The 56903-nt window shown below is 70.9% G+C and carries 58 protein-coding genes and 2 tRNA genes (1 of these 60 running past the window's edge); 26 read left to right on the top strand and 34 right to left on the bottom strand.

Annotated elements, in window-relative coordinates:
- The coding region (locus ABD401_RS11965) for a PASTA domain-containing protein (RefSeq protein ID WP_344604950.1) at positions 1–644 on the top strand (644 nt) is incomplete at its 5' end.
- On the top strand, positions 641–2431 hold the full coding sequence (gene pknB, locus ABD401_RS11970; protein ID WP_344604952.1) for a Stk1 family PASTA domain-containing Ser/Thr kinase: 1791 nt from the start codon (positions 641–643) through the stop codon (positions 2429–2431). The genes ABD401_RS11965 and pknB, both read left to right, overlap by 4 nt.
- Positions 2432–2464: 33 nt before the next feature.
- Here the strand turns inward: pknB and ABD401_RS11975 are convergent, their stop codons facing one another.
- The 4 genes from ABD401_RS11975 to ABD401_RS11990 are packed head-to-tail and all read right to left on the bottom strand — an operon-like array spanning position 2465 to position 4766.
- The gene (locus ABD401_RS11975) at positions 2465–3103 is read right to left on the bottom strand and encodes an aminodeoxychorismate/anthranilate synthase component II (protein WP_344604954.1); all 639 of its coding nucleotides are present in this window, start codon (positions 3101–3103) and stop codon (positions 2465–2467) included.
- 16 nt (positions 3104–3119) lie between these two features.
- Positions 3120–3290: a hypothetical protein gene (locus ABD401_RS11980; protein WP_344604956.1), complete on the bottom strand. Its 171-nt coding sequence runs from the start codon at positions 3288–3290 to the stop codon at positions 3120–3122.
- 7 nt (positions 3291–3297) lie between these two features.
- A complete protein-coding gene (locus ABD401_RS11985; RefSeq protein ID WP_344604958.1) occupies positions 3298–4035 on the bottom strand; it encodes a class E sortase in 738 nt (245 codons plus the stop codon).
- Positions 4032–4766, bottom strand: a complete 735-nt coding sequence (locus tag ABD401_RS11990; RefSeq protein ID WP_344604959.1) for a DUF881 domain-containing protein — start codon at positions 4764–4766, stop codon at positions 4032–4034. The genes ABD401_RS11985 and ABD401_RS11990 overlap by 4 nt, the downstream gene beginning before the upstream one ends.
- 92 nt (positions 4767–4858) lie before the next feature.
- Here ABD401_RS11990 and ABD401_RS11995 point away from each other — a divergent pair, with 92 nt between their 5' ends.
- Complete coding sequence (locus ABD401_RS11995; protein ID WP_344604960.1) at positions 4859–5104, top strand: cell division protein CrgA; 246 nt, start codon at positions 4859–4861, stop codon at positions 5102–5104.
- Between the two features lie 23 nt (positions 5105–5127).
- Here ABD401_RS11995 and ABD401_RS12000 read toward each other — a convergent pair whose 3' ends face one another.
- Both ABD401_RS12000 and ABD401_RS12005 read right to left on the bottom strand, forming a co-directional pair.
- Positions 5128–6099 (bottom strand): rhomboid family intramembrane serine protease, encoded by a 972-nt coding sequence (locus tag ABD401_RS12000; protein ID WP_344604961.1) that lies wholly within the window; start codon positions 6097–6099, stop codon positions 5128–5130.
- A 1-nt stretch (position 6100) separates the two neighbouring features.
- Positions 6101–6631 (bottom strand): peptidylprolyl isomerase, encoded by a 531-nt coding sequence (locus tag ABD401_RS12005; RefSeq protein ID WP_344604962.1) that lies wholly within the window; start codon positions 6629–6631, stop codon positions 6101–6103.
- Positions 6632–6770: 139 nt separating this feature from the next.
- On the opposite strand from ABD401_RS12005, the gene ABD401_RS12010 reads away from it, so the two are divergent.
- Positions 6771–7103, top strand: coding sequence for a hypothetical protein (locus ABD401_RS12010; RefSeq protein WP_344604963.1), 333 nt, complete (start codon positions 6771–6773; stop codon positions 7101–7103).
- Positions 7104–7261: 158 nt separating this feature from the next.
- On the opposite strand, the gene ABD401_RS12015 is transcribed toward ABD401_RS12010, so the two are convergent.
- Positions 7262–8119: an LPXTG cell wall anchor domain-containing protein gene (locus tag ABD401_RS12015; protein WP_344604964.1), complete on the bottom strand. Its 858-nt coding sequence runs from the start codon at positions 8117–8119 to the stop codon at positions 7262–7264.
- Positions 8120–8326: 207 nt separating this feature from the next.
- Here ABD401_RS12015 and ABD401_RS12020 point away from each other — a divergent pair, with 207 nt between their 5' ends.
- From ABD401_RS12020 to ABD401_RS12030, 3 genes are all read left to right on the top strand, one after another.
- Positions 8327–10006, top strand: coding sequence for an N-6 DNA methylase (locus ABD401_RS12020; RefSeq protein ID WP_425566121.1), 1680 nt, complete (start codon positions 8327–8329; stop codon positions 10004–10006).
- Positions 10003–10911 carry a hypothetical protein gene (locus tag ABD401_RS12025; protein WP_344604966.1) on the top strand — a complete coding sequence of 303 codons (909 nt, stop codon included), beginning with the start codon at positions 10003–10005 and terminating at the stop codon, positions 10909–10911. The genes ABD401_RS12020 and ABD401_RS12025 overlap by 4 nt, the downstream gene beginning before the upstream one ends.
- Before the next feature lie 257 nt (positions 10912–11168).
- Positions 11169–12254, top strand: a complete 1086-nt coding sequence (locus tag ABD401_RS12030) for a VldE C-terminal domain-containing protein (RefSeq protein ID WP_344604968.1) — start codon at positions 11169–11171, stop codon at positions 12252–12254.
- Between the two features lie 2 nt (positions 12255–12256).
- On the opposite strand, the gene ABD401_RS12035 is transcribed toward ABD401_RS12030, so the two are convergent.
- Together ABD401_RS12035 and ABD401_RS12040 are read right to left on the bottom strand one after the other, a co-directional pair.
- A complete protein-coding gene (locus ABD401_RS12035; RefSeq protein ID WP_344604970.1) occupies positions 12257–12664 on the bottom strand; it encodes a (R)-mandelonitrile lyase in 408 nt (135 codons plus the stop codon).
- 35 nt (positions 12665–12699) lie between these two features.
- Complete coding sequence (locus ABD401_RS12040; RefSeq protein ID WP_344604971.1) at positions 12700–13080, bottom strand: hypothetical protein; 381 nt, start codon at positions 13078–13080, stop codon at positions 12700–12702.
- A 140-nt stretch (positions 13081–13220) separates the two neighbouring features.
- On the opposite strand from ABD401_RS12040, the gene ABD401_RS12045 reads away from it, so the two are divergent.
- On the top strand, positions 13221–13733 hold the full coding sequence (locus ABD401_RS12045) for a SigE family RNA polymerase sigma factor (protein ID WP_344604973.1): 513 nt from the start codon (positions 13221–13223) through the stop codon (positions 13731–13733).
- Positions 13730–14404, top strand: coding sequence for a hypothetical protein (locus ABD401_RS12050; RefSeq protein WP_344604974.1), 675 nt, complete (start codon positions 13730–13732; stop codon positions 14402–14404). The genes ABD401_RS12045 and ABD401_RS12050 overlap by 4 nt, the downstream gene beginning before the upstream one ends.
- Before the next feature lie 84 nt (positions 14405–14488).
- Here the strand turns inward: ABD401_RS12050 and katG are convergent, their stop codons facing one another.
- Positions 14489–16675, bottom strand: a complete 2187-nt coding sequence (gene katG / locus ABD401_RS12055) for a catalase/peroxidase HPI (RefSeq protein ID WP_344604975.1) — start codon at positions 16673–16675, stop codon at positions 14489–14491.
- 54 nt (positions 16676–16729) lie between these two features.
- Positions 16730–17182, bottom strand: a complete 453-nt coding sequence (locus ABD401_RS12060) for a Fur family transcriptional regulator (protein ID WP_344604976.1) — start codon at positions 17180–17182, stop codon at positions 16730–16732.
- 106 nt (positions 17183–17288) lie between these two features.
- On the opposite strand from ABD401_RS12060, the gene ABD401_RS12065 reads away from it, so the two are divergent.
- Genes ABD401_RS12065 through ABD401_RS12085 form a run of 5 tightly spaced genes read left to right on the top strand, consistent with a single transcriptional unit; the run spans position 17289 to position 21579 of the window.
- The gene (locus ABD401_RS12065) at positions 17289–18068 is read left to right on the top strand and encodes an alpha/beta fold hydrolase (RefSeq protein ID WP_344604977.1); all 780 of its coding nucleotides are present in this window, start codon (positions 17289–17291) and stop codon (positions 18066–18068) included.
- A gap of 53 nt (positions 18069–18121) precedes the next feature.
- Positions 18122–20005: a PAS domain S-box protein gene (locus tag ABD401_RS12070; protein WP_344604978.1), complete on the top strand. Its 1884-nt coding sequence runs from the start codon at positions 18122–18124 to the stop codon at positions 20003–20005.
- Positions 19992–20771, top strand: a complete 780-nt coding sequence (locus ABD401_RS12075) for a response regulator (protein ID WP_344604979.1) — start codon at positions 19992–19994, stop codon at positions 20769–20771. Before ABD401_RS12070 ends, ABD401_RS12075 begins: the two co-directional genes overlap by 14 nt.
- Entirely contained in the window at positions 20768–21364 is a 597-nt protein-coding gene (locus ABD401_RS12080; protein ID WP_344604980.1) for a PP2C family protein-serine/threonine phosphatase, read from the top strand. The genes ABD401_RS12075 and ABD401_RS12080 overlap by 4 nt, the downstream gene beginning before the upstream one ends.
- Positions 21250–21579, top strand: a complete 330-nt coding sequence (locus ABD401_RS12085; protein WP_344604982.1) for a PP2C family protein-serine/threonine phosphatase — start codon at positions 21250–21252, stop codon at positions 21577–21579. Before ABD401_RS12080 ends, ABD401_RS12085 begins: the two co-directional genes overlap by 115 nt.
- 7 nt (positions 21580–21586) lie before the next feature.
- On the opposite strand, the gene ABD401_RS12090 is transcribed toward ABD401_RS12085, so the two are convergent.
- From ABD401_RS12090 to ABD401_RS12105, 4 genes are all read right to left on the bottom strand, one after another.
- Positions 21587–22954 (bottom strand): DUF7125 family protein, encoded by a 1368-nt coding sequence (locus ABD401_RS12090; protein WP_344604984.1) that lies wholly within the window; start codon positions 22952–22954, stop codon positions 21587–21589.
- 139 nt (positions 22955–23093) lie between these two features.
- Positions 23094–23169 (bottom strand) — tRNA-Ala (locus ABD401_RS12095).
- Positions 23170–23320: 151 nt separating this feature from the next.
- Complete coding sequence (locus ABD401_RS12100; RefSeq protein ID WP_019874431.1) at positions 23321–23440, bottom strand: DLW-39 family protein; 120 nt, start codon at positions 23438–23440, stop codon at positions 23321–23323.
- Between the two features lie 83 nt (positions 23441–23523).
- Positions 23524–23916 (bottom strand): SRPBCC family protein, encoded by a 393-nt coding sequence (locus ABD401_RS12105; RefSeq protein ID WP_344604986.1) that lies wholly within the window; start codon positions 23914–23916, stop codon positions 23524–23526.
- Between the two features lie 126 nt (positions 23917–24042).
- Here ABD401_RS12105 and ABD401_RS12110 point away from each other — a divergent pair, with 126 nt between their 5' ends.
- A complete protein-coding gene (locus ABD401_RS12110) occupies positions 24043–24945 on the top strand; it encodes a crotonase/enoyl-CoA hydratase family protein (RefSeq protein WP_344604988.1) in 903 nt (300 codons plus the stop codon).
- A gap of 32 nt (positions 24946–24977) precedes the next feature.
- On the opposite strand, the gene ABD401_RS12115 is transcribed toward ABD401_RS12110, so the two are convergent.
- From ABD401_RS12115 to dnaA, 9 genes are all read right to left on the bottom strand, one after another.
- A tRNA-Ile gene (locus tag ABD401_RS12115) sits at positions 24978–25052 on the bottom strand.
- A gap of 76 nt (positions 25053–25128) precedes the next feature.
- The gene (locus tag ABD401_RS12120; RefSeq protein WP_344604990.1) at positions 25129–26016 is read right to left on the bottom strand and encodes a DUF3566 domain-containing protein; all 888 of its coding nucleotides are present in this window, start codon (positions 26014–26016) and stop codon (positions 25129–25131) included.
- Positions 26017–26019: 3 nt separating this feature from the next.
- Positions 26020–28545 (bottom strand): DNA gyrase subunit A, encoded by a 2526-nt coding sequence (gyrA, locus tag ABD401_RS12125; RefSeq protein ID WP_425566124.1) that lies wholly within the window; start codon positions 28543–28545, stop codon positions 26020–26022.
- A gap of 67 nt (positions 28546–28612) precedes the next feature.
- Positions 28613–30586: a DNA topoisomerase (ATP-hydrolyzing) subunit B gene (gene gyrB, locus ABD401_RS12130; protein WP_344605057.1), complete on the bottom strand. Its 1974-nt coding sequence runs from the start codon at positions 30584–30586 to the stop codon at positions 28613–28615.
- Between the two features lie 364 nt (positions 30587–30950).
- Positions 30951–31505: a DciA family protein gene (locus ABD401_RS12135; RefSeq protein ID WP_344604994.1), complete on the bottom strand. Its 555-nt coding sequence runs from the start codon at positions 31503–31505 to the stop codon at positions 30951–30953.
- Entirely contained in the window at positions 31495–32631 is a 1137-nt protein-coding gene (recF, locus tag ABD401_RS12140; protein WP_344604996.1) for a DNA replication/repair protein RecF, read from the bottom strand. Before recF ends, ABD401_RS12135 begins: the two co-directional genes overlap by 11 nt.
- An 89-nt stretch (positions 32632–32720) precedes the next feature.
- Complete coding sequence (gene gnd / locus ABD401_RS12145; RefSeq protein WP_344604998.1) at positions 32721–33656, bottom strand: phosphogluconate dehydrogenase (NAD(+)-dependent, decarboxylating); 936 nt, start codon at positions 33654–33656, stop codon at positions 32721–32723.
- Between the two features lie 66 nt (positions 33657–33722).
- Positions 33723–34847 carry a DNA polymerase III subunit beta gene (dnaN, locus tag ABD401_RS12150; RefSeq protein WP_344605000.1) on the bottom strand — a complete coding sequence of 375 codons (1125 nt, stop codon included), beginning with the start codon at positions 34845–34847 and terminating at the stop codon, positions 33723–33725.
- Positions 34848–35378: 531 nt separating this feature from the next.
- Positions 35379–36809 carry a chromosomal replication initiator protein DnaA gene (gene dnaA / locus ABD401_RS12155; RefSeq protein ID WP_344605002.1) on the bottom strand — a complete coding sequence of 477 codons (1431 nt, stop codon included), beginning with the start codon at positions 36807–36809 and terminating at the stop codon, positions 35379–35381.
- A 252-nt stretch (positions 36810–37061) separates the two neighbouring features.
- Between dnaA and rpmH the strand changes: the two genes are divergently transcribed.
- The 9 genes from rpmH to ABD401_RS12200 all read left to right on the top strand — a co-directional run bounded on the left by rpmH (position 37062) and on the right by ABD401_RS12200 (position 42956).
- The gene (gene rpmH / locus ABD401_RS12160) at positions 37062–37199 is read left to right on the top strand and encodes a 50S ribosomal protein L34 (RefSeq protein ID WP_019874415.1); all 138 of its coding nucleotides are present in this window, start codon (positions 37062–37064) and stop codon (positions 37197–37199) included.
- 9 nt (positions 37200–37208) lie between these two features.
- On the top strand, positions 37209–37553 hold the full coding sequence (gene rnpA, locus ABD401_RS12165) for a ribonuclease P protein component (RefSeq protein WP_344605004.1): 345 nt from the start codon (positions 37209–37211) through the stop codon (positions 37551–37553).
- Positions 37550–37813 carry a membrane protein insertion efficiency factor YidD gene (gene yidD, locus ABD401_RS12170; RefSeq protein ID WP_344605006.1) on the top strand — a complete coding sequence of 88 codons (264 nt, stop codon included), beginning with the start codon at positions 37550–37552 and terminating at the stop codon, positions 37811–37813. The genes rnpA and yidD overlap by 4 nt, the downstream gene beginning before the upstream one ends.
- Positions 37810–38805, top strand: coding sequence for a membrane protein insertase YidC (gene yidC / locus ABD401_RS12175; RefSeq protein ID WP_344605008.1), 996 nt, complete (start codon positions 37810–37812; stop codon positions 38803–38805). The genes yidD and yidC overlap by 4 nt, the downstream gene beginning before the upstream one ends.
- Positions 38806–39048: 243 nt before the next feature.
- Positions 39049–39477 (top strand): Jag family protein, encoded by a 429-nt coding sequence (locus tag ABD401_RS12180; protein WP_344605059.1) that lies wholly within the window; start codon positions 39049–39051, stop codon positions 39475–39477.
- Entirely contained in the window at positions 39474–40148 is a 675-nt protein-coding gene (gene rsmG, locus ABD401_RS12185) for a 16S rRNA (guanine(527)-N(7))-methyltransferase RsmG (RefSeq protein ID WP_344605010.1), read from the top strand. Before ABD401_RS12180 ends, rsmG begins: the two co-directional genes overlap by 4 nt.
- 123 nt (positions 40149–40271) lie before the next feature.
- Positions 40272–41183: a ParA family protein gene (locus ABD401_RS12190; RefSeq protein ID WP_344605012.1), complete on the top strand. Its 912-nt coding sequence runs from the start codon at positions 40272–40274 to the stop codon at positions 41181–41183.
- A 68-nt stretch (positions 41184–41251) separates the two neighbouring features.
- Entirely contained in the window at positions 41252–42331 is a 1080-nt protein-coding gene (locus ABD401_RS12195) for a ParB/RepB/Spo0J family partition protein (RefSeq protein ID WP_344605014.1), read from the top strand.
- Between the two features lie 7 nt (positions 42332–42338).
- Positions 42339–42956: a GNAT family N-acetyltransferase gene (locus tag ABD401_RS12200; RefSeq protein WP_344605016.1), complete on the top strand. Its 618-nt coding sequence runs from the start codon at positions 42339–42341 to the stop codon at positions 42954–42956.
- Positions 42957–43101: 145 nt separating this feature from the next.
- Here the strand turns inward: ABD401_RS12200 and ABD401_RS12205 are convergent, their stop codons facing one another.
- From ABD401_RS12205 to ABD401_RS12250, 10 genes are all read right to left on the bottom strand, one after another.
- The gene (locus ABD401_RS12205) at positions 43102–44292 is read right to left on the bottom strand and encodes an N-acetylmuramoyl-L-alanine amidase (RefSeq protein ID WP_344605018.1); all 1191 of its coding nucleotides are present in this window, start codon (positions 44290–44292) and stop codon (positions 43102–43104) included.
- 178 nt (positions 44293–44470) lie between these two features.
- A complete protein-coding gene (gene trxA, locus ABD401_RS12210) occupies positions 44471–44794 on the bottom strand; it encodes a thioredoxin (protein ID WP_425566122.1) in 324 nt (107 codons plus the stop codon).
- 108 nt (positions 44795–44902) lie between these two features.
- A complete protein-coding gene (trxB, locus tag ABD401_RS12215; protein WP_344605020.1) occupies positions 44903–45868 on the bottom strand; it encodes a thioredoxin-disulfide reductase in 966 nt (321 codons plus the stop codon).
- A gap of 101 nt (positions 45869–45969) precedes the next feature.
- On the bottom strand, positions 45970–47508 hold the full coding sequence (locus ABD401_RS12220) for a zf-HC2 domain-containing protein (RefSeq protein ID WP_344605022.1): 1539 nt from the start codon (positions 47506–47508) through the stop codon (positions 45970–45972).
- Positions 47505–48275 carry an RNA polymerase sigma factor SigM gene (gene sigM / locus ABD401_RS12225; RefSeq protein WP_425566123.1) on the bottom strand — a complete coding sequence of 257 codons (771 nt, stop codon included), beginning with the start codon at positions 48273–48275 and terminating at the stop codon, positions 47505–47507. Before sigM ends, ABD401_RS12220 begins: the two co-directional genes overlap by 4 nt.
- Positions 48276–48421: 146 nt before the next feature.
- Positions 48422–49885 (bottom strand): protein kinase family protein, encoded by a 1464-nt coding sequence (locus ABD401_RS12230; RefSeq protein ID WP_344605024.1) that lies wholly within the window; start codon positions 49883–49885, stop codon positions 48422–48424.
- 190 nt (positions 49886–50075) lie between these two features.
- Positions 50076–51779 carry a murein biosynthesis integral membrane protein MurJ gene (gene murJ / locus ABD401_RS12235; RefSeq protein ID WP_344605026.1) on the bottom strand — a complete coding sequence of 568 codons (1704 nt, stop codon included), beginning with the start codon at positions 51777–51779 and terminating at the stop codon, positions 50076–50078.
- A complete protein-coding gene (locus tag ABD401_RS12240; protein WP_344605028.1) occupies positions 51776–53869 on the bottom strand; it encodes a DUF6049 family protein in 2094 nt (697 codons plus the stop codon). Before ABD401_RS12240 ends, murJ begins: the two co-directional genes overlap by 4 nt.
- Positions 53866–54345, bottom strand: coding sequence for an NUDIX hydrolase (locus ABD401_RS12245; RefSeq protein ID WP_344605030.1), 480 nt, complete (start codon positions 54343–54345; stop codon positions 53866–53868). Before ABD401_RS12245 ends, ABD401_RS12240 begins: the two co-directional genes overlap by 4 nt.
- A 136-nt stretch (positions 54346–54481) precedes the next feature.
- Positions 54482–54997, bottom strand: a complete 516-nt coding sequence (locus tag ABD401_RS12250) for a hypothetical protein (RefSeq protein ID WP_344605032.1) — start codon at positions 54995–54997, stop codon at positions 54482–54484.
- Between the two features lie 125 nt (positions 54998–55122).
- Between ABD401_RS12250 and ABD401_RS12255 the strand changes: the two genes are divergently transcribed.
- Complete coding sequence (locus ABD401_RS12255) at positions 55123–56646, top strand: CCA tRNA nucleotidyltransferase (RefSeq protein ID WP_344605034.1); 1524 nt, start codon at positions 55123–55125, stop codon at positions 56644–56646.
- Between the two features lie 219 nt (positions 56647–56865).
- A protein-coding gene (locus ABD401_RS12260; RefSeq protein ID WP_344605036.1) for a peptide ABC transporter substrate-binding protein crosses the window boundary here: on the top strand, positions 56866–56903 show its beginning. It continues 1639 nt past the right edge of the window; only the first 38 of its 1677 coding nucleotides appear in the window; it begins with the start codon at positions 56866–56868; its stop codon lies off the right edge, out of view.

Genomic DNA, 56903 nt, shown 5'->3' on the forward strand with positions numbered 1-56903 from the left:
CCCCGGGCGCACCGGCGCCCGGGCGCCGCGCTCCGAGCCACCGGGCCCCCGGACGCCGCCGCAAGCCGCCGGCGCCGCTGGTCCGGCGGCCCGCCGTCCTCGTGGCGGTGGGCGTGCTGTGCGCGGGTGGGTTGACGGCGCTGTGGCTGACCGACTCGGAGGACCGGACCGCGGTCGTGCCGCCGCTCGCCGGGATCGCGGAGTACGACGCCGGTCAGACGCTCAAGGCGAGCGGCCTGCGGGCCAAGGTGCTGCGCGAGGTGAGCGACTCGGTGCCCGCGGGTGTCGTGCTCTCGCAGTCGCCGGAACCCGGAGCACGGATCTCGACCGGGACCGACGTCGAGCTGCGGGTGTCCTCCGGGCCGCCGAGCGTGCTCGTCGATCCCGCGGACTGGGTGGGCAAGCCCTACGCGGACGTGAAGGCCGCCCTGGAAAGTCGAGGACTGAAGGTGCGGGAGCAGCAGGTCAACGCGGGCGGGGCGACGGGTACGGTAGCCGACGTCACGCCGCACGGCCCGGTACCGGTGGGCGACACCGTCGTCGTGAGTGTCGTGGCGCAACCTCCCACCGTGGGAGCGCGCGCCGCGGGGCTGCGTCCCGACGGGTTGCGGGCCGGTGACGACAGGGGAAGGAACGGTCAGTGACAGAGCAGGCTCGGCTCCTCGGCGAGCGGTACGAGCTCGGCGAGGTGCTCGGTCGGGGCGGCATGGCCGAGGTGCGCCTCGGCAAGGACGTCCGGCTCGGGCGCACCGTCGCCGTGAAGACCCTGCGCTCGGACCTGGCGCTGGACTCCACCTTCCAGCAGCGCTTCCGCAAGGAGGCCCAGTCCGCGGCGTCGCTGAACAACCCGGCGATCGTGTCGGTCTACGACACCGGCGAGGACTACGCCGACGGCGTCCCGGTCCCGTACATCGTCATGGAGTACGTCGACGGCCAGACGCTGCGCGAGCTGCTCGCCTCCGGGCGCCGACTGTTGCCCGAGCGCGCGATGGAGATCGTCGCCGGCGTCCTGACGGCCCTGGACTACAGCCACCAGGCCGGGATCGTGCACCGGGACATCAAGCCCGGCAACGTCATGCTGACCCGCTCCGGCACCGTCAAGGTGATGGACTTCGGCATCGCCCGCGCGATCGCCGACGCCTCCGCGACGATGACCGCGACCGCGGCCGTGATCGGCACCGCGCAGTACCTCTCTCCCGAGCAGGCCAAGGGCGAGAAGGTCGACGCCCGCTCCGACCTGTACTCGGCCGGGTGCCTGCTCTACGAACTCCTCACCGGCCAGCCGCCGTTCACCGGCGACTCCCCGGTCTCGGTCGCGTACCAGCACGTGCGGGAGAACCCGAAGCCGCCGTCGCTGATCGATCCTGCGGTCACGCCGCCGATGGACGCGATCGTCCTGAAGTCGCTGGCGAAGAACCCGGAGAACCGGTACCAGTCCGCCGCGGAGATGCGCGAGGACATCGAGCGCGCCCTCGACGGCCGCCCGATCACCGCGCCCGCGGTCATGACCGACGCGGTCACCCAGCAACTCGTCACCTCCCGCCCGCCGACCGCGGCCATGCCGCCGGTCGCGGCCGGAAACGGCGGCCGGCGCGGCACGCTCGGTTGGGTGCTGCTCCTGCTCGCGGTGATCGCCGTCGCCGTGCTCGGCGTCATCGTCGGCAAGGAGGTGCTGGGCTCCAAGGGCGAGAAGGTCGCCGTCCCGCTGGTCCAGGGCCTCACCCAGGAACAGGCCGAGCAGACGCTGGAGTCACGCGGGCTCAAGCCCGTCGTCAGCTTCAAGAACGACCCGAACGTCAGCGAGGGTCGCGTCATCTCCCAGGACCCGGCGGCGTCCTCGACGCTGACCCGTGGCGACGAGGTCACGATCGTCGTCTCGCAGGGCGAGGTCCGGGCGACCGTGCCCGACGTGGTCGGGTTGCCGCTGGCCGACGCCCGCAAGGCGCTCGAAGCCGCGAACCTGGTGCCGAACAAGGTGACCAGGCGCAACTCCGACCGGCCCAACAACGAGGTCCTCGAGACCAACCCGAAGGCCGGCACCAAGCGCGAGCTCAACAGCCGGGTCGACCTCGTGGTCTCCAACGGCGTCCCGCTGGTCGAGGTCCCGAACGTGGTCGGCCAGCCGTACGCCACGGCGTACGCGACGGTCTCCCAGGCCGGGTTCGTCGTCCCGTCGCCGAGCCAGGAGGTCTCCGACCGGTACCCGCCGGGCTACGTGCTCCGGCAGGTGCCCGAGGGCGGCACACAGCTGCAGAAGGGCAGCAACGTGACCTTCGTGCTGACGGCCGCCCCCAACCCGGGCCCGGACCCGACGCCGATCCCGGAGGAGACGCCGGCCGTGGACCCGACCCCGGTGCCACCGGTCGAGACCCCGGCGCCGCCGGCGGTCCAGGGCCGCTCCGAGGACGTCGTGGGGCGGACCCAGGACTGAGCCCGGGCGGATCCGGGGCGGATCCGGGACGGACTAGCCGGCCTGCGGGGGCGCGACCGGCGCCAGGCCGGCGGAGCGCTCGACCGCGCCCGGGTCGCCGCAGCGGGCGAGCCAGTTCGCGAGCATCCGGTGCCCGCCCTCGGTGAGCACCGACTCAGGGTGGAACTGCACGCCCTCGACGTCGGCCTCGCGGTGCCGGGCCGCCATGATCACGCCGGACTCGGTGCGGCCGGTGACCTCGAGGCACTCGGGGACGGTCGGGGGGTCGATCGCGAGCGAGTGGTACCGCGTCGCGGTGAACGGCGACGGCAGCCCGGCGAGCACGCCGACGCCCTCGTGGAAGACCTGCGAGGTCTTGCCGTGCAAAAGTTCGGGCGCCCGGTTGACGGTCCCCCCGAACGCGACGCCGATCGACTGCAGTCCGAGGCACACCCCGAACAGCGGGATCTGCGCCTGTGCACAGTGCCGCACCATCTCGATGCACACGCCCGCGGACTCGGGCGTCCCCGGCCCGGGTGAGATCAGGACGCCGTCGAAGGAGGCCGCGTCCTCGACCGTGACGGCGTCGTTGCGGCGCACGTCGCACTCGGCGTCGAGCTGCTGCAGGTACTGGACCAGGTTGAAGACGAAGCTGTCGTAGTTGTCGACGACGAGAATGCGGGCCACCCGCACAGCGTAATTGCCGTGCCTACTGGCCGGCCCCACCCTCGATCTCGACCTGGTTGAACGGCAGCTTCGGGTCCACCCACGGGAAGATGTGCTCGAAGAGCAGGTACAGCGCCAGGAACGCGAGCACGACCGTCAGCCCGAGCCGCACGAACCACGGCCCGGGCAGGTGTCGCCACATCCAGACGTACATCGGGGACTCAGGCCTTCTTCTGGGTGAACGCGAGCTCGGCCGGCAGCGGCCCCGGCTTCGGGTAGGCCTTCGTGAGGTGGCCGTACACGATCAGGCGGGTGCTCGACCCCCACCGCGGGTTGCAGGTGACCAGCGTGATCAGCTTCTTCGTCGGTTTCACGCCGGGCTGCTCGGGCACCGGCAGGACGACCTCGCCGTAGCTCGGGTCGACGAGCTTCCAGGCCGGGTGCGCCGGGTTCGGGTTCTTCTGCTTGTCGACGACGTAGACGAACCAGTTCGTCTTGGTCTCGACGATCACCTTGTCGCCGGGCTGGATCCGGTCCAGGTACGCGAACGGCTCGCCGTGGGTGGCCCGGTGCGCGGCGACGGCGAAGTTGCCGACGGCGCCGGGCTGCGCGCTCTTCGGGAAGTGGCCGACGCCCTTGGCCAGGTCGTCGAGCTCGACGCCCGAGACGATCGGCTTCTGCCACTTCTTGCCGAGACGCTCGATGTACATGATCCCGAGCGCGCCGTTCTTGATCGGCTTGCCGGAGACCCACGAGCTGCGCAGGTCGTCCTTGATGCCGTCGGCGCGGCGCTCGGCCTCGAGGTTGGTCCAGTAGAGCTGGTACACGACGAGGAGCAGCAGGATCACGCCGAACGTGATCATCAGCTCGCCGGTACTGCGGACGGCGACGCGGAACGGCGACGGCTTCCGCCGCGGCGGCGGCGGGCCCTGCGGGGGCGCGTCGGCCACTGTCGTCACTGCTCGTCCACCTCCGCGTAGCGCAGGTCCAGGGAACCGCTGTAGGCGGGGACCGTGATGCGCGCGTGCTTCTCGACCTTCCACCCCAGACCATAAGCGTCCACGTACTCGCGGTAGTTCGAAACGGCCACAGACTCAGCCAGCGCCTTGGAGAGGGCCGTCACATCCCCGACCGCCGTCACGGAGTAAGGGGGTGAGTACACACGGTCCTGGAGGATCAGGACATTGCCGACGCACCGGACGGCACTGGTCGAGATGATCCGCTGGTCCATCAGCTTGATGCCGACGGCACCCCCGGCCCACAGGGCGTTCACCACGGCCTGCAGGTCCTGCTGGTGGACGACCAGGTCGTCGGCGGTCGGCTCGGGGAGCCCGGGGTAGGCGCGGTCGATCGCGCCCGGCGGGGCGTCGTCGAGGGTGACGGTGATCCCGGCGCCGCTGACCGGGGTGAGGCCGGCGGCGGGGGCGATCGCGTCGCCCTCCTTGCGGACCTGCTGGACCAGGGGGTCCGCGGCCTGCTCGGAGAGTCGCTCGACCTGGCGGCGCAGGCGGTTCCCGGTGGTGGCGGCGCGGTCGTTGCGCTCCTGCGCGGCCTGGATCAGGTCGATCAGCCGCGTGTTCTCGCCCGAGCGCAGGTTGGTCCCGCGGGCCGTCGTGCCGGTGATGGCGAACAACAGGCCCGCGATCGCGAGGACGACGGGGACGGCAAGTCGCCAGCCGGAGCGGGCCATGCGGTTACGCTAGCCGACGAGCCGAGGACTGAGCCGACGACTCAGCCCGTCGACCAGCACCGCACGTCAAGCGTCCACCGGGAGTGCTCCTCATGCCGAAGTCGCGGATCCGCAAGAAGGACAAGCCCGCGCCGGAGCCGAAGCCGGCGAACCTCGGCCCGAGCGCGCCGTGGGTCGCGCCCCTCATGCTCGGCCTGTTCCTGTTCGGCCTGATCTGGATCGTCGTCTACTACGTCTCGAACGGCGACTACCCGATCGGCAGCCTGAACAACTACAACCTGCTCGTGGGCTTCGGGTTCATCACCGGCGGGTTCATCACGTCCACCCAGTGGCGCTGACCCCGGGGCGCTACCCGGCTCGGCTAGACGCCCGGTACGCCCGAATTACACCGGTGTAGTTCTCCACACCCGTTGTCCCCAGTGTGGACAACTGCCGACGTGGACGCCGGGGCGCCGAGGTTGAAGAAGAGCCCCTCGCGGATCTGGTCCTCCAGGCGCTCCGTGCGCAGCTGGACCGCGACCAGGCAGACGCCGACCAGGACCAGGCACCCGGTCGCCTGCCACCACACCCGGTTGCGGGCCGGCGCGTAGACGAACAGCGCGCCGAGGAGCGCACCTGTGACCAGGCCACCGACGTGCCCGCGCCAGTCGATGTTGTCGATGACGAAGCCGGGGAGCAGCATGAAGGCCAGGAAGATCACCGTGCTGGACGGATTGGCCCGAACCTGCCGGTCGACGACGAGCAGGGCTCCGATCAGGCCGAACACCGCACCCGAGGCGCCGATGGAGCCGTCGAAGATCCCCAGGAACAGGTAGGAGAACGTCGACCCGCCGAGCGCGCACAGCAGGTAGGTCAGCAGGTACCGGACGGGTCCGAGCAGCATCTCCAACGGTCGGCCGAACAGCCACAGCGCGAGCATGTTGAACGCGATGTGGAGCGGCGCCTCGTGCACGAAGGCCGCGGTGAGCAACCGGTGCCAGCCGCCCTGGGCCACCCCGTCGTCGTCGCCGGAGAACGGGCGCAAGGAGAGTTGGTTCAGCAGTTGGTCCGAACCCTGGACGGCGAAGAAGATGAGGACGTTGACGACGATGATCGCCATCGTCACGACCGCGCCGTTGCCGGTCCCGCGCACGGGAGCACCGACGACGGTCCGCGGCTCCCGGACCCCCTTGTGCCCGTCCGCGACGCACTCGGGGCACTGGAACCCGACGGCCGCCGAGATCATGTCGTCGGGACAGATGTACCGCTCACAGCGGCCGCACCGGACATACGTCTCCCGGCCGGGGTGCCGGTAACAGACCGGGGTCTCGCCGGATCCCGTGCCGTCCGTCATGTCAGGCCTGACGACGCTCGACGATGACCTTCTCGATCACGACGTCGGTGAGCGGCCGGTCGCGTTCGCCGGTCTCGACGGCGGCGATCGCCTCGACGACGTCCCGGCTGTCGATGTCGGCGACCTCGCCGAAGATCGTGTGCTTCATCGTCAGCCACGGCGTCGGCGCCACGGTGATGAAGAACTGGGAGCCGTTGGTCGCGGGGCCGGCGTTCGCCATCGCGAGCAGGTACGGCCGGTCGAAGAGCAGCTCCGAGTGGAACTCGTCCTTGAACGTGTAGCCCGGGCCGCCGGTGCCGATGCCGAGCGGGTCCCCGCCCTGGATCATGAAGCCGGCGATGACGCGGTGGAAGATCGTGCCGTTGTAAAGCGGTTCCGTGCTCTTGGCGCCGGTCCGCGGATCGGTCCACTCCCGGATGCCCTGCGCGAGCTCGGTGAAGTTCCGCACGGTCGTCGGCGCGTGGTCCGGGAACAGCCGAATCGTGATGTCCCCCAGGGACGTGTGCAGGGTGGCGAACAGCTCCTCGGCCACGGGATCCCTCTCGTCGATCGAACACCTACCGCCGACCCAGCATCCTTGCACGCGGCTCGCCGGGAGGCCGGAGGCGGTTGCACCCCGCCCGACCGGGAAGGATTCGACCACGAACGCCTCCGAACGAAGGAGAAATCCGATGCACCGGCCCTCCGCACGGGCGGTCCGTCGCACCGCCACCGACCTCTCGGACCAGGTGCTGCCGCACCTGAACTCGGCCAAGGACACCCTGGTCGAGGACGTCCTGCCCAAGGTCAAGCACGGCGGTGTCGACCTGGCCGCTCGCGCCGGCCTGATGTCGCCGCCGAAGCAGCGCCACCCCTGGCGCCTGGCCGCGATCGTGGGTGCCGTCGCCGTGGCCGCCTACGCGGCCTGGAACGCCTGGAAGCTCCCGCACGCGAGTGACGACTGGGCGCACGCCGACACCGCCACCCCGGCCGGCTCGCGGCCCTCGGCCGACGTTCCGGCGTAGGCCGACCTAGCAAGCCGAAGGGCCGGCCCGCGAACGGACCGGCCCCGACAGACGCGTGAGCCCCGGGTCCCCCTGGACCGGGGCTCACGCCTCGTTTCTGTCCTGCGCTAGTTCCACTTCCAGTTCATGTCGCCCCCCGACGTCCTGCGGTCAGCCGGTCAGTCGGACTGGCGCACCGCGCGGCGCAGGCCGAGGCCCGCACCCACCAGCAGCAACCCCGCCACCCCGACGCTCGCGGCGCCCGAGGCACCGGTCGCCGGCAGGGCGTCCGGGTGCTCCTCGAACGACCCCTGGACGGCGTCGTCCTCCTCGGTGACCTGGTCGTCGGTCTCCTCGGCCGGCGTGCCCGAGCCGGTGCCGTCACCGTCGCCCACCGGGGTCCCCGGGGTCACGACCGTGTCGATCGTCGGGTCCGTGCCGGGGTCCGGGTCGATCGTCCCGGGGTCCGTGCCCGGGTCCGTGCCCGGGTCCGGGTCGATCGTCCCCGGGTCGGTGCCCGGGTCGGTGCCCGGGTCCGGGTCACCACTCGACCCGGTGCCGGGGTCCGGGTCCGTCGTACCGGGGTCCGTGCCCGGGTCCGGGTCCGTGACGGCGGGGCACTCGACCTTGAACACCTTCTCCTTGTTGGTCTCGCCATCGAGGAGGGTCGCCTTGTAGTGACCGTCCGGCAGGGAGATGACGGCCGAGGACCAGGAGCCGGCGGGGTCAGCGACGTAGGTGCCGGTGTGGACCACGGGGGCGCCGCTGTTCCACGGCGGGCCCGAGACGATCGAGTACGTCACGCTCTCGTCCGCGTCGAAGCCGTCGCCGACGATGGTGAAGGCGCAGACCTTCGGCTCGTTGCTGTTGTCGGTGTCCGCCGTGCCCACCCCGTGGATCTTGATCGTGCCCGAGGACTTCGACGCGGCGACCGCAGCGCCGGCGGAGGTCAGGGACAGCACCACGAGACCCGCCGCCACGCCGGCACCGGCGGTGGCGCGAGCAATCTGGGAACGGGTGCGGTGGGTGTGCTTCATCGGCTCTTTCTCGGCTTTCTCGACGTGCGACGGGTATGTCCCGTCCGGCAGTACGTGTTGGAGTCGGAAGGGTCGGATTTGGTTCCGCGAAAAGGACAAGTCGGGACGTAGGTCCCGTCACCCCGGGCCCAAGGGCGGGGCGCGACCGGACCAACGTCCGGCGGGGCGGAGCCGACGTCGTCGGTGGCGGCCGTTACCGTCGCGAGCGTGACCCTGACCGTGCCCGCCGGCGTGCCGGACGGCCCCCTCGCCGGAGCCGACTCCGCCGCGCACCGGAAGGCCCGGGGTGCGTTCTTCACCCCGGCGGCGCTGTGCGACTACGTCGTGGCGTGGGCGATCCGGTCCGGAGCCGACCGCGTGCTCGAGCCCAGCTGCGGCGAGGCGGCGTTCCTGCTCGCCGCCGCCCGGCGCCTGGAGGGGCTCGGCGCGACCGCGCCGGACCTGTCCGGGCACGAACTCCACGAGGGCAGCGCCCGGGCGGCCGAGGCCGTCCTGGCCGACGCCGGGCACCGGGCCGCCATCACCGTGGGCGACTTCCTCGACACCCCCGCCGCACCGCAGTTCGACGCCGTCGTCGGCAATCCGCCGTACGTCCGCTATCAGGCCTTCGCCGGGCCGGCCCGGGCGACGGGACGGCGCGCCGCCCTCAGCGCCGGGGTGTCGCTGACGCGGCTGGCCTCCTCCTGGGCGGCGTTCACCGTCCACGCCGCCGAGTTCCTCCGCCCCGGCGGCCGCCTCGGTCTGGTGCTGCCGGCCGAGCTGCTCAGCGTCAACTACGCCGCCGAGGTCCGCAGCTTCCTGATGCGCCGCTTCGGCCGGGTGCGGCTGGTGCTCTTCACCGAGCGGGTCTTCCCCGGCGTGATGGCGGAGGTCGTCCTGCTCCTCGCCGAGGGCGAAGGACCGGCCTCGCACTGCGAGCTGCTGCAGGTGCACGGCCTCGACGAGCTCGCCGCCGCCGCGGGCGCCGAGACCACGTGGGCCCCGCCCGCGTCGTCGGCGAAGTGGACGGCGGCCCTGCTGCCCGGCCGGGCCCGGGACCTGTACGCCGACCTGACCGCCGGATCCGCCTTCGACACCCTGCACGGCTGGGGCGAGACGACGCTCGGCGCCGTGACCGGCAACAACCGCTGGTTCGCCCTGACTCCGCGTCAGGTCGAGGACCTCGGGTTGACCGAGACCGACCTCGTGCCGATCTCCCCGCCCGGCAGTCGCCACCTGCGGGGCCCGGCCTTCACCACGGCCGCCTGGCGCGCACTCGGTTCGGCCGGGGCCCGGACCTGGCTGTTCCGGCCGGCCGGCGAGCCCTCACCGGCCGCCGCGGCCTACATCGCCGCGGGCGAGCAGGAGGGCGTCCCGACCGCGTACAAGTGCCGGGTGCGGCAGCCGTGGTGGCGGGTGCCGCTGGTTCCGCCGGCCGATCTGCTCCTGACCTACATGAATGCCGACCACCCGCAGCTGACCGGCAACCGGGCGCGGGTGCACCACCTCAACAGCGTCCACGGCGTGTATCTGCGGCCCGGTGTGCGGCGCCTGGGCGCCGAGCTGTTGCCACTGGCCGCGCTGAACACGCTCACGCTGATCGGCGCCGAGACGGTGGGCCGGGCGTACGGCGGTGGCGTCCTGAAGCTCGAGCCGCGCGAGGCGGACGCGCTGCCGGTGCCGTCCGCGGCTCTCGTCGCGGCGGCGGCTCCGGCCCTGCGAGCGATGCGCCCGACCGTCGATCGGCTGCTGGCGAGCGGTCGGCGTCCGGAAGCGACGCACCTCGTCGACGCGGCGTTGCTCGGCGACGCCGCCGGCATTCCGCCGGCTGATCTGGCCGCGCTGGTGACGGCACGTCAGGCCCTGGCCGACCGGCGCGCCGCCCGGAGCCGCGGAGCCTCGTCGTGAAGGACGGGCTCAGCGCGCTCGAGCCGCTGCTCGCCGCGCGGCGGCACAGCGACCCCTGGCAGCACGACCGCGACAAGCCACCGGTCTACGCGCCGGACTTCGAGCTGCTCGAGCAGCTGCTCTCGGTCCCGGTCCGCGAAGGTTCCGCGCCGTCGACCGGGCGTTTCGCCCTCGCCGTGGACGCCTGGCTGGCCCACGAACTGCGGCGGGCCGGCTTCAGCCCGGACGAGGTGTGGCCGCGGGCCGGTCAGCCCCGCATCCTGCCCCGCGAGGTCGCCGAGCTGCTGAACCGGCTACCGGTGAAGCTCGCCGACGAACTCCGCGAGCGCATCCTCAAGATGCCCTCGATCGCACCCACCTCGGCGCGGGTGCTCGGGCGGGCCTACGAGAAGCAGGTCGACGTCCTCATCTCGCGGTGGGACCGCGGGCCCGAACTGCTGATCAGCACGAAGAGCCAGGTCTCCGGTTTCGGCAAGAACCTGCCGAACCGGTTCGAGGAGGCGTACGGCGACGCCGGCAACCTCCGCGCCCGTTACCCGCTCGCCGCCGTCGGATTCTTCTTCGTCCAACGCGCCACCGTGCTGCGGACCGAGCCCGAGGCCTTCGAGCGCACGGTGGACATGATGCGCAAACTGCGCGACCTGCCCGTCGGGGCCGGCGCGGGCAACGGCTACACCGCGACCGGCCTGGTCCTCGTCGACTGGGACGCCGCGGACAGCTGCGTCCGCATCGTGCACGAAGCCGTGCCCGAGGACGTCGCCGCTCCGCAGTTCCTCGCGCGCATGGTCGACGCCGTGCTCGCCGTGACGCCGATTCAGCACCACGTCGCCGTGCGCGGACTGCGCGAACGGCGCACTCTGCGCATTCGGGAGGACGAAGGCGCGCTCGATCTCGACTTCGACTGAGCGCGAATCGCCGGCCGGTTGCCCGACTAGCGCCCCCGGCATCCCCTTTGCCCGTCGGCCGTTCTGCTGATGGGCCGTCATTTTCTCAAGTTCACGGCGCGTCGCGACGACATCTGCTGCGAGTCCTCACCCGCCAGCAGTTCGGAGGCCCCCGATGAGCGGACGTACCTGGTCCCGCGCCGTCTGACGTCCGGCCACCTTCTCTTTTCGCTGTCCGCGCCCGGTGAATCCCGCGCGGCCAGGAGGGATGTTCCCGCATGCGCTCCCGTACGACCGCACTCCGCTTCTCCGCCCTGGCCGTCGCCCTCTCCGCCGCCGTCGGACTGTCGACCCCGACCGCCGACGCCGCGATGCCGAAGAGCCGGCTCACCAGTCCCGCGATCGAGGCGCCCGCGAGCTACCAGGCGCAGTTCCTGTGCAAGAAGAACATGCAGCCCGGCGTGAAGGCGTTCCGCTCGATGGTGCTCAAGAACTACAAGGGCACGCGTTCGGCCAGTGAGGTCCGGTCGTGCTCGTCGAGCCACACCAGCGAGCACGCCGACGGTCGCGCCTGGGACTGGGGCGTGCGCGTGTGGAACAAGAAGGAGCGCAAGAAGGCGGAGAGCCTGCTCAACTGGCTGCTCAAGCCCGACCAGTTCGGCAACGAGTTCGCGAACGCCCGGCGCCTCGGGATCATGTACATCATCTGGGACAAGAAGATGTGGCGTTCCTACACCGGCGAGTGGGGCCCCTACTCCTGCTCCGGGAAGACGTCCTGCCACCAGGACCACGTCCACTTCTCGTTCGGCTGGGCCGGCGCGTACAAGAAGACCTCGTTCTGGACCGGCAACGTCGCGACGGAGATGGGTCCGCCGCTGCCGCTCTACGACAGCCTGACCAAGCCGTGGAAGTTCAAGGTGAAGGCGAACCAGGGCCAGAAGTACGGCGGAAAGCTGCTCGGCAACGGTCTGCTGTACACGGTGACCGCGTCCGGGACCTGGCGCTACGGCAAGAAGGACTTCCAGGTGGCCGACGCGGTCTGTCAGAAGACCAAGAGCGGCCAGTGGGTGCGCAAGGAGGGTCTGCAACTCTCCGGCGTCCGGAACCTGACGCCGACGGTGCCGTCGCTGAACGGCTGCAACACCGTCAACCACACCTACTCCGCGACCCTGTCACCGCGCGGCACCGACGCGATCCGGTACTCGCTCACCGACAGCACGCCGAAGAACAACAGCGGTGCGGTCGACGTGACGATCCGTCGGATCGTCGCTCTGCCCGACCCCGAGCCCGGGCCGGGGGACGGCGGGGGCGGCGACTGGAACGGCGGGGACGGCGGGGACGACGACTGGTGGTGGCGGCGCTAGGGCTACCGCCCCAGGTACTCCTCGTCGGTGACCGGGTCGCCCCAGACCGTGTAGACCCCGTCGTGATCGCCGATCTGGACGGCGATGTGGGTCATGAAGGTGTCCGGGCCGGCGCCGTGCCAGTGCCACATGCCGGGTCGGACGTCGACGGAGTCACCGTTGCGGATCTCCCGTACCGGGCCGCCGCGGTCCTGCGTCCGGCCGACGCCGTCGACCACGTGCAGTGCCTGGCCGGCCGGGTGGCTGTGCCAGTGCGTGCGCGCGCCGGGAGCGAAGCGGACCTTGAGCATCGCGATCGAGCCGGGGGTGTTGTCACCGGTCACGAGCGAGTCGACGAAGACGTCGCCGCGGAACCACGACTCGGGCCCACGGGCGGTGGAGCCGCTGGGGGCGTTGTAGGGACTGGTCATGTCCGGACGCTACCCCCGTCGGCGCCGGGGACGGGTCAGTGCTCGCGGAAGCCGCCGAGGAACCGGCGGAACACGCCGCCCTCGCGCCGCAGCGGCGGCGCGGGTGGCGGGGCGGTCTTGCGCTGGGTCGCGATCGGCTTGTCGTAGTCAGTGCGGGCGATCGCGTCGATGACCTGCTCGTCGGTGTAGTCCTCGGAACCCTCGATCTTCGGGACGAATCCGACCAACATCCCGTTGCGCATCACCTGGGCCTCGAGGCCGGCGGTGCCGTCGGTGTCCCAGTTCGCCTCACGGCCGTCGGGCAGGTTGATCCGGATGCCGTAGCCGTACCGCCCGGTGGAGCTGATGTGCATCTGCGCGTTGATGCCGCGCTCCCGAAGCTGGTCCACGATCCGGCGCGCGTTGTTCTCCTCCACATCTGCACATTAGCCAGCCGCGGCCGTTCGGGCGGGCCACCATGAACGTGAGGTCGATCGGAATGTGGATCGGGATGCAACCAAATCGGCCGTCCCCGGCGTAGTCAGGGCACGACCCGCCGACCGGAAGGCCCCACGGAATGAAAGTTGATCGGCGCGACGACGAGTTCCGGGCGTACGTGCAGGACCGTCGCCCCGCCCTGGTCCGGACCGCCACCCTGCTGGCCGCGGGGGACGGCCACCTGGCGGAGGACCTCGTCCAGATCGCGCTCACCAAGCTCTACGTCGCCTGGCCGCGCGTGCGGCCCATGACCCGCGACGCGTACCTGCACCGCACGCTCGTGCACGCGGTGATCGACGAGAGCCGGCGCCGCAAGCGCCGCCCGGAGAGCCTGACCGACGCGCTCCCCGAGCACCCCGCCCCCGCCGGCCCCGAGCTCGCCGACTCGCGGATCCGGGACGCGCTCGCCGCCCTGCCCCCGCGCATGCGGGCCGCCGTGGTCCTCGTGCATTGGATGGACCTCGACGCCGAGACCGCGGCTGCCGCTCTGGGCTGTCGCGCCGGCACCGTCAAGAGCCAGGCGTCCCGGGGGGTCGCCAAGCTCCGCGAACTTCTCGAACCCCACTTTCTCCCTGCCGGAGGACCCCGATGAACCAGTCCCACTCCGACCTTCGTTCGATGCTCGACTCCGTCGCCGGCGCCCCGCGACCGGCGCACGACCTCGACGTCACCGGTGACCTCACCCGCGGTCGCTCGGCCCTGCGCCGCCGGCGCCTGACGCTCGTCACCAACGGCACCCTTGCGCTCGCGGTGGTCGGCGGCCTGGTCCTCGCGAGCACCGGCGCGCTCGACGGGTCCTCGACCCCCGCCCCGCCCGCCGTCGCGGCGCCGGCGGTGGACCTCGGTACCTCCACCGCGTCCGCGATCCAGTTCGTGGCGTACTCCGGCCGGCAACCGGAGGGCTTCACGGTCCGGACCGTCCCGGAGGGCTGGAAGGTGCAGGGCGTCAACGAGTACGTGCTGCTGGTCGTCCCACCGTCCGGCGCCGATCCCTCGCTCGACGTGTTCGAGGGGAAGATCGCCGTGATGCTCGAGTCCCAGGACGCGACCGGCCCCTGGGAGGGCACCGAGGTCGCGGTCGGCGACCGCACCGGTGTCCTGAGCCGCATGGGCGACGGCTACGGCCAGCTGCACTGGACCGACGCGAAGGGGAACAACCTCGTCGTGCAGTGGCCGGACACTCAGGAGTTCACCGACGAGCAGATGGCGGCCTTCGCGGCCGGCGTCACCGTCACCGGCGACGCTCAGGCCGGCCGCGGCTGAGGTCCGCACATGCGAAGGGCCCCTGGGTGACACCCAGGGGCCCTTCGTCTGAAGCTAGGTCAGTTCTGATGCTGCTTCAGCAGATCAGCTGTGCACGTCGTACCGGTCGAGGTCCATGACCTTGCTCCACGCGGCGGCGAAGTCCTTGACGAACTTCTCCTTCGCGTCGTTCTGGCCGTAGACCTCGGCGGTGGCGCGCAGGATCGAGTTGCCACCGAAGACCAGGTCGGCCGCGGTGGCCTCCCACTTGACCTCGCCGGTCTGGTAGTTCTTGCCCTGGTAGACGCCCTCGGCCGTGCCGGTCGACCACTCGGTGTCCGGGTCGAGCAGGTTGACGAAGAAGTCGTTGCTCAGGACACCGACGCGATCGGTGAGCACGCCGAGCTTCGAGCCGCGGTAGTTCGCACCGAGCACCCGCAGACCGCCGACGAGCACGCTCATCTCCGGGGCGGACAGGCTCAGCATGAACGCCTTGTCGAGCAGACGGGTCTCGGCGCCGACCTTGTCGCCCGCGCGCTGGTAGTTCCGGAACCCGTCCGCCTTCGGCTCGAGCACCGAGAAGGACTCGACGTCGGTCATGTCCTGGGTGGCGTCGGTGCGGCCCGGGGTGAACGGCACGGTGATCTCCACGCCGCCGTCCTTGGCCGCCTTCTCCACCGCGGCGGTGCCGGCGAGGACGACCAGGTCCGCGAACGAGACCTTGGCGTTGCTGGTCGCGTTGAACTCGGCCTGGATCTCCTCGAGGCGAGCGAGAACCTTGGCCAGCTCGCTCGGGTCGTTGACCTCCCAGTTGCGCTGCGGCTCGAGGCGGATGCGACCGCCGTTGGCGCCACCGCGCTTGTCCGTACGACGGAAGCTGGACGCCGCGGCCCACGCCGTCGAGACCAGCTGCGAGACCGACAGGCCGGAGCCGAGGACCTTCTCCTTCAGCGCCGCGATCTCCGCGTCGCCGATGAGGGCACCCTCCTGCGCCGGGACCGGGTCCTGCCAGATCTGCGCCGGCGGGACCCACGGGCCCTTCAGGCGCGAGACCGGACCCATGTCACGGTGGAGCAGCTTGTACCAGGCGCGCGCGAAGGCGTCGGCGAACTCGTCCGGGTTGTCCTTGAACCGGCGGGAGATCGCGTCGAACTCCGGGTCCATCCGGAGCGCCATGTCGGCCGTGGTCATCATCGGCGCGTGCTTGATGTTCGGGTCGTGCGCGTCCGGCACGGTCCCGTCGCCGGTGTTGCCGACCGGCTTCCACTGCCACGCACCCGCGGGGCTCTTCGTCAGCTCCCACTCGTAGCCGTAGAGCGTCTCGAAGAAGCTGTTGTCCCACTGGGTCGGCGTCGGCGTCCACGCGCCCTCGATGCCGGAGGTGACGGTGTCACGGCCCTTGCCGGTGCCGTTCGCGTTCTTCCAGCCGAGGCCCATGCTGTGGATCGGGCAGCCCTCAGGCTCCGGGCCGACGAGGTTCGGGTCGCCGTTGCCGTGCGCCTTGCCGAAGGTGTGGCCACCGGCGACGAGAGCGACGGTCTCCTCGCTGTTCATCGCCATGCGGCTGAAGGTGAGGCGGATGTCGTGCGCCGAGGCGAGCGGGTCGGGCTTGCCGGCCGGGCCCTCCGGGTTGACGTAGATCAGACCCATGGAGACGTTGCCGAACGGGTCCTCCGGCATGTCGAGCGGGCCGTCGCCGCTGTAGCGCTCGTCGCCGAGCCAGGTGTCCTCCGGGCCCCAGTTGACCTCCTCGGGCTCGTACACGTCCGGACGACCGAACGCGAAGCCGAAGGTCTTAAAGCCCATGTCCTCCATGGCGACGTTGCCGGCGAGCACCAGCAGGTCGGCCCAGGAGAGCGCGTTGCCGTACTTCTGCTTCACCGGCCAGAGCAGACGGCGGGCCTTGTCCAGGTTGCCGTTGTCCGGCCAGGAGTTGAGCGGCGCGAAGCGCTGCTGACCGCCACCGGCGCCACCGCGGCCGTCCTCGATGCGGTACGTCCCCGCGGCGTGCCACGTCATGCGGATGAACAGCGGGCCGTAGTGGCCGTAGTCCGCGGGCCACCAGTCCTTCGAGTCGTGCATCACGGCGATGACGTCGCGCTTGACCGCCTCGTAGTCGAGGCTCTCGACCGCCTTGGCGTAGTCGAAGTCCTCACCCAGCGGGTTGGACGCCGGCGAGTTCGTGTGCAGCACCGACAGGTCGATCTGGTCGGGCCACCAGTCCTTGTTGGTGCGGGGCCTGGCCGTCTTCGGGGTCGGTGAGGCCAACTTCGGGTTTTCCGACTCAGACACGAGGGTCCTTCTTCCTATGTGTTTCCGGGCGATTTGAGCGGTCGTGTTTCGAGCTCACGTCGTGGTGCCGGAGTAACTCCGGCGTGCGTCGGGTGCGCACGAGGGGCACAGGCCCCAGTAGATGACCTCGGCCTCGTCGAGGACGAAGCCGAGGTCGTCCGACGCGGTGAGGCAGGGAGTCTCCCCCACCGCGCAGTCGACGTCGGCGACGGTGCCGCAGGAGCGGCAGACGACATGGTGGTGGTTGTCCCCCACCCGCGACTCGTAGCGGGCCACGGAGCCGGCCGGTTGGATCCGCCGGACGAGACCGGCGTCGGTCAGCGTGTGGAGCGAGTCGTACACGGCCTGGTGCGAGACCTCGGGGAGCTCGACCCGGACCGCGCGGATGATCGAATCGGTGTCGGCGTGCGGGTGGGCGTACACCGCGCGCAGCACGGCCACCCGCGGGCGGGTGACGCGGAGCGTGGCCTCGCGCAGCATCTGGGGGAAATCCAAGATCGTCGCCACGCCCCCGAGTCTTGTCCCTTTTCTTGAAACAGTCAAGAAAGGTTGGTGCGGCGCGGCCGACCTCACAGTGCCCTGCGGAGGCGTCCGCTTTGGCAGGATCGAATCCGTGACGACGCCTTCCGCACTCCACGTCGACCGCGGTGGGTCCGGTGCCCCCACCCTCCTGCTCCTGCACGGCATGGGAGGGTCCGGCGCCCTGTGGAACCCGCTGGCCGAGCACCTCGCGAAGGTCTGGCCCGGGTCGTGGGTCGCCCCCGACCTCCCCGGCCACGGCCGCTCGGGCCCGGACCCCGAGGGCGAGTACACCTACGACTCGCTCGCGGCCGCCGCGGCGGGCGTCCTCTCCCCCGGCAGCCGCGTGGCCGTCCTCGGCCACTCGCTCGGCGGGGCGATCGGACTCGCCCTGGCGGCGGGCGACTACGGCGTCACCGTCAGCGGGGTCGTCGGCGTCGGCATCAAGGTGCGCTGGACCGAGCAGGAACTTGCCGGCGTCCAGGCGCTCGCCGCCCGTGGGGCGCAGGTGTGCGCGACGCGGGAGGAGGCGGCCGAGCGTGCGGTGAAGGCCGCGGGTGTCGCGGGGTTGTTCCCCCTCGACGCGCCGGAGGTCGACTCCCTGGTGCACCCGGTCCGCGACGCGTGGCGGCTCGGGTTCGACCTGCGCGTGCTGACCGTGGGCGCCCCCGACATGACGGGGTGGCTGGCGACGACCGCCGAGCGCGGCGTCCCGGTCACGCTGGCCGCGGGCGAAGGTGACCCCATGTCGCCGCGCGAGCACCTGGCGGAGTTGGTGGCGGAGCCGGTCATCCTGCCCGGTCTGGGGCACAGCGCCCACGTCGCCGACCCGGCTGCCCTGCTTCCCCTCGTGGAGCGCCTGACCGGGAGCTGAACACCCGGCCGTTCCGGGATAGAAGACCCCACGACCCGGGTACGTTCCGCGGCATGGTCCTGCCGAGCGTCGTCGTGGTCGACGACGCACCCGAGGTACGCGCTCTCGTGCGGACCGTGCTCGAGGTGTCCGACCAGCTGACCGTGGTCGGCGAGGCGGCGGACGGCGCGGCCGCGGTCGACGTCGTGGCCGACCTGCAACCGGATCTGGTGCTGCTCGACGTCTCGATGCCCCGCATGGACGGCCTTCAGGCCCTTCCCAGGATCCGGGAGGTTTGCCCGACCAGTCGCGTGGTCATGTTCACGGGGTTTGCCGAACAGGGTCTGGCGGATCGCGCCCGGTCCCTCGGCGCGGTCGGTTTCCTCGAGAAGTCCGCGTCCCTGACCGACTTGGTGGAGACCTTGCTCGATGCAGTGTCCACCGGTCCGGTGCCTGTCTCCCCCACCCTGGCGGCGCAGACCGACCGGCTCGACGCCGCCGTGCTCGCCGAACATCTCGAGCGGTTCCGCGAGGTCTTCGAGGACGCTGCGATCGGGATGGCGACGATGACGCTCTGCGGGCATCTCGTGCGGGTGAACCGGACGCTCGCCGACCTGGTCGGCCGCTCGGTGAAGGACCTCGTCGGGCTGCGGTACGACACCCTCGCCGGTGCGGACCTCGTCGCGGAACCCCTGCGCCGGATCCTCGACGGCGAGGACGTCGTCCGCGTCGAGCACGACCTGGTCGGCGGCGAGCGCAGTGTGGTCGCCACATTCGTCAGCGTGCGCGACTCCCGGAACCGCCCGCTGTACGTGTTCCTCCAGATGCAGGACGTCACGGCGCAGCGCGGGGCCGAGGAGGAACTGCGCCGGAGCGAGGAACGCTTCCGACTCCTCGTCGACGCCGTGCAGGACTACGCGATTTTCATGCTCACCACTGACGGCATCATCGCGAGCTGGAACGTCGGGGCGCAGCGGATCAAGGGCTGGGCGGCCGAGGAGATCGTCGGCCGGCACTTCCGGGCGTTCTACCCGCCGGAGCAGCAGGAGTCACAGCACCCCGAACGCGAGCTCGAATGGGCAATCCGCGACGGGCGCTACGAGGAAGAGGGCTGGCGCCTGCGCAAGGACGGCTCCCGGTTCTGGGCGAACGTCGTGATCACCGCGGTGCACGACGCGGACGGTCGGCACATCGGCTTCACCAAGGTGACGCGAGACATGACGGAGCGTCAGGAGATGCTCAACCACCTCGCGGCCATGAACCGGAAGCTCAAGAACGCCGCCGACCAGCAGGCCGACTTCCTCGCCGTCACGGCTCACGAACTCCGCACGCCGGTCAGTGTGCTGAGCGGGTCGGCGAAGTTGTTGTCCGAGCACTTCGACGAACTCACCGAGACCGATCGCGCCGAGCTGTTCGAGTCCATGGGCAGCAGCGCGCTGCGGTTGCGCCGTCTGCTCGACGACCTGCTCACCGCGTCCCGGTTGCAGTCGGGGACGGTCGAGTTCCGGGTCAGCAGCAGCGAGCTCGCGCCCCTGCTCGCCGCCGCCGTCTCCCGCGCGCAGGGCTCGAACCCGGGAGCGCGCATCACCATGTCGGTTCCGCCGGACCTCGTCGTCGACGTCGACACCGACCGGATCGCGCAGGCGGTGGACAACCTGATCGACAACGCGGTCCGGCACGGGACGCCGCCGGTGCAGGTGACGGCCGTGGGCACCGCGGACGGCGTCGAGATCTGCGTGAGCGACGCGGGGGCCGGCGTCCCGGCCGAACAGCGGTCGCAACTGTTCCAACGGTTCGCCACCGGCCAGCGCCGGACCGGCACCGGTCTCGGGCTGTTCATAGTCCGCGAGCTGGCCCGGGCGCACGGGGGCGAGGCGCGGTACGAGCCTCCGACCGCGGACCAGCCGTCCGGAGCCTTCGTCCTCGCACTCCCCCGGGTCGACCGTGACGTTGCCTGAGGCCCCGTCACCCATCCGGGTCGTTCTGGTCGACGACGCCCCGGACATTCGTCGGCTGCTGCGGATCTCCCTCCGCACGTACGGTGGCTTCGAAGTCGTGGGGGAGGCGGGCAACGGCGCCGAAGCGGTGGCGCTCGCGCGTGCACTCCGACCCGACGTCGTCGTGCTCGACCTCGGTCTGCCGGACATCGCCGGACAGGAGGTGCTGATCCAGATCCGCGCCTCGGTGCCGGAGACCAAGGTCGTCATCTTCTCGGGCCTCGAGAACGTCGACCGCGCCTGGCTCGTCGAGCACGCCGCCGGGTTCGTCCTCAAGCACACCGACCTCGAGTACCTGATCAAGCTGCTCGAGTCCGTCGGTCGCCAGGAGTCACGCCGGCAGGCCCAATTCACGCTCGAGCCGCAGCTGCGGTGCGTCGCGGCCGCGCGCCGGTTCCTGTTCCGGACCCTGAGCGACTGGGAGGTCACCGAGCTCTACGGTGACTCGGTGATCGTGGTCAGCGAACTCGTCACCAACGCGATCACGCACGCCCCGTCCCCGGGCGAGCTCCGCCTGTCGCTGCTGCCCGACGTCCTGCGCGTCGCCGTCACCGACGCCGGCACGGGCGCGCCTGAGCCCCGGCACGCGAGTTCCACCCGGGAGGGCGGCCGCGGGCTCTACCTGGTCAACGCGCTGACCTCGGCGTGGGGCATGGAGCCGCTGCCCGACGGAGGCAAGGTCGTCTGGGCGGAAGTGACCCGCGACGCGGTGGTGCCGGAACCGTGAGCGGGTCCGAGCACCTGTCAGCACTCGAGACCGCCGAGCTCCTCGCGGAACTGACGGCGAGCAACGCCCGCTTCGCGCAGATCGCGCGGACGCTGCAGCGGAGCCTGCTGCCACCGGTGCTGCCGGCGCCCGAGGGGCTGGACCTGTGCGGGGTCTTCCACCCATCGCGGGAGGGCCAGGACGTCAGCGGCGACTTCTACGACGTCTTCCCGGCGGGGCGCAGCGACCTGATGCTCGCGCTCGGCGACGTGTGCGGCAAGGGCGCCGAGGCGGCGGCGATCACGGCCATCGCCCGGCACACGATCCGCGCGGTCGCGCCGGATCTGCGGTCCCCCGCCCACATCCTGCGCCGGCTGAACGACACGATGCTCGGGCACGACATCGACGAGCGCTTCTGCACGGTGGTGCTCGCGCGCGTCCCCGCATCGTCGACGGAGTCCGGCTCTCGGTCTGCACGGCCGGCCATCTGCAGCCGGTCGTGGTCCGCGCCGACGGCCGCGTCGAGCGCGTCGGACTGCCGGGGTCGTTGCTCGGGTTGTTCCCCGACATCCGCCTGCTCGAGGAGACCGTGCAACTGCGGCGCGGCGACATGATCGTGGCGTTCACCGACGGGGTCACCGAGGCCCGCGACGGCGACGAGCAGTTCGGCGACCAGCGGACCGAGAAGCTCCTCGCGGCGTCCGCCGGACTGTCGGCGACCGAGACGGCCGGCATCCTGCTGGACGAGGTGCTGCGGTTCGCCGGCACCAGCGCACGGGACGACATTGCGATCCTGGTGCTGCGCGTCCCGCCTCCCCCACCCGCCTGACGTTCCGTCAGGTCTCGTAGGCCTCGAGCGGGTCGCCGACCTCGATACCGCGATCGGTGATCCGGTACCGGCGCACCTCGGGCTCGTGCGCGCTGGCCCGGGTCTTCAGCACGGTGACGGCGCGTTTGATCCGTGAGTCCGACCGCACGTACTGCAGCAGGATCACGTTGTCGCTCATGTTCGAGACGCCGAGCTCGGAGAGCCGGTTGAGGTGGAACAGGTCCGGCACCTCCATCGTCAGGAACACGCTGACGCCGCGGGTCGCGCACCGCTGCACGAAGGAGTAGACGTACTCGCGGAAGCGGATGGGATCGGGGGAGGCGTGCGCGAGGTCGCCGAGGCTGTCGACCATCAGCCGGCTGGCGCCCGTCCGCTCGGCCCGTTCGAGAACGGTGTGCACCCACTCGTCGACGTAGAGGTCGACGGACGATCGGTAGAGCAGATCGATCTGAGGGTGCGACAGATCCCAACCGAAGCCGGCGGCCGCCCGAGCGAGCTGCGTCGGGTTCTCCTGGAGCGTGGCGATCAGCCCTCGCTCGCCGGTTTCGGCGCCAGCGACGATGAAGCTCATCCCGAGGACGGTCTTCCCGACCCCGGACGGGCCGGCCGCGAGCGTCGACGACCCGGGCCAGTAGCCCCCCGTCATCGAGTCGAGCACCGAGATCCCGGAGGTGAGGCGCTGCTCGCTGAACGGATAGCTGTGCTGGTCCGGGGGGTCGGCGAGGCGGGGGAAGACGTGGAGTCCGTCCGCGGAGAGGCGGTACCCGTGCTGGCCGGACATGAAGTCGCTGCCGCGCAGCTTGAGGACCTGGAGCATCCGCATCTGCCGCTCGGAGCTCATCTCGGAGCTCAGCGAGATGATGGCGTCCGCGACGGCGAACTCGGGCTCGCGGCTGATCTCGTCCGCGTTGTACTCGCCGACCCACAGCGCGGCGGCGCCGGTGGCGGACAGCCGGGCCGCGATGTCGTGGAGGAACCAGCGGAAGTCGCTGGGCTCCTGCGCGAAGGCGTGCAACGCCTTGAAGCTGTCGATGACGATGAGCCCGGGCCGGTGCTCGGCGATGACCGCCTCGAGGCGTTCGACGAACGCCGGCAGCCCCCGCTCGTCGAGGACCCCGCCGAGGTCCTCGTAGAAGGCGTACTTCCCGACGGCGTCCTCGTCGAAGAACGACAGGCTCCGGCCGTAACGGAGGATCTTCTCCATCGGCTCGGAGACCGTGGAGACGTAGAGCGAGGGCCGTTCCGGCGTCGCGTTCGCGAACACGATCTGCTGGGCGAGGAGCGTCTTCCCCGTCCCCGGGTCGCCGGTGATCATCGTCAGCGCGTCGTCCCAGATCCCGCCTCCGAGCACCTGGTCCAACCGGGGGATGGCCACTGGACAGTCGTGCGGACACCGCGTTCCTCCCGTCCTCGCCCCGCGACCCTAGCGGCCCCGCGCGGCTCCGCCGGGCCCCTTCCCCGGTCCCGCCCCGTTCACCCACCCGCGGCTGGGGGTGACGAGCGAACGACGTGAGTGGTGGAGACGAGGGGACTTGAACCCCTAACCCCTGCCTTGCAAAGGCAGTGCTCTGCCAGTTGAGCTACGTCCCCGAGATGCGGGGTCCAGGCTAGCGCCTCAACCTCTGCGGCGCGTCGCGGCCATCCGGGCCGGAGGATGGGCGCAGACACCCGCAGAAGACACCCGCAGAAGATGCGAACGCCCCCGCCCGGACCGGGCGAGGGCGTCAGCGTCGGTGGAACGTCAGCGCACCGGGTCGGTGGCCTCGGCCCACAGGTCCTGCTCTGCCTTGCCGGCCTTCAGCTTCTTGAACGCCAGCGCACCCCCGGCCGCGGCGAGCGCGGCCAGCACGAGCTTCTTCACGTCGTTCCCTCGCCTTCGATCGATGGAGAGGGCGCCAGGCTAACGCACGGCCCGACAGCGGGCGTGACCTGCACCACGCCGAGTCAGGCGCCGGCTTCCACGAAGCGCCGGAGACCGTCGAGGGCGTCCGACATCAGCCCGGCCATCATCGAGGCGGCGGCCTGGGGCTCCACGTCCGCGCCGTAGACGACCAGGGCGCCGTCGCGGTCCTCGAGGACGTCGATGGTGGCCAGGTGCGCCTCGATCGGCAGGCCCGAGCGGATGGAGTGCTGGAACCGACGGAGCACCTGGTCGTTGGTGACAATCTCCTCGGTGATCACCGGGCCGTTGTGGATCTCGTACTGCCGGGTCGAGCCGCTGGCCGACGAGCGCGCGATCGCGGGTACCCAGGACGCGACGGCGGCGGCGTCGCTGACGACCTTCCAGACGACATCCGCCGGAGCGGCGATGCGGGTGTGGACTCGGACCGAGGTCATGGCGGGCTTCCCCTGTGTTACCGAACGGTAGGTCTGTTAGCTCCATCCTGCCTCGTGCAGCGCGGACGTGCGTCAGGAACCCCGTAACGTCGGGGTCTCGACGTCCCGCGAGTCCCGGAGCGAAAGATGGCAGACCAGTTCGAAACGATCGTTTATGCGACCGACGGCCCCGTCGCCACGATCACCCTGAACCGTCCTGACGAGCTCAACACGATCGTCCCGCCGATGCCCGACGAGATCGAGGCGGCGGTGAACCTGGCCGCCCGGGACCGCGCGGTGAAGGTGATCGTCCTGCGGGGCGCCGGCCGCGCGTTCTGCGCCGGTTTCGACTTCGGCGACGGGTTCCACCAGTGGGACGAGGTGCTCTACACCGACGGCAAGTGGGACCCCGGCAAGGAGCTCGTCACCAACAGCTCCCCGACGCTCGGGTTCGTCCCGAAGTTCATGAGCCTGTGGCACAGCCCCAAGCCGGTGATCGCGGCCGTCCACGGCTGGTGCGTGGGCGGCGGGAGCGAGCTCGCCCTGTGCGCCGACATCGTCGTCATGAGCGAGGACGCCCGGATCGGGACCCCGTACTCCCGGATGTGGGGCTGCCACCTCGCCGGCATGTGGATCTATCGGCTCGGGCTGGCCCACGCAAAGGAGCTGGCGCTCACCGGCCGGGCGCTGTCCGGCGTCGAGGCCAAGGCCCTCGGCCTGGTCAACGACGCCGTCCCGTTCGAGCGCCTGGAGGAGACGGTCTTCGCCCTCGCCGACCGGCTGGTCACGATCCCCCAGTCCCAACTCACCGCGATGAAGACGGTCGTCAACCAGGCCTACATGAACATGGGCCTGGGGAGCACCCAGCTGCTCGGGACGATGCTCGACGGGATGCTCCGGAACACCCCGGACGCGCTCGAGTTCATCCGCCTCGCGGAGCAGGAGGGCGCGTCGGCGGCCGTGGCCCGGCGGGACGCGCCCTTCGGCGACTACTCCCAGGGCGAGCGGCCGAACCCTGAGAACGTGCTCGACGTGCAGCCGCGCCGCTGAGCGGCGCGTGGTCCTGCGGGTGAAGCAGTGGGTGGGCCTAGGTGGACTTGAACCACCGACCTCTTCCTTATCAGGGAAGCGCTCTAACCAAGCTGAGCTATAGGCCCGGGGACCGGAGAAAGATACCCCAACGTCGAAGGCCTCACCCAATCGGATCGGGTGAGGCCTTCGATACAGGTTCGGTTACTCCTCTTCGGCGAGGGTGACCTCGACGCCGCCGACCAGGTCGGTGGAGATGTTGTACAGGTACGCGCACAGCGTGGTGAGCGCCGTGATCATCACGATGTCGACCAGCGCCACGATCGTCGCCATGCCCAGGACGCGAGGCAGGGAGAAGAACGCGACGACGTCGAAGCCGGACGAGCCCTCCTCGCCGCTGATGTCGTCGACGGTGCTGGCGACGGTCGAGAAGAAGCCCATGAAGTCCAGCAGCAGCCAGAGCAGCGCCACCGCCACGAGCAGGATCACGCCGAGCGCGACCGAGAACAGGAACGAGACCTTCATCACCGACCAGGGGTCGATGTTGGCGATCTTGAGGCGAGCGCGACGCACGCGCGGGGCGCGGAGGGCGTCGCTGCTCTTGGTCCGGCCGAGCCGCGAGCGGGGGATCGGGGCGTCGGACTTCAGCGGCTCCGCCTTCTCCCGCGCCGAGCCGGCACGGGAGGGGGCGAGCGGGACCTTCTTGACCGGCTTCGCCGGCGGCGCGTCCACCACGGCGGACGCGGCCTTCGCCGGAGCGGACGAACCGGACGAGCCGCCGTTGGCCGACGCCGAGGCGTTGACCGGGGCGCTCGCGCTGCCGTTCGCCGAGGCCGGGACGCTGACCGGCTCCGCCGGCGTCAGGACCTCGCCGTCGCTGACCGCCGGAGCGGCCACGATCTCGGGCTCGGTCTTGCGCTTGTCGGCGGTCGCCGTGGCGGCCTTGGCCTCACGCTTCGCTGCCTTGGCCTCGGACCTGGACTCGGACCTGGACTCGGAAGCGCCGTCGTCCCCGCCCTTCTTGTCGGCGTCGGACCCACCCCGTCCGATGCCGAAGCGGGACAGCCCCCCGCGGCCTTCCTTCGAGCTCATGGCTCAGTCCTCCCGATCGTCGGCGCCTCCCCCGGAGCCGCCATGATCATCCCCGCCACTGTCGTCCGCCGTGGGCACCGACACCGAATCGGAATCTTCTTCCGTCCCGGTTTCGGAGTCCTCGTCCGAGGTCTCCGCGTTGCGCGCGATCGCGACGACACTGTCACCGTCGGCCACATTGATCAGCCGTACGCCCATGGTGGCACGACCTGTACGCCGAGGATCAGTACTTGTAATAACCGTTCGGATGACTCCGCCGTTCGAAGTGATGGCAAAAAGCTGCTCGCCTTCGGTCACGACCTCGGCACCGACGAGTTCGCCACGCTCGTCCGTTGTCTTCGCGGCCAAGGTGCCGAAGCCGCCGCGACCCTGGATCCGGTACTCGTCGCAAGCGGTCCGCTTGATGAACCCGTTCGCAGTAGCCACCACGAGGTCGGAGTCCGGGCGGACCAGCGCCATCGAGAGCAGGCTGTCGCCCTCCCGCAGCGCCATGCCGCGCACACCGCCGGTCGCGCGGCCCATCGGACGGAGCGCGCTGTCGTCCGCCGTGAAGCGGATCGACATCGCCTGCCGGCTGACGAGCAGCAGGTCGTCCGTGGGGGAGACCAGGACCGCGCCGATGACCTCGTCGTCCTCACGCAGGTTGATGGCGATGACGCCGCCCTGGCGCGGGGAGTCGTACTCGGCGAGCGCCGTCTTCTTCACCTGACCGCTGCGCGTGGCCAGCACCAGGTACGGCGCGACCGAGTAGTCACGCAGGTAGACGACCTGCGCGATGGTCTCGTCCGGCTGGAACGCGAGCAGGTTCGCGACGTGCATGCCCTTGGCGTCCCGCCCGGCATCGGGCAGTTGGTACGCCTTTGTCCGGTACACCCGGCCCTTGTTCGTGAAGAACAGGATCCAGTGGTGAGTCGTCGTCACGAAGAAGTGCTCGACGATGTCGTCCTGGCGGAGCGAGGCTCCGCGGACGCCCTTCCCGCCGCGCTTCTGCTCGCGGTAGAGCGCCGTGGAGGTCCGCTTGGCGTAGCCACCGCGCGTGATCGTGACGACCACGTCCTCCTCGGCGATGAGGTCCTCCATCGAGACCTCGCCCTCCCAGGGCAGGATCTCGGTGCGGCGCTCGTCGCCGTACTTCTCGACGGTGGCCGCGAGCTCCTCGGAGATGATCTGACGCTGCTTCTCCGGCGAGGCGAGGATCGCGTTGTACTCCGCGATACGGGCCATCAGCTCGTCGTACTCGTCGATGATCTTCTGGCGCTCGAGGGCCGCGAGGCGGCGCAGCTGCATGTCGAGGATCGCGGTCGCCTGCAGCTCGTCGATCTCGAGCAGCGCCATGAGGCCCGAACGCGCCTCCTCGACCGTGGGGCTGCGCCGGATGAGCGCGATGACCTCGTCGAGGGCGTCGAGCGCCTTGAGCAGCGCGCGCAGGATGTGGGCGCGCTCCTCGGCCTTGCGCAGGCGGTACTGCGTCCGCCGGACGATGACCTCGATCTGGTGAGCGACCCAGTGGCGCACGAACGCGTCGAGACTGAGCGTGCGGGGCACACCGTCGACGAGCGCGAGCATGTTGCAGCCGAAGGTGTCCTGCAGCTGGGTGTGCTTGTAGAGGTTGTTCAGCACGACCTGCGCGACGGCGTCGCGCTTGAGGACGATGACGAGGCGCTGGCCAGTACGGGCCGAGGTCTCGTCGTTCAGCTCGGCGATGCCCTGCAGCTTGCCGTCGTTGACGAGCTCGGCGATCTTCGTCGCCAGGTTGTCCGGGTTGACCTGGTACGGCAGCGCGGTGACGACGAGCTGGGTCCGCCCCTTGGCGTTCTCCTCGACCTCGACGACGGCGCGCATCGTGACCGAGCCACGACCCGTCCGGTACGCATCCTGGATCCCGCGCAGCCCGATGATCTGAGCACCCGTCGGGAAGTCCGGGCCCTTGACGCGCTCGAGCAGCGCCTCGAGGAGCTCTTCCTTCGAGGCCTCGAAGTTCTCGAGGTACCACTGCACGCCGGCCGCGACCTCGCGGAGGTTGTGCGGCGGGATGTTCGTCGCCATGCCGACGGCGATGCCGGCGCTGCCGTTGACGAGCAGGTTCGGGAACCGGGCCGGCAGGACGTCGGGCTCCTGCTGGCGCCCGTCGTAGTTGTCCGAGAAGTCGACGGTCTCCTCGTCGATGTCCCGGAGCATCTCCATCGCGAGCGGCGCGAGGCGGCACTCGGTGTACCGCATCGCGGCGGCGGGGTCGTTGCCCGGCGAACCGAAGTTGCCGTTGCCGTCGACCAGCGGCATCCGCATCGACCACGGCTGCGCCAGACGCACGAGGGCGTCGTAGATCGCGGAGTCACCGTGCGGGTGGTAGTTGCCCATGACGTCGCCGACGACGCGGGCGCACTTGTTGTAACCCCGGTCCGGCCGGTACCCACCGTCGTACATCGCGTAGAGCACGCGGCGGTGCACCGGCTTGAGGCCGTCACGGACGTCCGGAAGTGCGCGCCCCACGATCACGCTCATCGCGTAGTCGAGGTAGGAGCGCTGCATCTCCACCTCGAGCGCGACCGGCTCGATGCGGTCGCCCGGCGGCGGGGGCGGCGGGGCTGACGAAGTGTCAGATGTCAAGGAATCGCACGTCCTTCGCGTTGCGCTGAATGAAGCTGCGGCGGGACTCGACGTCCTCGCCCATCAGGATCGAGAACAACTCGTCGGCCAGGGCGGCCTCGTCGAGGGTGACCTGGAGCAGGATCCGGGTGGCCGGGTCCATCGTGGTGTCCCACAGCTCCTGCGCCGGCATCTCGCCGAGACCCTTGAAGCGCTGGATGCCGTCTTCCTTCGGGATCTTCTTTCCGGCCTCGGCGCCGACGCGCAGCAGCGCGTCGCGCTCGCGGTCGGAGTAGGCGTACTCGACGTTCGACTTCCCGCCGGGCCACTTGATCTTGTAGAGCGGCGGCTGCGCCAGGTACACGTGGCCGGCCTCGACGAGCGGCTTCATGAAGCGGAAGAGCAGCGTCAGCAGCAGCGTCCGGATGTGCTGGCCGTCGACGTCGGCGTCGGCCATCAGGATGATCTTGTGGTACCGGAGCTTGTTGATGTCGAACTCGTCGTGAATACCGGTGCCCAGCGCCGTGATGATCGCCTGGACCTCGGTGTTCTGGAGGACGCGGTCGATGCGCGCCTTCTCGACGTTCAGGATCTTGCCGCGGATCGGCAGGATCGCCTGCGTCATGGGGTCGCGGCCACCGACCGCGGAGCCACCGGCCGAGTCACCCTCGACGATGTAGAGCTCGCACTTCTCCGGCTCGCGTGACTGACAGTCCCTCAGCTTGCCCGGCATGCCGCCACCGGTGAGCAGACCCTTGCGGCCGCGGGCGAGGTCGCGCGCCTTGCGCGCCGCCATGCGCGCGGTCGCGGCGTCGATCGCCTTGCGGGCGATGATCTTGCCCTCTTCGGGGTTCTGCTCGAACCACTGACCGAGCCGGTCGTTCAGCACCGTCTGCACGAAGGTGCGCGCCTCGGTGTTGCCGAGCTTGGTCTTCGTCTGACCCTCGAACTGAGGCTCCGACAGCTTGATCGACACGATCGCCGTCAGGCCCTCGCGGATGTCCTCACCGGTGAGGTTCGGGTCCTTGTCCTTGAGGATCTTCCACTCGCGGCCGAACTTGTTGACCAGCGACGTGAGCGAGGAGCGGAAGCCTTCCTCGTGCGTGCCGCCCTCGTGGGTGTTGATCGTGTTCGCGAAGGTGAACACCGACTCGTTGAACGTGGTGTTCCACTGCATCGCGATCTCGAGCGCCATGTGGCGCTCGGTGTCCTCGGCCTCGAACGACAGGATCGTCTTGTGGTGCTCGCCCTTGGCCTCGTTCAGGTGGCGGACGTAGTCGACGATGCCGCCGGGGTACATGTAGCGGACCGATCGCGCGTGGGCGGGCTCGGTCTGCTCGATGGTCTCGTCCTCGACCTCCACCGCACGCTCGTCGGTGAGGGAGATCGTCAGGCCCTTGTTGAGGAAGGCCATCTCCTCGAACCGACGGCGCAGCGTCTCGAACGTGTAGTTCGTGGTCTCGAAGATCTCCGGGTCGGCCCAGAAGGTGACCGCCGTCCCGGTGCGGTCCGTCGTCTCCCCCTTCGCGAGGGGAGCCTCGGGGACACCACGGCGGTAGGCCTGGCGCCAGACGTAGCCGTCGCGGTGGATCTCGACCTCGACCCGGGTCGACAGCGCGTTCACCACGGAGACACCGACGCCGTGCAGACCACCGGAGACCGCGTAGCCGCCGCCGCCGAACTTGCCGCCGGCGTGCAGGACGGTGAGGACGACCTCGACGGCCGGCTTCTTCTCGACCGGGTGCTCGTCGACCGGGATGCCGCGGCCGTTGTCGACGACGCGGACGCCGCCGTCGGCCAGGATCGTGACGTCGACCTGGTCGCAGAACCCGGCCAGAGCCTCGTCCACAGAGTTGTCCACAACCTCGTACACCAGGTGGTGGAGGCCGCGCTCGCCGGTGGAGCCGATGTACATGCCGGGGCGCTTGCGGACCGCCTCCAGGCCCTCGAGGACCTGGATGGCGCTGGCGTCGTACGAGCGCAGTTCGCCGTTGTTGTTCGGCTGAACCGTGGACGCTTCCGCGGGGGCCGGGTCGGAGTTCGGATCTGCGATGGTGCCGGTCGCCGTACTGTTGCTGTCGACCACGAAAGCCGCCGTTCCCTCCGTCGAGCCCGGTCCGGCCCGGAAGGCCGACACCGCGCGTGTTCCGCTCCAGTCTAGCGGTCGAAGGGGACACACCCGCGCCGCCACGGCCTCTGGACGCGTCACAGGCGCGTCGAACCCCCGTTTACGTGTCCCCCCACACGGGCCCGGGTCGAACCGTCAGGACGGGCGGCGCGAAAACGTACGGTCTATACCCAGGGAGTTGTCCCCAGGTGTGGAAAAACCTGGGGGTCACCGGTTCGGCTCACCCGTAGGTGTCGCGCGGTCCGCGCCCGTCCTGCACCCGCAACCGGCCCTTGCGCCAGCTGGGACCGGTGGGGCCCTTGACGTCGATCCGCAGCACGGAACCGTGCCCGAGTTCGGTGTTCAGCCGGCGCACGATCTCGGGGGCGAGCAGGCGCAGCTGGGTCGCCCAGGCTGTGGACGACGCCCGGACGGTCAGCACCGACTCCTCGTAGGAGACCGGTTCGGCGTGCGCCGCGATGTCGGAGCCCACGATCTCGGCCCAGCGGTCCATCGCGTTGCCCATCGCGGCCGGGACCTCCCAGCCGCGCTCCGCGATCAGGCCGGCTAGCGCGTCGGAGATCAGCTGGGGATCGCGCGACCCACCCGAGCGGCGCTCGGTCCGGCGGGGTGCGCTGCGCGGACCGGGGGTGCGCGCCCGTTCCCGCGCCGCGGCCCGCGCCTCCGCGAGCGCGGCTCGCGCCAGGTCGATCCCCGACAGCCCGGCGACGGCGTCCGCGGGCGGGCCGGAGGGGGAGTCGCCGGCGTCCGGGGAGACCGGCGGGTCAGCAGACACGGCGGACCTCGCCGGCCATCACGTCGTACCGGGCGCCGCTGAGCTCCTCGGGGACGTCGCCGGGCACCGCCGCGGTGATCAGCACCTGCTCCGCGCGGCCGACGAGTTCGGCCAGGCGGGCACGGCGCTGGGCGTCGAGCTCGGCGAACACGTCGTCGAGGATCAGGACCGGGTCCATGCCGGACGCGCCGGTCTCGCGGAGCAGTTCGTAGGACGCGAGCCGTAAGGCGAGCGCGTACGACCAGGACTCCCCGTGACTGGCGTAGCCGCGCGCCGGCAGCGGGCCGAGGTGGAGCACGAGGTCGTCGCGGTGCGGGCCGACCAGCGAGATCCCCCGGTCGAGCTCCTGCGAACGTGCGGCCGAGATGGCCTCGAGGAGCTGGGCGGAGAGCAGGTCCCGGTCGGCCCCGAGCTCGACCTCCGGTCCGAGGGAACTCTTGTAACTCATGGTCGCGGGCCCGCCGCCCGAGGAGACCTCGTCGTAGGCCTTCGCCACCAGGGGCTCGAGCGCCGCGACCAGGCGCAACCGCGCCGCGAGCAGGTCCGCGCCGGCGGTCGCGAGGTGCGAGTCCCACACCTCGAGCGTCCGCAGGTCGCCCTTGCCGGAGCGCACCGTGGCGCCGGCCGTCTTGAGCAGCGCGTTCCGCTGCTTGAGGACGCGGTCGTAGTCCGCCCGGACGCCCGCCATCCGTGGGGACTGCACGGTGAGCAGCTCGTCGAGGAAGCGCCGGCGCTCGGACGGGTCGCCCTTGACGATCGCCAGGTCCTCGGGCGCGAACAACACGGTCCGCAGCAGGCCGAGCACCTCGCGCGGGCGCGGCACGTCCGCGCGGTTGATCCGCGCCCGGTTGGTCCGGCCCGGCCGGATCTCCAGTTCGACCAGCGCGCGGCGGTCGTCCCGGACGATCCCCGCCCGCACGGTGGCGCGCTCGGCGCCGAGGCGCACGAGCGGAGCGTCCCCGGCCGCGCGGTGACTGCCGAGGGTCGCGATGTAGCCGATCGCCTCGACCAGATTTGTCTTGCCCTGGCCGTTGAACCCGATGAACGCGCAGGCCCCGGGCACCAGCTCGATCTCCGCGGCGGCGTAGGACCGGAAGTCCGTCAGCGCCAGCGAATCGAGGTACACACCCTCATTCTCCGTCCCGGCGCCCGGCCGAGCGAGACCGGTGCGGAGTGTCGGGCGACCGATTCCGGCGCCCGGAGTTGCAATCCGCCTCAGCCGACCGGCGGGGTGACGTCCGCGCCGGGCGCGTCCGCGCCCTTCTCGACCGAACCGGCGGCCGAGGTGACCGCGTGGCCGCCGAACTGGTTGCGCAACGCCGCGATCACCTTCATCGCCGGGGAGTCGTCCTGCCGCGACCCGAAGCGCGCGAACAGGGCGGCGGTGATCACGGGCAGCGGTACCGCGTGGTTGATCGCGGCCTCCACCGTCCAGCGGCCCTCGCCCGAGTCCTGCGCGTAACCGCGCAGCTCGGACAGGTCGTCGTCCGCCTCGAGCGCCCGGTCGAGCAGGTCGAGCAGCCAGGACTGGATGACCGTGCCCTTGCGCCAGGACTTGATGACGGCGGGGACGTCGGTGACCACGTCGGACGCCGCGAGCAGCTCGTAACCCTCGGCGTAGGCCTGCATCAGGCCGTACTCGATGCCGTTGTGGACCATCTTGGTGAAGTGGCCGGCGCCGACGCCGCCGGCGTGCACGAATCCGAACTCGCCCTCGGGCTTGAGCGCGGTGAAGATCGGCATCAGCCGCTCGACGTCCGGGTCGGCGCCGCCGACCATCAGGGCATAGCCGTTGGTCCGGCCCCAGACACCACCGGAGACACCGACGTCGACGAACCCGATGCCGCGGTCGCCGAGGTGGTTCGCGTGCTCGAGGTCGTCGGTCCAGCGGGAGTTGCCGCCGTCGATGACGACGTCACCGGGGGAGAGCAGCTCGGCCAGCGCGTGGACGGTGGCGGTGGTCGGGCTGCCGTGCGGAACCATCACCCACACCGCGCGGGGCGCAGCCAGCGCGTCGACCAGCGCCTTCAGGTCCGCGACGTCCGACTTGGCGGGGTCGTTGTCGAATCCCACGACCTCGTGCCCGGCGGCGCGGAGCCGCTCGGACATGTTGCCGCCCATGCGGCCGAGCCCGACCATCCCGATCTGCATGTGTGTGTTTCCTGTCGTTCGTCCGTACGCGCCGCACCCGAAGGGCCCACCGGCCCCGCCCGGGTGTTACCCGGAGAGACGGACCGGCATGAGCAGGTGACGGTACTCGCTGTTCTCCGCCGCGCCGTCGCCGGTCGAGCCGGTGATGACCGCCGGCTTGGTCGGCGTGGTGAACGCGAGCCGGGCGTGCGAGGTGTCGAGCGCACCCAGACCGTCGAGCAGGTAGGTCGGGTTGAACGCGATCGCGATGTCCGGACCGTCCAGGTGTGCCTCGAGCGCCTCGGACGCCGACGCCTCGTCGCCGGAGCCCGCCTCGAGGACCAGCTCACCGGCCGCGAACGACAACCGGACCGGGGTGTTCCGCTCGGCGACCAGCGACACGCGGCGGACGGCCTCGAGGAACGGGGCGGTCGCGACGGTCGCGTACGACAGCGACTCCGACGGCAGGAGCGAGCGGTACTTGGGGAAATCACCCTCGAGCAGGCGCGACGTGGTGCGGCGACCGCTGCTGGCCAGGCCGACCAGACCCTCGCCGGTGGTCCCGGACGAGAGCGCGAGTTCGACCTCGCCGTTCATCGACTTGGCCGTGTCGGCCAGCGTCTTGGCCGGGACCAGTGCCTGCACGGACGTGCCGGGCTGCTCCGGCTTCCACGTGAACTCGCGGATCGCCAGGCGGTAGCGGTCGGTGGCCGCGAGGGTCACCGTCTCGCCCTCGATCTCGATCCGGATGCCGGTGAGGATCGGCAACGTGTCGTCCCGGCCGGCCGCGACCGCGACCTGGGCGACCGCGTGGGCGAACACGTCGGCCGGCACCGTGCCGGAGCGGGTCGGCATGTCCGGCAGCGTCGGGTAGTCCTCGACCGGGAGCGTCAGCAGGCTGAACCGCGCGCTCCCGCAGACGAGGTTGACCTTCGTGCCGTCGACGGTGATGTCGACCGGCTTGTTGGGCAGGCTCTTGCAGATGTCGGCCAGCAGGCGGCCGGACACGAGCGCCCGGCCCTCCGCCGCGATGTCGGCCGAGACTTCCGCCCGCGCGGACACCTCGTAGTCGAAGCCGGACAGCGCCAGCCCGTTCTCGTCCGCCGACAACATCAGGCCCGCCAGCACCGCCACCGGCGGACGGACCGGAAGACTCCGGGCTGTCCACGCGACCGCTTCGGCCAGAACGTCACGCTCGACCCGGAATTTCACCGGTCATCGCCTCCACTAGTCCGGGCGAACCCGGGAAGTACAACCCCGTTGGCAGACCTCGCGGACTTTCCGACCCGAGGCTGGAACCGGACGGTCCGCCGGTACGTCATAGCGCGCAAGTCTGACAGGCGAGGATCTCCCCAGATGCTCCCGGTTCCAGGCTTGTTGTGTCCATTCTCCGGAGATCGAGAAGTAGTCGTTCTTCTTAGGAGCGGTGGATTGTGTGGACAGCCGCGTCTGCCCAGGTCAGCGACGGGTCGGCGTCCACGGGCCCTGTGGGCATCCGGTGGGGCGGCCGTGCACGAACGACACGTTCGGGCGCTCGGGCCGGATTCGTGCGATTCGTCCCCACGTCCGATGCACAGCCTCGTCCCCGGATCGTTCACCGGCCATCCACATCCGCGCGGTCGACAAACGCCGAACGATCATTCTCTTAGAGATTTTTCAGCATCCACAGGGTTGTACACACCTGTGGGTTGGTGACAAAGGCGTCACTCAGGTGCCGGACAGCCGGCCGGCGCCGGACCGCGCTCAGGCGTTGCGGGTCTGCTGCTTGATCCGGTTCGTCAGCTCGGTGACCTGGCTGTAGACCGAACGGCGCTCGGCCATGAGCTGGCGGATCTTGCGTTCGGCGTGCATGACCGTGGTGTGGTCGCGGCCGCCGAAGGCCTGACCGATCTTCGGCAGCGACATCTCGGTGAGCTCGCGGCACAGGTACATCGCGATCTGGCGCGCCGTCACGAGCACGCGTGAGCGGGACTGTCCACAGAGGTCGTCGATCGAGATCCCGAAGTACTGCGCGGTCTGCGCCATGATCGTCGCGAGCGAGATCTCCGGGCCCGTGTGATCGGGAATCAGATCCTTGAGGACGATCTCGGCGAGCGAGAGGTCGACGACCTGCTTGTTCAGGCTCGCGAACGCGGTGACGCGGATCAGCGCGCCCTCGAGCTCGCGGATGTTCGCCGAGACCTTGCCGGCGATGTACTCCAGGACCTCCGGGGGAGCGTCCAGGCCCTCCTGAGCGGCCTTCTTCCGCAGAATCGCGATGCGGGTCTCGAGCTCGGGCGGCTGGACGTCGGTGATCAGGCCCCACTCGAACCGGTTGCGGAGGCGATCCTCCAGCGTGACCAGCTGCTTCGGCGGCCGGTCGGAGGTGATGACGATCTGCTTCGAGGAGTTGTGGAGCGTGTTGAACGTGTGGAAGAACTCCTCCTGCGTCTGCTCCTTGTTCTCCAGGAACTGGATGTCGTCGATGAGCAGGACGTCGACGTTGCGGTAGCGGGCCCGGAAGCTTTCTGCCCGACCGTCACGAATCGCGTTGATGAAGTCGTTCGTGAACTCCTCCGAGCTGACATAACGGACCCTCAGTCCGCGGAACAGCCCCGAGGTGTAGTGCCCGACGGCGTGGAGCAGGTGGGTCTTCCCCAGGCCGGAGTCGCCGTAGATGAACAGCGGGTTGTAGGCCTTCGCCGGCGCCTCGGCCGCGGCGACCGCCGCGGCGTGCGCGAACCGGTTGCTCGAACCGGTGACGAACCGTTCGAAGACGTACTTGGGATTCAGCCGCGCATCGGTGTCGGTGTTGATCTCGGACAGCCGGACGGCCGGGGGGTCGCTGAGGTCACCGCCGGCGACGCGGTCGCCCTCCCCGCCGTCGTCCCAGTCCTCGTCGTCGGTGGCGCCGGGGGCGGCGTCGGAGTTCGCGCCCTCGTCGACGGTCACCGCGATGCGGACGTCCTGACCGGACTCGCGGGCGAGGGCCGCGGTGAGCTGCTCGCGCATGCGGGTCTCGATGATGTCCCGGGCGAACTCGGTCGGCGCGGCGAGCACCGCGGTGCCCTCCACCAGCGCGATCGGCCTGGTCAGACGCAGGAAGGCCCGGTGGTTCTGCGGCAGGTCGGCGAGGGTCGGGTCGAGCAGGGCGCGGTTCCAGAGCTGGGTCAGGTTCGGATCGTGGTCCGTCACGTCGGCGCCCCTCAGCGGTTCGAAAAATTGATCCCCGGTTGTGGGGGGATCTGGTGGATTATGTCGGTTCGCGCAAGGTCTGCCGACCCTCGTCCACAGACCGATCCACACCCTGGGGACGAGTGTGCGTACCCGCCGGTTTGACCGTCCGCGAGGGGGGTGCGTACCGTGTCCAGGTCGCGCTGCGGTGGCGTGTGATTCCGTGCGCCCGCCGATGCCCGTCGCGACCCCAGACCCAGCAGGAGAGTCCCCGTGAGCAAGCGCACCTTCCAGCCGAACAACCGCCGTCGCGCCAAGACGCACGGTTTCCGGCTGCGCATGCGGACCCGCGCCGGCCGGGCGATCCTGACCGCGCGCCGAGCCAAGGGCCGCGCGCGCCTTTCCGCCTGATCGCGGACCATGCTCCCCGCCGGGAACCGGCTGCGCCGCGCCCCGGACTTCGCTGCCGCCGTTCGTGGTGGCCGTCGCGCCGGTCGACCTGCGCTCGTGCTGCATCTGCGCGCGCCGGCGGAGCCGGCGTCGCTCCCGCCCCGCGTCGGGCTGGTCGTGGGCAAGGCTGTGGGTCCGGCCGTCACGCGCAACCGCGTCAAGCGGCGACTGCGCGAGGTCATGCGACCGCGCCTGAGTGCGCTCCCCCCGGGGTCGATCCTGGTGCTCCGCGCGCTGCCACCGGCCGCGGCCGCGAGCTCGGCCGATCTGGCCGCCGACGTCGACGCGGGTCTCGCCCGGCTGGTCCGGCGATGAAGTACCTGTTCATGGGCCTGATCCGGCTCTACCAGTGGACGGTCAGCGCCTGGCTCGGGCCGGTCTGCCGGTTCTACCCCTCGTGCTCGCACTACGGGTACGAGGCCTTCCGGGTGCACGGCACGTTGCGTGGCGGCTGGTTGACCGCCCGTCGCGTCGTCCGGTGCAACCCCTGGAACGCCGGTGGCCTGGACTTCGTCCCGGAACGGCGTTCGCGTAGATTTCGCAGTTCACAGTCAGTCCAGGGAGTCACCCGGTGAAGATCTTCGAACCGCTGTACGACGCCGTTTCGTGGATCATCCTGACGTTCCACACCGGGTTCGACAGCCTCGGCCTGAGCCCGAGCTGGTCGTGGTGCCTGGCGATCGTGTGCCTGGTCGTCGTCATCCGCATCCTGCTGATCCCGCTGTTCGTGAAGCAGATCAAGTCGATGCGCGCCATGCAGCAGCTGCAGCCGGAGATCAAGAAGATCCAGCAGCGGTACAAGGGTGACCGCGAGCGGACCTCCCAGGAGCTGATGAAGCTCTACAAGGAGCACAACACCAACCCGCTGGCCAGCTGCTTCCCGATCCTGGCGCAGGCGCCGATCTTCTTCGCGCTCTACCGCGTGCTGAACAGCGTCTCGAAGGAACAGGCCATCGGCGTTCTCGACCTCGAGGACGTCCGCAGCGCGCGGGACGCGGTCTTCCTCGGAGCGGGGCTCGACGACAAGTTCGTCGGTGCCGACTCCCTGACCGTGCAGATCGTCACGGTCATCATGATCCTCGCGATGAGCGGGTCGCAGTTCTACACGCAGCGCCAGCTGATGACGAAGAACATGCCGGCCAGCGCGATGGAAGCTTCGCCCTTCATGCGTCAGCAGAAGGTCATGATGTACCTGTTCCCGATCATGTTCGCGGTGTTCGGGATCAACTTCCCCGTCGGCGTCCTGCTCTACTGGCTGGTCTCGAACTTCTGGTCGATGGGCCAGCAGATGTACGTCATCCGGCGCATGCCCGCCGTCGGCAGCAAGGCGCACGACGCCATGCTCAAGCGGCAGGAGAAGAAGGGCAAGAAGCGGCCGGACGAGGCGGTGACCAGCGCGTCCGACGATTCTGACGATCCGTCATCGAAGCCCTCGGGCCCGTCCGCGCCGGTGCGGGCGCGCGGCCCGCAGCCGGCCAAGAAGGCGGCCGCCAACGGGACGCCGGGCGTCCGGCAGCAACCGCAGCGCCAGCCCAAGAGCAAGCGCGCCGGTTCCAAGAAGCGTTAGCACCACCAGGTCGATCGGACCGCGCCTGGCGTGCGGATCGGTTGCCCGCCGACCACGAAGGAGATCCACGCGGTGAGTCAGTCCGCAGAGCCCGCCGTCGACGACCTCGACCGCGACGACGTCGAGAGCACCGACGGCCCGAACGACGCTGCCACCGAGAACGGCGAGGGCGAGGGCGCGAAGCGTCGGAGTCCCCGGAAGCCGTCGAAGGCCCGCCTCGCCGAGCTCGAGCAGGAGGGCGAGATCGCGGCGGACTACCTCGAGGGTCTGCTCGACATCGCCGACCTCGACGGTGACATCGACATGGACGTCGAGGGGGACCGCGCGGCGGTCTCGATCGTCGGCGCCGATCTCAAGCAGCTGGTGGGCAAGGACGGCCAGGTGCTGGAGGCGCTCCAGGAACTCACCCGCCTCGCGGTCCTGCGGGCCACCGGGGAGCGCAGCCGGCTGATGCTCGACATCGGGGGCTACCGCGCCGCCCGGCGTGAGGAGCTCACTGCCCTCGGCCGCACGTCGGCCGAGGAGGTCAAGGCCAGCGGCAAGTCGGTGAAGCTGGCCCCGATGACCCCGTTCGAGCGGAAGATCGTGCACGACGCGATCGCCGAGGCGGGGCTGCGCAGCGAGTCGGAGGGCGAGGAGCCCAACCGGCGCGTGGTGGTTCATCCCGCGTGAGCGCCGGGCCGCCGGTCGCCCAGCTCGCGCCGTCGCCCTCCGAGGCGGCGCGCGAGCTCTTCGGCGAGCGGTTGGCCGTGGCCGAGGCCTACACGCACCTGCTGGCGACGGCCGGTGTGGAGCGGGGGCTGATCGGCCCGCGGGAGGTGCCCCGTCTGTGGGAGCGCCACCTGCTCAACTGCGGCCGGATCGGTCCGGAGCTGCGGGCGGGGGAGAAGCTCGCCGACGTCGGCTCCGGAGCCGGCCTGCCCGGGCTCGTCGTCGCCCTGCTGCGGCCGGACGTGCCTGTCACCCTGATCGAGCCCATGGAGCGGCGGACCACCTTTCTGGTGGAAGCGGTGGCGGAGCTCGGGCTGGAGAACGTCACCGTGCGCCGGGACCGCGCCGAGTCCGCCCGGAATCTGTTCGGCACGTTCGACGTCGTCACCGCGCGCGCGGTGGCTCCCCTGGAGAAGCTCGCCGACTGGACCGTCCCGCTGCTGCGGTCCGGCGGCCGGCTGCTGGTGTTGAAGGGTTCGTCCGCCGCGGACGAGCTCGCCGCCGCTCTTCCCCGACTCACCGCGCTCGGGGTGGTCGACCCCCAGGTGCGCAGCCTCGGCCCCGCCGGGGACCCCACGACCGTCATCGATGCCGTTGTTTCACGTGAAACGCGGCGCCAGGCAACGAGGTAAGGCCAGATCAACGAGCAACGGTTTCACGTGAAACATGTCGTCGGGCCCGTCGGCCCAGCTCCACGGTTCGCGGTTTCACGTGAAACGGACCCAGACGTGAGTACTGCAGGAAAGGACGCGGGTATGCAATCGCACGACCCGGTCTACGGGTCGCCGGCTCCGGCGGCCCGCGATCCCCTGGACCAGGATTTGCCGATCGCCAGCGAGGCGCGGACCGCCGCGGCCATTCGCGGCGGCGCACTGCCCCGGATGCCGAAGCCGGCCCGGCGACGGGTCATGGTCGTCGCGAACCAGAAGGGTGGCGTCGGGAAGACCACGACGACCGTCAATCTCGCCGCCGCGCTGGCGATGCACGGGCTCAAGGTCCTCGTGATCGACCTCGACCCCCAGGGCAACGCCTCCACCGCGCTCGGGGTCCCGCACCACTCCGGGGTGATGTCGACCTACGAGCTCCTCGTGGACGGCGCCGGGATCAAGGAGTGCGTGCAGGAGGTCGAGGGGCTGCCGGGGCTCAGCTGCGTTCCGGCCACCATCGATCTCGCCGGCGCGGAGATCGAGCTCGTCTCGCTGGTGGCCCGGGAGTCACGGCTGCTCAAGGCGATCGAGTCCTACACCGAGGACCTCGACTACGTCCTCATCGACTGCCCGCCGTCGCTCGGCCTCCTGACCATCAACGCCCTGGTCGCGAGCCGCGAGGTGCTGATCCCGATCCAGTGCGAGTACTACGCGCTGGAGGGCTTGGGCCAGCTGCTCCGCAATGTGGACATGGTGAAGGCGCACCTCAACCCCGAGCTGAACGTGTCGACGATTCTGCTCACCATGTACGACTCCCGGACGCGCCTCGCTCAGCAGGTGGCCGAGGAGGTGCGGTCCCATTTCGGGGACATCGTGCTCCGGACCGCGGTGCCCCGCTCGGTCCGGATCTCCGAGGCCCCCAGCTACGGTCAGACCGTGATGACGTACGACCCGGGCTCGGCCGGGGCGCTGACGTACCTGGAAGCCGCCCGCGAGATCGCCGCTGCCGGGGCGATCTGACCGCCCGACCCCGCTCCACGCTCACGTGTTTCACGTGAAACCCACCGCTCGACCGAAGGACGCACGCCGTGACTGACCGCCGCCGGGGACTGGGCCGCGGACTCGGAGCCCTGATTCCCACCAGCGCTCCCGCCGCCCCTCGCCCGACCGAGACCGAGCCGGACGCCCCCACCGCCCCGGTTCCCACCGTGGTCACGGCGTCCGCACCGTCCCCCGCGGCGACCGTGCCCGACGAGCCCTCGGACCCGGAGCCCACCGTCGAGTCGTCCGGGGTCCCGAGCACGCCGGCCGGGTGGATCGACGACAGCGAATCGGACAACCTGGTCGCCGGCGCCTACTTCGCGGAGATCCCGCTCGACGCGATCACGCCGAACCCGAAGCAGCCGCGGCACGTCTTCGAGGAGGAGCAGCTCAACGAGCTGATCCACTCCCTCAAGGAGGTGGGCCTGCTCCAGCCCATCGTCGTCCGTCCCCTCGGCGACGAGAAGTACGAGCTCATCATGGGGGAGCGGCGCTGGCGCGCGTCCCAGGCGGCCGGCTTCGAGACGATTCCCGCGATCGTCCGCGAGACCGACGACGAGAAGATGCTCGTCGACGCGCTCCTGGAGAATCTGCACCGGGCCGCGCTGAACCCGCTGGAAGAGGCGGCCGCGTACGACCAGCTGCTCCAGGACTTCAAGTGCACGCACGAGGAGCTCGCGGCGCGCATCGGCCGGTCCCGGCCGCAGATCTCCAACACGCTCCGCCTGCTCAAGTTGCCGCCGCCCGTGCAGCGCCGCGTCGCCGCCGGCGTGCTGTCCGCCGGGCACGCCCGGGCGCTGCTGGCGCTGGACGACGCCGCGGCCCAGGAGCACCTCGCCAATCGCATCGTCGCCGAGGGCCTCTCGGTGCGCACCGTCGAGGAGCTCATCGCGCTCGGCGACGCCGGTCCCAAGCCCACGCGCAAGGTGCGGGCCGGCCGCCGGACCGCTCCGGCACTGGACGACCTGGCCGCCACGCTCGGCGACCGGTGGGACACCCGCGTGAAGGTGCAGCTCGGCCAGAACAAGGGCCGCATCGTCGTCGAGTTCGCCTCGGTCGAGGATCTCGAGCGCATTGTGGGGCTGATGTCTCCGGGTACGATGCTGGGGTCGCTTCGCGGAGAGTGAGCGGTTGATGACGCGCCGTCTGGTCAACATCACCCTCGACAACCTCGACGAGCTGCCCGTCCGCTGCCGGAGCTGCGTGTACTGGGAGCTCGACCCGGTTGCGGCCGACCGTGCCGCGAAGGCGGGTGACCCGGCGCTGGAGAAGGAGGCCTGGGTCTCCGCGACCCTGCTCGAGTGGGGCTCGTGCGGCAAGCTCGTCCAGGTCGACGGCGTGACCGCCGGCTACGCCGTCTTCTCCCCGCCGCTCTACGTCCCCCGCTCGGTCGCGTTCCCGACCAGCCCGGTCAGCGGCGACGCCGTCCTGCTCACCACGGCGCACGTGTTGCCCGAGTTCTCCGGGCAGGGCCTGGGCCGGATGCTGATCCAGGGCGTCGCGAAGGACCTGGTCCGCCGGGGCATCAAGGCCATCGAGGCGTTCGGCGACGCGAAGTGGGACAAGCCGGGGTGTCTGGTCCCCGCCGACTACCTACTGGCGGTCGGCTTCAAGACCGTCCGGCCGCACCATCGGTACCCCCGGCTCCGGCTCGAGATCAAGAGCACCCTGAGTTGGCGGGAGGACGTCGAGGTCGCCCTCGAGCGGCTGCTCGGGTCGATGGCCCCGGAACCGGTGTTCCGGCCGGTCTGACGGGTCATCAGGGCATCGAGGGGTGCCGCTCCGACGCTCCGTCAGATCGCGACGGAACCGCGTCTGAATTGCGGTCAGAACAGCGGGCATGAGTCACTGACGTCACGTCAGTGTCCCTGTGTCACAAGGGTTTCGTGCGTCCTGATCAGGAGCGGGAGCCGGACTCCGCCCACAGGCTGTCGACCCGCAGTGCGCCGGTCGGAGCGTCGTCCTCCGGGGGCAGGTAGAGCCGCTGGACGGCCACGAGAATCGCCTCCGCGACCACGTCACGAAAGGACGGGTCGGCGAGGCGCGCAGCGTCGCCCGGGTTCGTCAGGTAGCCGAGGTCGAGGCGGACGGCCGGCATCCGGGTCCGGCGAAGCAGGTCCCAGGTCTTGCCGTGCGTCCCGCAGTTCAGCAGGTCGGTGCGGGCGACGATCTCGCGCAGGACGAGCTCGGCGAACCGCTCACCCGTGGCGCTCGACTGCCCCCAGCGGTCGGTGCCGAAGTAGTACGTGGCGACACCGTTCGGCAGGGGGCTGGCGTGCGAGTCGACGTGCAGGGAGATGAACAGGTCCGCGCGGGCCTCGTTGGCGAACATCGCGCGCGACTCGTCGTCGACGTTGGTCCGCCGCGAGTGGCGGGCGCTGATCGCGCGCGTCAGGTACGCCTGGACGCCGGTGGCCGTGAGGCGGCCCTCGACGCGGGCGGCGAGGTCCTCGACGATGCTCGCCTCGGTGAGGCCGTTGGCCACGTTGCCGTGGTCCAGGCCGCCGTGGCCGGGGTCGATGACGATGACCTTGCCGCCGAGCCGGGGTCCGGAGCGGGCCAGCGCCTCGGCCTCCCGCAGGTTCTGGTGGTGGCCGCCGGTGACGGTGCGGGCGAGCCGGTCCAGCGCGCGGAAGGTCTCCGGGCCGCAGGTGCCGTCCGGCGTCACGCCGAGGCTGCGCTGCAGCTCGCGGAGGGCCTGCGCGGTGTCGGCGCCGAAGATGCCGTCCACGCGGCCGCAGTTGAAGCCCATGTCGAGCAGCCGGCGCTGCAGGGCGGCCACGTCGTCGCCGCGGAGCAGGCGGCTGACCTGGTGCGACAGGACGCGGTCCCCGAGCCGGTAGCGGGCCTCCTCGAGGGCCTCTGCGGTCTCCCGGCCGACCAGGCCGTCCACGTTCAGCCCCCGCTGCTGTTGGAAGTGCCGGACCGCCCGGTCGCAGGCGGCGTCGAAGACGGCCTCGTCCGGGTCGAGAACGGCCTCACCGGGATCGGGGAGGAGGCCCAGCATCACGAGCTTGCGCCGGATCTCCGCCACCGCGGGACCGGTGTCTCCGAGCCGGAGCACGGGGTGACGCCGCGAGTTGTCCAAGGCGCTCGCCTCCTCCGCACCACGGTCGGCGGCGGCTGCCGCACAGAGATCAGGACAGAAACAGGACCAGCGTCCGAGCGTAGCCAGTGTGGCGGCTCGGGTCAGGCGAACGCCCCGGGCGCGCCGACCCGGGGCGTTGTGACGTACGTGAAGGCCGCGTACGGCTCAGCCGAACGACTTAGACGAAGGCCGCCAGCTCGTTGAGGATCATCGGCTTCGGGCGCGCACCGATGATCTGCTTGACGACCTCGCCGCCGGAGTAGACGTTCATCGTCGGGATCGAGACGACGCCGTACTTGGCCGCGGTCTTCGGGTTCTCGTCGACGTTCAGCTTCACGATGCGGATCTTGCCCGCGTTCTCGGCCGCGATCTCCTCGAGGATCGGGGCGACCTGGCGGCAGGGGCCGCACCACGGCGCCCAGAAGTCCACGAGCACGGGTACCTCGGACGCGAGCACGTCAGTCGCGAAGGTGTCGTCGGTGACGGCTTCGATCGATCCCATCAGGGGTTCTCCTGTTCGGTTGCCGGTCGGATGGCCGGCGGGGGTTGGCGGGAAGTTCGCGGTGACTCAGCGGGCATTCAGCGGGCATTCACCGGGTGCGGACGGGGGTCAGGCCTCCACGAGGCCGCCGGTCTGACCGGCGTTGCCCTCGAGGGCGGCGAGGAAGCGCTCGGCGTCCAACGCGGCGGCACAGCCGGTGCCGGCCGCGGTGATCGCCTGGCGGTAGATGTGGTCGACGACGTCGCCGCAGGCGAACACGCCGGGCAGGTTGGTCCGCGCGGTGGGGTGCTGGACGAGCACGTAGCCCTCGGCGTCGAGGTCGACCTGGCCCACGAAGAGCTCCGAGCGGGGCTCGTGGCCGATCGCCACGAACAGCCCGGTGATCTCGAGCTTGGACTCCTCGCCGGTCCGCGTGTTGCGGACGACGACGCCGGAGAGCTTGCTCTCGCCGAGGATGTCGATCGGCTCGTGCTCGAGCAGGAACGTGATCTTCGGGTTGTCGAGCGCGCGCTGCTGCATGATTTTCGACGCCCGCAGCTCATTGCGGCGGTGAATGATCGTCACCGAGCGGGCGAACCGCGCGAGGAAGGTCGCCTCCTCCATCGCCGAGTCACCACCGCCGACGACGGCGATGTCCTGGTCGCGGAAGAAGAACCCGTCGCAGGTGGCGCACCACGAGACGCCGTGCCCGGACAGCCGCTTCTCGTTCTCCAGACCGAGCTCCTTGTACTTGGAGCCGGTGGCGATGATCACCGTCCGCGCGGAGAACTCGCCCGTGGCCGTCGAGACCTTCTTGATCTCGCCGGTCAGGTCGACCGACACGACGTCGTCCGGCACGAGCTCGGCGCCGAAGCGCTGCGCCTGCGCGCGCATGGCCGTCATCAGGTCGGGGCCCTGCACACCCTCCGCGAAGCCGGGGAAGTTCTCGACCTCGGTGGTGTTCATGAGGGCGCCGCCCATCGTGACGGCGCCTTCGAACACGAGCGGCTGAAGGTCCGCGCGCGCCGCATAGATCGCCGCGGTGTAGCCGGCCGGCCCGGAGCCGATCACGATCACGTTCCGCACGTCAGTCACGCCAGGCCTTTCGCCGGTATCGGTGTCTTGCGGGTGGACCCCAGATCTCGGGGTCCACCGCGTTCAACCGATCCTAGGGGCGGGCGATTCCCGCCCCCGGCTCACGGCTCCGTGGACGTCGCCAGGCCGTTCGTCAGCGTGTTGCCGACCGAGGAGGTGACCCCGGGGGTCACCGTGCTCGTGCTCACCGACGGGGCGGTGCTGGTCTTCACCGACGGCGTGACCGTGTTCGTGTTGGAGTTGGTGTTGGAGTTGCTGTTCGAGGGCGACTGGTTCGACCCGCTGTTGCCGTCCGACGTGGTCGGGGCCGGCTCGGCCTGGGCGGACGGGAAGTCGACCCGCATCTCCCACTGGACGTCGGCCGCGGTGGCCGGTGCGGCGCTCGTGCACTCGCCGTAGACGACGTACCCGACGGCCTGCTTGGCCTCGGAGCCGTTGCGGGCGACGATGACCGTCGCGTTCTGCCCACGCCAGACACCCGCGTCGCCGGCCAGCACCTCGCCGAGCTTGAGCTGGGTGGCGCACCGCTTGACCTTGGCCTGGAGCTCGGCCGGCGCCGGACCCCGGGCGGGGACCGCCGCGTCGGACTGGGAATCGGAGCGCACGGCCTTGGACGCCGCGCGGCCCTGGTCGGTCGAGTTCGAGGCCGAGCCCGCGGGCGCGCCCTCGGCGGTGTAGCCGGCGTTGCGCAGCAGTGCCTGCACCTTCGCGGCGAAGTTGTCCGGGTTGTACGTGTCGCCCGAGTTCGTGACGTACGGGTCGCTCTGCGCGGACTGCGCCGCCATCGTCGAGGCCTTGTTCGGGCCGTTCGACGGCCTCGCCGCCGGGGCCTGGGGCGTCGGCTCGGGCGTGGCCTGCGGGGTGTTCTCGGCCGCCTGGGGTGTCTCCGGTGCCGGAGCGGTCACCGTGGGACGGGGGTCGTCGGCGCGGAACGTCGCGATCTTGCGGGACTTGCCGGACTGCACGTCGAAGGTGCGGACCTCGGTCTGGCCGTCCTTCTTCGGCACGACGACGACGCCGTCGGGGAAGAGGACCTTGCCGCTCTTGAGGAAGACCGCGCCGGTGCGCTTGTCCGCGACCGAGCCGTCCTTGCGGCGCTCGGCGTTCTTGCCCTTCGGCTTCTCCTTCGCGCTGAGCGCGTAGGCGAGGTAGCGGGCCGAGTTCGTGGGCTCGGCGCTCGGGTTGTCCAGGGCGCCCAGGTCGTCGCCCGGGTTGCCGGCGTCGGTGTTGTCGAGGGCCTGCATGCCGATGGCGACGCCGCCGATCAGCAGGACGAGGCTGGCGGCGACGGAGGTGACCCGGGCCGCGGGGGCGAAGCGACGGCGGGAGGCGAGATCGATGACCGCGGCCCCTTCGGCGCCCTTACCCGGTGGAGTCGTCCCGACACGCTTCGGAGTCACGGGCTCCGCGGCAGCCAGATCGGCGAGAGCGGCATCGATCCGGGCCGCGTACTGCTCGGGCATCGGCCCCGGGTCGTCGGCGGCAAGGATGGTGCTCACCGAGACCAGGAGATCGGCCTCCGCCGTGCAGTCGGCACAGCTCGCGAGGTGGTCGGCGACGGCCGTGGATTCGGCGTCGCCGAGGAGACCCTCGGCGTAATCCGCCAGGGTCTCTATCGACAGGTGCTCATGCGTATTCATGTCCGCCGGTCCGCTCCCTCCGCCGGCCCGGACTGGCCTGGCGGTCCCCCCGAACTTTTCGCCGCGCCCCGGTGCAAGGGCACGACTTTGTTCTTGACCTCACCTTCGACGTTGCCGGGGCCGTTCTCGTTCCCCTCCCGGCGGGAATGTCCTCCGGGTGGGTCACCGCCCTGGCGCAGATGGGCGAGAAGGGGTACCAGCCGAGCGCGGCCACGCGCACAGCGGCTCTTCACGGTGCCGGTCGGGACGCCGAGAATCTTCCCGGCCTCGTCGACGGGGTAGCCCTGCAGATCGACCAGGACCAGCGCGGCGCGTTGGTCCGGCGGGAGCGTGTCGAGGGCGGCGGCGATGTCCATCGAGAGGTCCGCGCCGTCGGTCGGGTCCTCCGCGACGGCGACGTCGCGGCCGCCCTTCTCCTCGTCCTCCTGCTGGTCGGGCAGGGGGACGGTCTTGCGGATGTTCTTGCGCCGCGCCCGGTCCAGGCAGGCGTTGACCACGATCCGGTGCAGCCAGGTGGTGATCGCGGAGTCCCCGCGGAAGCCCTCGGCCGCGCGGTACGCGGACACCAGGGCGTCCTGGACGGCGTCGGCCGCCTCCTCGGGGTCGCCCAGCGTGCGCAGTGCGACAGCCCACATACGGTCCCGATGCCGGCGGACGATCTCGCCGAAGGCGTCTGGGTCGCCCTCGCGATGCCGTTCCAGGAGGAGCCGGTCAGGGACCTCGGTCAGGTTGTGCACGAGCCCGGGGCCCCCTGCCGATGTCAGCACCGATGGTGGAGTGTCACGTCGGGCTAACGGTACTCAACGAAACCTCCGGGCTCGGGACATCTGGAACGGAGCCGTACTCGGGCCGCGTATGAGGGCCCTCACGCGCAGCTTGACCGGGCGACTCGCCGGCCGACCTACCCGCAGTCTTACCCGCTCACCGTGACCTCGGAGATGCCACCCCGGTAGGTCGGGCCGGGACCGGGCGGGAGCTGGGTGATCCAGATCAGGACGAACCGGGTCCGAACGGCCGACGCGAAGCGGATCGTCTCCTCGCGGGCGGCCGCCGTGGTGCTCGCCGCCACCCGGAAGGCGGACAGGGTGGACGGGGCGGCGTTCGCGGTCAGCGCCGCGGCCCGGACCTCGATCGTGGCCCCCTCGTCGGGCAGGCGCAGCTTCACCTGGCGGACGGTCTGCGCGTCGCCGAGGTCGAGCACCAGGCCGACTCCCGGCTTCAGCCCGCCGAAGGCGCGGGTGTTGTACGCGACGGTGCGCCAGGCGGTGCGGGGCCGGTCGTCGACGGCGTAGCGGGCCTGCTTCGGGTTCTCGGAGCCGTTCCCGGGCGGCGGGTCGAAGTCGCGGGCCGCGACGATCGGGATCGCGACCAGCGGTGCGGCCGCCTCCGGCGTGTTCGCCTGGCCGCCGAGGCTCTCCGGGGCGAGGGCCCGCAGGAGCTGCCAGCTGAGCAGGACCAGGCCGATCACCAGCATCCCGATGACCGCCACCTGCGCGCCGCGGGTCGCCGCGGACGGTTTCCACCCGTCCGGAGTAGGCATCGGGGACAGGATCCCGGTGACGACCGCCGACATCGTGCCCGTCGTGTCGGCCGAGGGTCCGCCGCTCGGCGGGCGGGGGCGGGGCAGCTGGTGCAGCGTGTCCTTGAGTTCCCCCGGGCTGCGCAGCGGGCTGCCGGCGCGGGGGGTCGGGTTCAGGAGCCGGTCGACGATCGCGTCCATCGCGTCCGGCACGCCGGCCCGGACCTGACGCGGGGTGCAGATCGCGCCGTGCTCGAACGGGGCCGCCGCCAGCCCGAAGGCCTCGCCCTCCGGCCACCGCGCGGTCAGGGCCGCGTAGAGCACGCGGCCCAGTCCCCGGGCGTCGGAGCGGGCGGGGTCGCCGGCGGTCGTGGAGTGCAGGGCAGCCTCGACGCAGAGGCCGAGGATCTTCACGTGGCCCGACGGCAGGACCAGGACGGTGTCGGCCTGCAGCCGCAGGTGCGCCAGCCCGGCCTCGTGCGCGGCGGCCAGCGCCTCGGCGGCGTCGCGGATCATGGTCTGCGCGACGTCGGGGTCCAGCGGTCCGTGGGCGAGCACCGTCGAGAGCGGCTGCGCGTCCGGCAACCACTCGTGCACGACGTAGGCGTACGGCTCGCGGTGGACGGCGTCGAGCACCCGGAGGAACCGGGGGTCGTCGACGGTCGCGGCCAACTGGGCAGCCTCGAGGACCGTGGGCGTCAGCTCCGCGTCGCTCGGCAGGATGTGGATCCCGACCGACCGGGCCAGCTTCTCGTCGGTGGCCTGCCAGGTGGAGAACCCGTCCGACTTCTCGATGCACTCCAGCAGGCGGTAGCGGTCGGCGAGGCGCGTTCCCACCTCCGGGGTGGCTGAGACCACCTCACCGTCCTCCTGACCGGGCGTGCCAAGGTCGGCAGCGGCCGTCAGTTCCCGCCGGGTCCCCGAACAGCCCCTCGCGGCCATGCTAGGCGTTCGCCGGAGCGGCCGGAGCCGAACCGCGCCAGCCGTGACGTGCCGGCCGGAACATGCCGGCCGGAACACGTCGGCCGGAACACGTCGGCCGGACAGGTCAGCCGCGCCGGAGAACCGGCCCCAACAACTGGGTCACCTCGGCGATCCGCATGCGCAGGGTGATTCCCAGGTACGCCGCGAGCATCGCGCCGCCGCCCGCGAGCACGCTGACCGCGGCGGCCGTCGTGCCGCTGCCCCAGATCCGGTCGGCGATCTCGCCGATCGCCACCGCCGGGATCGCGGCGAGGACGGCGGCCAGCGCCATCCGCTCGTAGGTCCGGACGACCCCGCCGTCGAGCGGGCCCAGGTAGCGCCCGAGCTTGCGGGCGGAGATCTGGACACCGACCGCGTAGGACGCGGCATAGCTGAGCGCGAGCCCGACCGCCACCCACCGCGCGGGCAGGAACGTGACGCAGGCGAGGGCGAGCGCGATGTTCGTCCCCGCGATCCAGACGTTGATCGTCACCGGGGTGCGGGTGTCGGAGAAGGCGTAGAACCCGCGCAGCAGCTGGTGGTGCACCGAGAACGGGACCAGCGCCACGGCGAACGCGGCGAGGACGTAGCCGATGTACTCCGCGTTGGCGACCGAGGTGTTGCCGTGGCCGAAGCCGAGGACCGCCATGCTCGGTCCGAGCACGATGAACGCGATCGCGGCCGGGATCAGCGCGGCGCCGGTCAGTCTCATGCCGCCGGCCAGGTCGGCGCGGACGTCGTCGAGCCGGTTGTCGGTCACCGCCCGGGCCATCCGGGGCAGCAGCGCCGTCACCACCGACACCGTGATCACGGCGTGCGGGAGCAGCATGATCAGGTACGCCTTCGTGTACGGCGTGAAACCGCGGCCGGGGTAGCCGTCCGCGGCGGCCGTCTCCTCGATCCCGGTCGCGATCTGGACCACGACGAGGTAGGCGATCTGGTTGACCAGGACGAACAGCAGGGTCCAGGTGGCCAGCCGGTAGGCCTGGCCGAGGCCGGTGCCGCGCAGGTCGAACCGGGGCCGGTACCGGTAGCCCGAGGACTTGAGGAACGGGAGCAGCGCGAGCGCCTGCACCACGACGCCGAGCGTGGTGCCGATGCCGAGCAGACGCATCTCGCCGTCGCTGATCGTCTCGGTGCTCGGGTGCTCGCCGGCGGTGATCACGAGGAACATCACGCCGGTGACGATGACGACGAGGTTGTTCAGGATCGGGGCGAACATCATCGGCCCGAAGCGGCCCCGGGCGTTGAGCACCTGCCCCAGCATCACGTGCAGGCCGTAGAAGAAGATCTGCGGCAGCAGGTAGCGGGCGAAGGTGACCGCGACGTCGTAGTTCGCCTCCGACCCCTCGCCGTGGGTGAAGGCGTAGGCGTACGCCGAGATCACCAGCGGCGCCGCGATCACCGCGGCGACGGTGATGACGAGCAGCACGAGGCCGATCGCCGTGATCAGCCGGTCGGCGAAGGCCTTGCCGCCGTCGGGGTCCTCCCGCATCGCCTTCACCAGCTGCGGGACGAACACTGCGTTGAGCACGCCGCCGGCCAGCAGGATGTAGACGATGTTCGGCACGGTGTTCGCGACGTTGTAGGTCACCGAGAACGCCGTGGTGCCGATGGCCCAGGTCAGGACGACGTCGCGTCCGAAGCCGGTGATCCGCGACAGGACGGTCCCCGCCGCCATCACCGCGCTGGAGCGGGTGATGCTGGGCTCGGCCGTGGGCTCGGCGGTAGGCTCGGCGGCAGGCTCGGCCGTGGGACCGGCGGGCGGATCGGGGGGCGCTGAACTCATGCGGCGGGTCTCCGGAGGCGGCGGACGTTGCGCAGGATCGCCGTGCCGAACAGGACGCTGCCCGCCGCGATCAGCACGATCAGGCCCACCTTGCCGAAGCTGGTGACGTTGACCCGCAACTGGGTGGTGTCCCCGAACGGCATGCCGGTCGCGTCGAGCAGCTGGACGTCCACCTGGGTGATGCCGTTGGACGAGGCCTCGGCGGGGACGCGCACCGTCTGCTTGCGGCCGGCGCCGATCGTGATCAGGTCCGGGTTGGTGACGCTCAGGCGGCTGCCGACCCGCGGACGGAGCACCGGGCGGACCCGGATCGCCTGGTCGAGCTGGTTCGACACCGTCAGGGGGATCGTGCCGCGGGTGCTCGAGAGCGTGACCAGGTCCCGGCCGATCACCTGGACCTGGTCGATGTCGGAGGAGATGCGGTCGCTCACGGCGAGGGCGTAGTCGCGGCCGCCGGAGCGGTTGGTGCGCCAGGCCGTCGACACCGAGCTGAGCAGGGCACCGGTGTAGGTCGTCTCGAGACCGCCCGGCCGGGCGAACAGCCGGACCAGGCCCTCGGCGGCCGCTCCGGCCTGCCCCATCCGGGCCACCTGCGCGGCGGCGAGCTCCGCCGCGGTCGCGGACTGCGGGTAGACCAGCGTCGCGCCGGCGTACTCGGTGGGCACCCGGGTCCGGGACAACGACGCGAGCCCGACGGTGCGGACCCACGGCGTGCGCTCGACGGCGTCGAGCAGCGCGGCGGACCAGCCGGCGGGCGGGGCCCATCGGCGCGGCGGCGCGACCAGGATCGTGCGGGCGGCGTTCGGGCGCTCGAGGGTGATCAGGGCAGTCTCGGCGAGGAACCGCTGCGCGGCGAGTGCGGCGGCCCCGGGCGCGCCGAAGTCGACCGAGAGCGTGTCGATCAGGCCCTGGTCGGCGACGAGGACCTCGAGCGAGCCGTCGTCGGACTCGATGCGGGCCCGGCCGGTCGGGGTGTAGGTCCGCTCGCTGGCGAGCATCAGCGCGGAGCTGGAGAGCACGACGGTCTTGGCGCCCGCCCGGCGCAGTGCGCCCAGGGTCTTGGCGTCGGCGAACCCGTCCGCCGGCCACGCGACGGTGGTGTCCGACTCCCGGCCGAGCCGGGCGCCGGTGACCTCCTTCGACCGCGCGACCGCCCGCTCGAGTGCGCCGGGGTCGCCGTGCCGGGTCAGCGCGACGACGTCGGGGTCGGCGTAGGGCAGCGCCGCGACCGGGGTGTTCGCGAGGCGGGCCTTGAGCTCCGCGAGCCAACGGCCGGCCGCGGGATCACCCTCCTCCGCCGTCGTGCCGCGCCCCTCCTGCCGCTCGTGGTCCGCGGACAGCGCGGCCGCGCTCTCGAGCAGCTCGGGGTCGACCATCCAGGTGACCGGGACCTGGCCCGGGGCGACCGCGAGGTCGGCCAGCCGTCCGCCGGGCAGGAGCTCCGCGTTCGAGGTGCCGGGAAGGAAGACGCCGTGCGCGTCGCGCGCCGGGGTCCCGACGAGCGGCCAGATCCAGGTCAGCTTCGTCGGGGAGTAACCCTCCGCGTTGGGGAGGAACGGCAGGAACGTCGTCAGGGTCGACAGCTCGCGCAGCTCACCGTTGCCGATCCGGCCGGTCGCGCGGATCTCGAGCACATAGACACCGTTGCCCGGCAGCCGCAGCGCCTTGGCGGGGACCGAGACCTGCCAGGGCGAGACGCGACCCGAGGTCACCTCGCCGGGGATCCGGGTCGCACCGGGCACGGTCCGCATCGAGCGCCGGTCGTCGGACCCGGCGGCGATCGCCGCCAGGTCGCCCCGGCTGGTCAGGGGGGCGGTCGAGACGCGGAGCCCGACCGAGATGTCGGAGAACGCGTCACCGCCCGGATTGACGAGGTTGCCGCGCACCGTGATCCGGCCCGTCGGCCGGGGGGCGACGGGGGCGACCGAGGTCAGCTCGAGCCGGCCCTCCTGGTTCGCCGCCGCGGTCCGGACGTCGGCCGGGCCGACCGCGGCCGTGGCGCCGGCCGTTGCGCCCGCCAGCGCCGGGGCACCCACCAACAGAGCGATCGCGGTGACCACGGCGGGGGCGCGTCGCCACCGCGCGCTCACGGCGTCTGCTCGGCCGCGATCGCCAGCTGTTCGGGCACCTTGGCCATCAGCTTGCGCTCGGTGTCGTAGGCCAGCCGGGACGGTAGTTCCTCCAGCGGGACCCAGGCCACCTCGTCCACCTCGACGTCGGCGTCGGACAGCTCGCCGGACTGCGCCTCGAGGAGGAAGTGGTGCACGGTCTTGTGGATCCGGGCGCCGCCGGCGACGAACCAGAAGTCGATCACACCCAGTTTGGCCAGGACGGAGCCCCGGATGCCGGTCTCCTCCTCGACCTCACGGACCGCGGCGTCCTCCGCCGTCTCGCCCGCCTCGAGGTGCCCCTTCGGCAGGGACCAGAGCAGGCGGCCACGCTTGTCGAAGCGCCCGATCAGGGCGCCCTGAGGCACCGGCCCGGCGCGGTCCACCACGAGGCCGCCGGCCGAGACCTCCGACACGGTCCGTAACCGCTTGGACGGCGACGGCGAGGGCGACGGCATCCCTCGATGCTAGTCCGGTGATCACTCCCGGCGCGGGCCGTTGCTCCGCCGGGCGCGGCTGAGTCGGCCACGCCCGGCGGTTCGGATGTCGGTTCGGTTGTGGTTGCGGTGCCGGTCCGGTGCCGGCGGCTGAGCCTCAGCTCATGGCGATCGCGAAGAGCCAGTCGAGGTTGCGCCGGGGGAACTTCGCGGTGCCGGAGTCGAGGACGGTGGTCGAGCAGTTGCCCTTGACCGCCACCTTGGCCCACTTGACCTTGTCGCCGTAGCTGGCGTAGCTCACGGTCACGCGCTCGCCCGAACCCGTCTTGAAGGTCTTCTTGTGACCCTTGGTGACCGTCACGGCGTTCTTGACCTTGGGCCACTTGGCCTGCACGGCCTTCTTGATGCCGAGCTGGTCGTCCACGTTGTCCGTGCCGTACTTCGCGGTCAGGAGACCCTTCTTCGTGATCTGCACGGTGTGGGTGCCGGGCTTGTTGAACTTGATGGTCGTGCCGCCGACCTTGAGATGGGTCCGCTGGTGGTCGGTGACCTGGTAGATGGTCTGCGCCAGGCAGGCGGCGGACGCGGGGGTGGCGGCGGCGAGCGGCAGGGCGACGCCGGCGGCCACGACGGACGCGGCGAGCAGACCGGCAGAAGGAGTGAGCAGCGACATCGGGAACTCCAGGGGGTGGCGTCAGGTGATCACAGCGTGACCCGGGTTGCCCCGCGATGTCGGGATTTGGTCCCCTTTTGGCCGATCGTCGTGGCGCCCGCCCCCGTCACCTAGGCTGGCCCCTCGTGTCCGGACGCTCCACTCCCAGCTCGTCGACCGCGGCGCCGACCCCGAACCCGGCGGCCCTGTCGGCGGCCCAGCGACGCGCGGTGGGCGAACTGCTCAAGGCCGCCCCCGTCGCCGTCGAGCTCGCGGACCGGTTCGTGGCCGCCGGCGAGCAGATCGCGCTGGTCGGCGGCTCGGTGCGCGACGCCCTGCTCGGCCGCCTCGGCGCCGACCTCGACTTCACGACGTCCGCCCGTCCCGAGCGGACGGCGGAGATCCTGCGCGGCTGGGCCGAGGCGATCTGGGACGTCGGCGCCGCGTTCGGCACGATCGGCGCCCGGCGCGGGGACTTCCAGCTCGAGATCACGACCTGGCGGACCGACGCCTACGACCGGTCCTCCCGCAAGCCCGAGATCGAGTACGGCACCAGCCTCGCCGAGGACCTCGTCCGGCGGGACTTCACCGTCAACGCCATGGCGGTCGAGCTGCCGGAGATCCGGTTCGTCGACCCGCACAACGGCCTGGTCGACCTCGCGGCCGGCGTCCTGCGCACCCCCCGCAGCCCGGAGGAGTCCTTCTCCGACGACCCGCTCCGCATGATGCGGGCCGCCCGGTTCACCGCCCAGCTCGGCATCGGCATCGCGCCGGAGGTCTCCGCGGCCATGACCGCGATGGCGGACCGCATCGAGATCGTCTCGGCCGAGCGGGTGCGCGACGAGCTGGTCAAGCTGGTCTGCGCGCGGTTCCCCCGGCGTGGGCTGGAGACGCTCGTCGAGACCGGTCTCGCGGAGCGCGTGCTGCCCGAGGTGCCGAAGATGCGCCTGGAGATCGACGAGCACCACCGGCACAAGGACGTCTACGAGCACACGCTGACCGTGCTCGAGCAGGCCATCGACCTCGAGGACGACGGGCCGGACTTCACGCTCCGCTTCGCCGCGCTCATGCACGACGTCGGCAAGCCGAAGACCCGGCGCAACGAGCCGGGCGGTCGCGTCAGCTTCCACCACCACGAGGTGGTCGGGAAGAAACTGACCGCGGCTCGGATGAAGGCGCTGCGCTTCGACAAGGCCACGACCGAGGACGTCGCCCGGCTCGTCGAGCTGCACCTGCGCTTCCACGGCTACGGCACCGGGGAGTGGACCGACTCGGCGGTGCGCCGGTACGTCCGCGACGCCGGGCACCTGCTGCCGCGGCTCCACAAGCTGACCCGGGCGGACTGCACGACCCGCAACAAGCGCAAGGCCGCGGCCCTCGCCCGGTCCTACGACTCCCTCGAGGAGCGCATCGCGGTGCTCGCCGAGCAGGAGGAGCTGGCCTCGATCCGGCCCGCCCTCGACGGCAACGCGATCATGGCCGAGCTCGGGATCCGGCCCGGCCCGGTCGTCGGCGAGGCCTACAAGTACCTCCTCGAACTCCGCATGGACCGCGGCCCGATGACGGAGGAGGAGGCGCGCGCCGAGCTCCACGCGTGGTGGGCGGCCCGGTCCGAGTCCGCCGACGAGCCCGGAAGCGAACCCGGGAAAGGAACCGGAACGCCGCAGTAACGCAGGCGAACGGACATTTCGCTCCAATGGGGCGTTCCGGGCCGGCGCAACACCCGAAACGCATTCCGAACCGGTAACGGGCCCTGCCGTTGGGCACTTAACCCTGCCTACGGTGCGAGTCACCTATGCCGAGTGACCTCGGCGGATGTAGGAATGCTCTGACGGCACCACCCTGCGTAACCACACCTGCTTGGACAGCCTGCTAGGAGGAGCGACCGGATGAGAGCCCTGAAGCGCGGACACAAAGTGGTGGCGCT

The sequence above is a fragment of the Sporichthya brevicatena genome, assembly GCF_039525035.1.
GTDB classification, from domain to species: domain Bacteria; phylum Actinomycetota; class Actinomycetes; order Sporichthyales; family Sporichthyaceae; genus Sporichthya; species Sporichthya brevicatena.

Bases quoted from the DNA above. Each gene is read 5' to 3' on its own strand.
- trxA (WP_425566122.1), bottom strand. From the start codon at position 44,794: ATGGGATCGATCGAAGCCGTCACCGACGACACCTTCGCGACTGACGTG.
- ABD401_RS12035 (WP_344604970.1), bottom strand. From the start codon at position 12,664: ATGACCAGTCCCTACAACGCCCCCAGCGGCTCCACCGCCCGTGGGCCC.
- ABD401_RS12190 (WP_344605012.1), top strand. From the start codon at position 40,272: ATGCAATCGCACGACCCGGTCTACGGGTCGCCGGCTCCGGCGGCCCGC.
- ABD401_RS12000 (WP_344604961.1), bottom strand. From the start codon at position 6,099: ATGACGGACGGCACGGGATCCGGCGAGACCCCGGTCTGTTACCGGCAC.
- ABD401_RS12110 (WP_344604988.1), top strand. From the start codon at position 24,043: ATGGCAGACCAGTTCGAAACGATCGTTTATGCGACCGACGGCCCCGTC.
- rnpA (WP_344605004.1), top strand. From the start codon at position 37,209: ATGCTCCCCGCCGGGAACCGGCTGCGCCGCGCCCCGGACTTCGCTGCC.
- ABD401_RS12045 (WP_344604973.1), top strand. From the start codon at position 13,221: ATGAAAGTTGATCGGCGCGACGACGAGTTCCGGGCGTACGTGCAGGAC.
- ABD401_RS12015 (WP_344604964.1), bottom strand. From the start codon at position 8,119: ATGAAGCACACCCACCGCACCCGTTCCCAGATTGCTCGCGCCACCGCC.
- gnd (WP_344604998.1), bottom strand. From the start codon at position 33,656: ATGCAGATCGGGATGGTCGGGCTCGGCCGCATGGGCGGCAACATGTCC.
- ABD401_RS12030 (WP_344604968.1), top strand. From the start codon at position 11,169: ATGCGCTCCCGTACGACCGCACTCCGCTTCTCCGCCCTGGCCGTCGCC.
- ABD401_RS12105 (WP_344604986.1), bottom strand. From the start codon at position 23,916: ATGACCTCGGTCCGAGTCCACACCCGCATCGCCGCTCCGGCGGATGTC.
- ABD401_RS12245 (WP_344605030.1), bottom strand. From the start codon at position 54,345: ATGCCGTCGCCCTCGCCGTCGCCGTCCAAGCGGTTACGGACCGTGTCG.
- yidD (WP_344605006.1), top strand. From the start codon at position 37,550: ATGAAGTACCTGTTCATGGGCCTGATCCGGCTCTACCAGTGGACGGTC.
- gyrA (WP_425566124.1), bottom strand. From the start codon at position 28,545: ATGCAGCGCTCCTACCTCGACTACGCGATGAGCGTGATCGTGGGGCGC.
- ABD401_RS12050 (WP_344604974.1), top strand. From the start codon at position 13,730: ATGAACCAGTCCCACTCCGACCTTCGTTCGATGCTCGACTCCGTCGCC.
- ABD401_RS11980 (WP_344604956.1), bottom strand. From the start codon at position 3,290: ATGTACGTCTGGATGTGGCGACACCTGCCCGGGCCGTGGTTCGTGCGG.
- ABD401_RS11990 (WP_344604959.1), bottom strand. From the start codon at position 4,766: ATGGCCCGCTCCGGCTGGCGACTTGCCGTCCCCGTCGTCCTCGCGATC.
- murJ (WP_344605026.1), bottom strand. From the start codon at position 51,779: ATGAGTTCAGCGCCCCCCGATCCGCCCGCCGGTCCCACGGCCGAGCCT.
- ABD401_RS12220 (WP_344605022.1), bottom strand. From the start codon at position 47,508: ATGAATACGCATGAGCACCTGTCGATAGAGACCCTGGCGGATTACGCC.
- ABD401_RS11995 (WP_344604960.1), top strand. From the start codon at position 4,859: ATGCCGAAGTCGCGGATCCGCAAGAAGGACAAGCCCGCGCCGGAGCCG.
- ABD401_RS12010 (WP_344604963.1), top strand. From the start codon at position 6,771: ATGCACCGGCCCTCCGCACGGGCGGTCCGTCGCACCGCCACCGACCTC.
- ABD401_RS12070 (WP_344604978.1), top strand. From the start codon at position 18,122: ATGGTCCTGCCGAGCGTCGTCGTGGTCGACGACGCACCCGAGGTACGC.
- ABD401_RS12200 (WP_344605016.1), top strand. From the start codon at position 42,339: ATGACGCGCCGTCTGGTCAACATCACCCTCGACAACCTCGACGAGCTG.
- ABD401_RS12120 (WP_344604990.1), bottom strand. From the start codon at position 26,016: ATGAGCTCGAAGGAAGGCCGCGGGGGGCTGTCCCGCTTCGGCATCGGA.
- ABD401_RS12250 (WP_344605032.1), bottom strand. From the start codon at position 54,997: ATGTCGCTGCTCACTCCTTCTGCCGGTCTGCTCGCCGCGTCCGTCGTG.